At 71.1% G+C, this 56,594-nt stretch carries 50 protein-coding genes and 1 riboswitch (2 of these 51 cut by a window edge); of the genes, 23 read left to right on the top strand and 27 right to left on the bottom strand.

Annotated features, from left to right (window positions below):
- The 3 genes from ACWDGI_RS17590 to ACWDGI_RS17580 form a co-directional block, all read right to left on the bottom strand.
- Positions 1–341 carry the 5' portion of an NlpC/P60 family protein gene (locus ACWDGI_RS17590; protein ID WP_450759912.1) on the bottom strand. 694 nt of this gene lie to the left of the window's left edge, so the window shows 341 of its 1,035 coding nt (coding positions 1–341); the start codon lies at positions 339–341; its stop codon lies beyond the left edge, outside the window.
- Between the two features lie 210 nt (positions 342–551).
- Positions 552–1,895: an NYN domain-containing protein gene (locus tag ACWDGI_RS17585; protein ID WP_450759910.1), complete on the bottom strand. Its 1,344-nt coding sequence runs from the start codon at positions 1,893–1,895 to the stop codon at positions 552–554.
- Positions 1,896–1,935: 40 nt separating this feature from the next.
- Positions 1,936–2,175, bottom strand: coding sequence for a hypothetical protein (locus ACWDGI_RS17580; protein WP_009309707.1), 240 nt, complete (start codon positions 2,173–2,175; stop codon positions 1,936–1,938).
- A gap of 152 nt (positions 2,176–2,327) precedes the next feature.
- Here ACWDGI_RS17580 and ACWDGI_RS17575 point away from each other — a divergent pair, with 152 nt between their 5' ends.
- Complete coding sequence (locus ACWDGI_RS17575) at positions 2,328–3,071, top strand: rhomboid family intramembrane serine protease (protein ID WP_450759908.1); 744 nt, start codon at positions 2,328–2,330, stop codon at positions 3,069–3,071.
- Complete coding sequence (locus ACWDGI_RS17570; protein ID WP_024882613.1) at positions 3,068–3,349, top strand: Lrp/AsnC family transcriptional regulator; 282 nt, start codon at positions 3,068–3,070, stop codon at positions 3,347–3,349. Before ACWDGI_RS17575 ends, ACWDGI_RS17570 begins: the two co-directional genes overlap by 4 nt.
- Positions 3,350–3,496: 147 nt before the next feature.
- On the opposite strand, the gene ACWDGI_RS17565 is transcribed toward ACWDGI_RS17570, so the two are convergent.
- From ACWDGI_RS17565 to ctaE, 6 genes are all read right to left on the bottom strand, one after another.
- Positions 3,497–4,858 carry an aminotransferase class V-fold PLP-dependent enzyme gene (locus ACWDGI_RS17565; protein ID WP_450759906.1) on the bottom strand — a complete coding sequence of 454 codons (1,362 nt, stop codon included), beginning with the start codon at positions 4,856–4,858 and terminating at the stop codon, positions 3,497–3,499.
- Between the two features lie 144 nt (positions 4,859–5,002).
- Positions 5,003–5,119, bottom strand: a riboswitch (SAM riboswitch).
- Positions 5,120–5,218: 99 nt separating this feature from the next.
- Positions 5,219–6,283, bottom strand: a complete 1,065-nt coding sequence (trpD, locus tag ACWDGI_RS17560; RefSeq protein ID WP_450759904.1) for an anthranilate phosphoribosyltransferase — start codon at positions 6,281–6,283, stop codon at positions 5,219–5,221.
- A 165-nt stretch (positions 6,284–6,448) separates the two neighbouring features.
- Positions 6,449–8,086, bottom strand: coding sequence for a cytochrome bc1 complex cytochrome b subunit (gene qcrB / locus ACWDGI_RS17555; protein WP_450759902.1), 1,638 nt, complete (start codon positions 8,084–8,086; stop codon positions 6,449–6,451).
- Positions 8,083–9,141, bottom strand: a complete 1,059-nt coding sequence (gene qcrA, locus ACWDGI_RS17550) for a cytochrome bc1 complex Rieske iron-sulfur subunit (protein WP_450759900.1) — start codon at positions 9,139–9,141, stop codon at positions 8,083–8,085. The genes qcrB and qcrA overlap by 4 nt, the downstream gene beginning before the upstream one ends.
- Positions 9,138–9,950 (bottom strand): cytochrome bc1 complex diheme cytochrome c subunit, encoded by an 813-nt coding sequence (gene qcrC, locus ACWDGI_RS17545; RefSeq protein ID WP_450759898.1) that lies wholly within the window; start codon positions 9,948–9,950, stop codon positions 9,138–9,140. Before qcrC ends, qcrA begins: the two co-directional genes overlap by 4 nt.
- 77 nt (positions 9,951–10,027) lie before the next feature.
- Positions 10,028–10,648 carry an aa3-type cytochrome oxidase subunit III gene (gene ctaE, locus ACWDGI_RS17540; RefSeq protein WP_351695412.1) on the bottom strand — a complete coding sequence of 207 codons (621 nt, stop codon included), beginning with the start codon at positions 10,646–10,648 and terminating at the stop codon, positions 10,028–10,030.
- Between the two features lie 187 nt (positions 10,649–10,835).
- On the opposite strand from ctaE, the gene ACWDGI_RS17535 reads away from it, so the two are divergent.
- On the top strand, positions 10,836–11,237 hold the full coding sequence (locus tag ACWDGI_RS17535) for a hypothetical protein (protein WP_450759896.1): 402 nt from the start codon (positions 10,836–10,838) through the stop codon (positions 11,235–11,237).
- A gap of 122 nt (positions 11,238–11,359) precedes the next feature.
- Here the strand turns inward: ACWDGI_RS17535 and ACWDGI_RS17530 are convergent, their stop codons facing one another.
- The 4 genes from ACWDGI_RS17530 to ctaC all read right to left on the bottom strand — a co-directional run bounded on the left by ACWDGI_RS17530 (position 11,360) and on the right by ctaC (position 15,858).
- Positions 11,360–12,622, bottom strand: a complete 1,263-nt coding sequence (locus ACWDGI_RS17530) for an Ig-like domain-containing protein (RefSeq protein ID WP_450759894.1) — start codon at positions 12,620–12,622, stop codon at positions 11,360–11,362.
- 151 nt (positions 12,623–12,773) lie between these two features.
- Positions 12,774–13,172, bottom strand: coding sequence for a cytochrome c oxidase subunit 4 (locus ACWDGI_RS17525; protein WP_046727399.1), 399 nt, complete (start codon positions 13,170–13,172; stop codon positions 12,774–12,776).
- Positions 13,169–14,899: an aa3-type cytochrome oxidase subunit I gene (ctaD, locus tag ACWDGI_RS17520; RefSeq protein ID WP_450759892.1), complete on the bottom strand. Its 1,731-nt coding sequence runs from the start codon at positions 14,897–14,899 to the stop codon at positions 13,169–13,171. Before ctaD ends, ACWDGI_RS17525 begins: the two co-directional genes overlap by 4 nt.
- Positions 14,896–15,858, bottom strand: coding sequence for an aa3-type cytochrome oxidase subunit II (gene ctaC, locus ACWDGI_RS17515; RefSeq protein ID WP_450759890.1), 963 nt, complete (start codon positions 15,856–15,858; stop codon positions 14,896–14,898). The genes ctaD and ctaC overlap by 4 nt, the downstream gene beginning before the upstream one ends.
- 326 nt (positions 15,859–16,184) lie before the next feature.
- Between ctaC and ACWDGI_RS17510 the strand changes: the two genes are divergently transcribed.
- Positions 16,185–17,564: an aminotransferase class V-fold PLP-dependent enzyme gene (locus tag ACWDGI_RS17510; protein ID WP_450759888.1), complete on the top strand. Its 1,380-nt coding sequence runs from the start codon at positions 16,185–16,187 to the stop codon at positions 17,562–17,564.
- 119 nt (positions 17,565–17,683) lie between these two features.
- Here ACWDGI_RS17510 and ACWDGI_RS17505 read toward each other — a convergent pair whose 3' ends face one another.
- Positions 17,684–18,658, bottom strand: coding sequence for a carbohydrate kinase family protein (locus ACWDGI_RS17505; protein WP_450759886.1), 975 nt, complete (start codon positions 18,656–18,658; stop codon positions 17,684–17,686).
- 133 nt (positions 18,659–18,791) lie between these two features.
- Here ACWDGI_RS17505 and ACWDGI_RS17500 point away from each other — a divergent pair, with 133 nt between their 5' ends.
- Positions 18,792–19,001: a hypothetical protein gene (locus ACWDGI_RS17500; protein ID WP_093503947.1), complete on the top strand. Its 210-nt coding sequence runs from the start codon at positions 18,792–18,794 to the stop codon at positions 18,999–19,001.
- Positions 19,002–19,104: 103 nt separating this feature from the next.
- Complete coding sequence (locus ACWDGI_RS17495) at positions 19,105–21,087, top strand: hypothetical protein (RefSeq protein WP_450759884.1); 1,983 nt, start codon at positions 19,105–19,107, stop codon at positions 21,085–21,087.
- A gap of 86 nt (positions 21,088–21,173) precedes the next feature.
- Here the strand turns inward: ACWDGI_RS17495 and ACWDGI_RS17490 are convergent, their stop codons facing one another.
- Positions 21,174–21,530 (bottom strand): iron-sulfur cluster assembly accessory protein, encoded by a 357-nt coding sequence (locus tag ACWDGI_RS17490; RefSeq protein ID WP_030951236.1) that lies wholly within the window; start codon positions 21,528–21,530, stop codon positions 21,174–21,176.
- Positions 21,531–21,844: 314 nt separating this feature from the next.
- On the opposite strand from ACWDGI_RS17490, the gene nadA reads away from it, so the two are divergent.
- On the top strand, positions 21,845–23,029 hold the full coding sequence (gene nadA, locus ACWDGI_RS17485) for a quinolinate synthase NadA (protein WP_450759882.1): 1,185 nt from the start codon (positions 21,845–21,847) through the stop codon (positions 23,027–23,029).
- 15 nt (positions 23,030–23,044) lie between these two features.
- On the opposite strand, the gene ACWDGI_RS17480 is transcribed toward nadA, so the two are convergent.
- From ACWDGI_RS17480 to ACWDGI_RS17455, 6 genes are all read right to left on the bottom strand, one after another.
- Positions 23,045–25,267 (bottom strand): protein kinase domain-containing protein, encoded by a 2,223-nt coding sequence (locus ACWDGI_RS17480; RefSeq protein ID WP_450759880.1) that lies wholly within the window; start codon positions 25,265–25,267, stop codon positions 23,045–23,047.
- A gap of 114 nt (positions 25,268–25,381) precedes the next feature.
- Positions 25,382–28,495: an efflux RND transporter permease subunit gene (locus ACWDGI_RS17475; protein ID WP_450759878.1), complete on the bottom strand. Its 3,114-nt coding sequence runs from the start codon at positions 28,493–28,495 to the stop codon at positions 25,382–25,384.
- A gap of 200 nt (positions 28,496–28,695) precedes the next feature.
- The gene (locus ACWDGI_RS17470) at positions 28,696–29,379 is read right to left on the bottom strand and encodes a response regulator (protein WP_450759876.1); all 684 of its coding nucleotides are present in this window, start codon (positions 29,377–29,379) and stop codon (positions 28,696–28,698) included.
- Entirely contained in the window at positions 29,376–30,620 is a 1,245-nt protein-coding gene (locus tag ACWDGI_RS17465; RefSeq protein WP_450759874.1) for a sensor histidine kinase, read from the bottom strand. The genes ACWDGI_RS17470 and ACWDGI_RS17465 overlap by 4 nt, the downstream gene beginning before the upstream one ends.
- 174 nt (positions 30,621–30,794) lie before the next feature.
- Entirely contained in the window at positions 30,795–31,073 is a 279-nt protein-coding gene (gene pspAA, locus ACWDGI_RS17460) for a PspA-associated protein PspAA (RefSeq protein ID WP_450760073.1), read from the bottom strand.
- Between the two features lie 28 nt (positions 31,074–31,101).
- The gene (locus ACWDGI_RS17455; protein WP_362730221.1) at positions 31,102–31,893 is read right to left on the bottom strand and encodes a PspA/IM30 family protein; all 792 of its coding nucleotides are present in this window, start codon (positions 31,891–31,893) and stop codon (positions 31,102–31,104) included.
- Positions 31,894–32,170: 277 nt separating this feature from the next.
- Here ACWDGI_RS17455 and ACWDGI_RS17450 point away from each other — a divergent pair, with 277 nt between their 5' ends.
- The 3 genes from ACWDGI_RS17450 (at position 32,171) to ACWDGI_RS17440 (ending at position 34,705) form a co-directional block, all read left to right on the top strand.
- Positions 32,171–32,767 (top strand): DUF3043 domain-containing protein, encoded by a 597-nt coding sequence (locus ACWDGI_RS17450; RefSeq protein ID WP_450759872.1) that lies wholly within the window; start codon positions 32,171–32,173, stop codon positions 32,765–32,767.
- 83 nt (positions 32,768–32,850) lie between these two features.
- The gene (locus ACWDGI_RS17445) at positions 32,851–33,552 is read left to right on the top strand and encodes a class I SAM-dependent methyltransferase (protein ID WP_450759870.1); all 702 of its coding nucleotides are present in this window, start codon (positions 32,851–32,853) and stop codon (positions 33,550–33,552) included.
- Between the two features lie 73 nt (positions 33,553–33,625).
- Entirely contained in the window at positions 33,626–34,705 is a 1,080-nt protein-coding gene (locus tag ACWDGI_RS17440) for a S1C family serine protease (RefSeq protein ID WP_450759868.1), read from the top strand.
- A 42-nt stretch (positions 34,706–34,747) separates the two neighbouring features.
- Here ACWDGI_RS17440 and ACWDGI_RS17435 read toward each other — a convergent pair whose 3' ends face one another.
- Entirely contained in the window at positions 34,748–34,960 is a 213-nt protein-coding gene (locus tag ACWDGI_RS17435; RefSeq protein ID WP_234542644.1) for a hypothetical protein, read from the bottom strand.
- 205 nt (positions 34,961–35,165) lie between these two features.
- On the opposite strand from ACWDGI_RS17435, the gene ACWDGI_RS17430 reads away from it, so the two are divergent.
- Complete coding sequence (locus tag ACWDGI_RS17430; RefSeq protein WP_450759866.1) at positions 35,166–36,365, top strand: bifunctional adenosylcobinamide kinase/adenosylcobinamide-phosphate guanylyltransferase; 1,200 nt, start codon at positions 35,166–35,168, stop codon at positions 36,363–36,365.
- A gap of 144 nt (positions 36,366–36,509) precedes the next feature.
- Here the strand turns inward: ACWDGI_RS17430 and ACWDGI_RS17425 are convergent, their stop codons facing one another.
- Entirely contained in the window at positions 36,510–37,481 is a 972-nt protein-coding gene (locus tag ACWDGI_RS17425) for a class I SAM-dependent methyltransferase (RefSeq protein ID WP_450759864.1), read from the bottom strand.
- Positions 37,482–37,622: 141 nt separating this feature from the next.
- On the opposite strand from ACWDGI_RS17425, the gene cobT reads away from it, so the two are divergent.
- The 3 genes from cobT (at position 37,623) to ACWDGI_RS17410 (ending at position 41,306) form a co-directional block, all read left to right on the top strand.
- On the top strand, positions 37,623–38,717 hold the full coding sequence (gene cobT / locus ACWDGI_RS17420; protein WP_450759862.1) for a nicotinate-nucleotide--dimethylbenzimidazole phosphoribosyltransferase: 1,095 nt from the start codon (positions 37,623–37,625) through the stop codon (positions 38,715–38,717).
- A 74-nt stretch (positions 38,718–38,791) separates the two neighbouring features.
- Positions 38,792–40,570 carry a phosphatidylglycerol lysyltransferase domain-containing protein gene (locus tag ACWDGI_RS17415; RefSeq protein WP_450759861.1) on the top strand — a complete coding sequence of 593 codons (1,779 nt, stop codon included), beginning with the start codon at positions 38,792–38,794 and terminating at the stop codon, positions 40,568–40,570.
- 10 nt (positions 40,571–40,580) lie between these two features.
- Positions 40,581–41,306, top strand: a complete 726-nt coding sequence (locus tag ACWDGI_RS17410) for a hypothetical protein (protein ID WP_450759859.1) — start codon at positions 40,581–40,583, stop codon at positions 41,304–41,306.
- On the opposite strand, the gene ACWDGI_RS17405 is transcribed toward ACWDGI_RS17410, so the two are convergent.
- Positions 41,243–42,010, bottom strand: a complete 768-nt coding sequence (locus tag ACWDGI_RS17405) for a hypothetical protein (protein WP_450759857.1) — start codon at positions 42,008–42,010, stop codon at positions 41,243–41,245. The two genes, ACWDGI_RS17410 and ACWDGI_RS17405, sit on opposite strands and share 64 nt — an antisense overlap.
- A gap of 60 nt (positions 42,011–42,070) precedes the next feature.
- Between ACWDGI_RS17405 and ACWDGI_RS17400 the strand changes: the two genes are divergently transcribed.
- Positions 42,071–42,865 (top strand): adenosylcobinamide-GDP ribazoletransferase, encoded by a 795-nt coding sequence (locus ACWDGI_RS17400; protein WP_450759855.1) that lies wholly within the window; start codon positions 42,071–42,073, stop codon positions 42,863–42,865.
- 87 nt (positions 42,866–42,952) lie between these two features.
- Here the strand turns inward: ACWDGI_RS17400 and ACWDGI_RS17395 are convergent, their stop codons facing one another.
- Positions 42,953–43,729 carry an endo alpha-1,4 polygalactosaminidase gene (locus ACWDGI_RS17395; protein WP_450759853.1) on the bottom strand — a complete coding sequence of 259 codons (777 nt, stop codon included), beginning with the start codon at positions 43,727–43,729 and terminating at the stop codon, positions 42,953–42,955.
- A gap of 501 nt (positions 43,730–44,230) precedes the next feature.
- Between ACWDGI_RS17395 and ACWDGI_RS17390 the strand changes: the two genes are divergently transcribed.
- From ACWDGI_RS17390 to ACWDGI_RS17355, 8 genes are all read left to right on the top strand, one after another.
- The gene (locus tag ACWDGI_RS17390; RefSeq protein WP_450759851.1) at positions 44,231–45,757 is read left to right on the top strand and encodes a leucyl aminopeptidase; all 1,527 of its coding nucleotides are present in this window, start codon (positions 44,231–44,233) and stop codon (positions 45,755–45,757) included.
- Positions 45,758–46,084: 327 nt separating this feature from the next.
- Positions 46,085–47,473 carry a dihydrolipoyl dehydrogenase gene (gene lpdA, locus ACWDGI_RS17385; protein ID WP_360496210.1) on the top strand — a complete coding sequence of 463 codons (1,389 nt, stop codon included), beginning with the start codon at positions 46,085–46,087 and terminating at the stop codon, positions 47,471–47,473.
- Between the two features lie 60 nt (positions 47,474–47,533).
- Positions 47,534–49,345, top strand: coding sequence for a 2-oxoglutarate dehydrogenase, E2 component, dihydrolipoamide succinyltransferase (sucB, locus tag ACWDGI_RS17380; RefSeq protein WP_450759849.1), 1,812 nt, complete (start codon positions 47,534–47,536; stop codon positions 49,343–49,345).
- Positions 49,346–49,761: 416 nt separating this feature from the next.
- Positions 49,762–50,385: a GntR family transcriptional regulator gene (locus ACWDGI_RS17375; protein ID WP_450759847.1), complete on the top strand. Its 624-nt coding sequence runs from the start codon at positions 49,762–49,764 to the stop codon at positions 50,383–50,385.
- A 36-nt stretch (positions 50,386–50,421) separates the two neighbouring features.
- A complete protein-coding gene (locus tag ACWDGI_RS17370; RefSeq protein ID WP_450759845.1) occupies positions 50,422–50,946 on the top strand; it encodes a signal peptidase II in 525 nt (174 codons plus the stop codon).
- A 323-nt stretch (positions 50,947–51,269) separates the two neighbouring features.
- Positions 51,270–53,981 carry a pyruvate dehydrogenase (acetyl-transferring), homodimeric type gene (aceE, locus tag ACWDGI_RS17365; protein WP_450759843.1) on the top strand — a complete coding sequence of 904 codons (2,712 nt, stop codon included), beginning with the start codon at positions 51,270–51,272 and terminating at the stop codon, positions 53,979–53,981.
- A gap of 76 nt (positions 53,982–54,057) precedes the next feature.
- A complete protein-coding gene (locus tag ACWDGI_RS17360) occupies positions 54,058–55,047 on the top strand; it encodes a helix-turn-helix transcriptional regulator (protein WP_450759842.1) in 990 nt (329 codons plus the stop codon).
- A gap of 56 nt (positions 55,048–55,103) precedes the next feature.
- Entirely contained in the window at positions 55,104–55,622 is a 519-nt protein-coding gene (locus tag ACWDGI_RS17355; RefSeq protein ID WP_450760071.1) for a DUF4240 domain-containing protein, read from the top strand.
- A gap of 3 nt (positions 55,623–55,625) precedes the next feature.
- Here the strand turns inward: ACWDGI_RS17355 and ACWDGI_RS17350 are convergent, their stop codons facing one another.
- Together ACWDGI_RS17350 and ACWDGI_RS17345 are read right to left on the bottom strand one after the other, a co-directional pair.
- Complete coding sequence (locus tag ACWDGI_RS17350; RefSeq protein WP_450759840.1) at positions 55,626–55,871, bottom strand: hypothetical protein; 246 nt, start codon at positions 55,869–55,871, stop codon at positions 55,626–55,628.
- A 72-nt stretch (positions 55,872–55,943) separates the two neighbouring features.
- A protein-coding gene (locus ACWDGI_RS17345) for a peptidoglycan recognition protein family protein (protein WP_450759838.1) crosses the window boundary here: on the bottom strand, positions 55,944–56,594 show its 3' portion. The gene runs 453 nt beyond the window's last position; 651 of the gene's 1,104 nt are visible here — the last part of the coding sequence; its start codon lies off the right edge, out of view — the gene reads right to left on this strand; the stop codon is at positions 55,944–55,946.

Genomic DNA, 56,594 nt, shown 5'->3' with positions numbered 1-56,594 from the left:
GGGTCTATGCCCCCGGAGCGGTACTGCGCGGTGGCCAGCGAACCGAGGCTGTCCCGCAGCTTGTTGAGGTCCTCCTGACCGCGGGCCACATTGTCCTGGATCGTGGAGATTTCCTTCTGCAGCTTGTGCTGCTTGTCCTTGGCTCCGTCCAGCTTCTCGGTGGCCTGCTCGGCCTCCTGGTAGAGCTTGTCGACCTTTGCCTTGACCTCGTCCTTGCTCAGCTTCTCGCTGGGTGCCGCGTTGGCGGCGTTGGCGCTGAGGACGACAGCAGCGGCGGCTGCGGTGGTCAGCACGGTCACGCGTGCGCGACTCGGCTGCTTGGGTCGACGATGGGACGCCACGGAGACGGGCTCCTTCGTTTGAGTGATCACCCGTGTGGAGGTTCGAGGCCCGACCCTAGTGACCTCCCTGTGATCAGTTCAAACCCAACAGCGAAAAAACTGGTCACGCAACGCACTCTTTGCACATAACTCACGTGCCGTAATGCTCGATTGACGCTACGTTGCGTGACGGTTCGGTCAATTCGGGCATTGCATATGTCCGTTGAACCTTCAGGACAGTCGCTTCAGAAGCATCGCAGAAGCGACCGGACGGGCACCCGCCTTGGCGACCCCGTCGGCGACCTCGCGGTCGGTCGAGGCGACGATCACCGGACGGCCCGGCGGCTCGGCGCGCACCAGCTGGCGGATCAGCTCGTCCGCGGTGACACCGGGCTTGGAGAAGAGGACCCTGACCCCGCGCGGCGGTGCGAGCAGCACCGGGGCGGCCAGTTCGGCGCCGTCGAAGACACAGGTGACCTCGGCGCCGGTCTGCGCGGCGAGCTGGGAGAGCTGGCCGAGCAGCCGCAGCCGCTGCTTCTCCAACGGCATCTGCGGATAGCCGGTCTTGGTCACGTTGTAGCCGTCGACGACCAAGTGCGCCTGGGGCAGGGCGAGCAGCTGGTTGAGAATGGCCGGGTCGTTCTCGGAGAGCGCCCGGGCCGCGATGTCCTTCGGGGTCATTCGTCCCGGTTCGACCGCGTCCACGGTCTCGGCGGGCCGCACCGACACCGGCGGCAGCGCCAGTTCGCGGCGCAGTCCCTGGGCCGCGTCCAGGACGGTGTCGAGCAGCAGCCGCACTCTCATGTCCTCGACGCTGCGTCCCTCGCGGGCGGCCCGGCGGCTGGCCTCCAGGGCGGCCTCGACCTCGCCGAGCCGGCCCTTGAGACGCCGGCTCTCGCTCTCGGCGGCGGACACCTGGGTCTGCCCCTCGGTGCGCACCGACTCCATCTCGCCCTGCATCTTGCGCAGTGCGGCCTCACCCCGCTTGACGTCACTGAGGGCCGCGCGCAGCTTGCGGTGAAGCGATTCCGCTTCCTTCTTCGCCGCGTCCAGCTCGGCGCGCAGCCGCTCCGTGTCGGCACGGGTCAGCTCCCGGGCCCGGTCCAGCTCCTCGCGCAGCCGCTCCAGTTCGGCCCGGCTCTCCTCGTCGGCGCGCTCGGCGTCGGCCCGCTGGGCCTCCTCGCCGGCCGCCGCCACCAGCTTCACCCAGCCCGTGGGGCGCAGTACGTAGGCCGCGGCCGCCACATCGAGCGGGTCCGCGGCCGGGGGCGGTGAGCCGGAGTCGAGGGCGCCGGCGAGTTCCGGCTGGGCCTCTCTGAGCTTCTCCCCGATCCGCTGCCGGAAGAGGGTGTCCGTCTCCAGCGCGGTCGCCATGGCGTTGCCGGCGAACTTGGCCCGCCGGTTCGGGGCGAACCGGGCGTACTGCCGCAGCTGGGCCGGCAGTTCGGCGACGGTCAGCCCGCCGAAGCCGTCCGACACGATCTGCACGACCCGCCGTCGCACGCCGTCGGGCAACGGACGGTCAAGCACCTCGGCGGTGCCGTCGCCCGGCCCCCCGCCTGTGGTCTCCACCATCCGTCACACCCCATCACCTGTGCGGGGCCGCCTCCCGGTCTCAGGAGTCGGCACCCGGCCTGTCCACGAGTTCCACCTGGTCCACCGCGTTGCACCAGCGGCAGCGCACCGACTCGATGGTCTCACTGACCACCTCGCGCTCCTCGACCTTGGGCTCACCGGCCAGGTCGAGGTGCACGTACTCCACGACCTTCGACGAGCGGGTCACGTCGAACCTCGTGAGGTTGCCACAGAGGGTGCAGCGCCACCGCGTCGTGGCGGTCGGCAGGGGAACCGTCATCGTGACTGTTCGCTTCCTTCTAGTGTCCGTGACGCGCCGTCCCGACGCGTGTGGCTCGTTACCCTACGGCCTGGCGAGTACTCGACGCCGCCCTGTCCACGGCGGCGAGGCGATCTGCACCAGTGCATCCCGTTACGCCATGCTCTATGTCCATGATCGGCAACTGGAACACGACGGCCGGCCGGACCCTGCGGAGCCTGAGGGGGACGTCGGCGCCCATGACGTACACCCTGATCGCCGTGTGCTGCCTGATCTTCGTGCTCGGCCCGGCGTCCGGCTTCACCCCGTCCTACGGCACCGGGGACGCCCTGGCGGCCGCCCAGCGCGCGTACTTCCGGCACTGGGGGGTGGTCCCCGCCGACCTGTTCGACGGTCCGGCGCGGGAGGTGCTCACCCCGGCCACGGCGCTGTTCATCCACGGCAGCTGGGTGCACCTGCTCGGCAACATGCTCTTCCTCTTCGTCTTCGGGGCGATGACCGAGGAGCGGATGGGCCGCGTGGAGTTCACCCTCTTCTACATCGGCTGCGGCTACCTCGCGCTGCTCGGCTACGCGGCCGCCAACGCCACGTCCCAGCAGTCGCTGGTGGGGGCGTCCGGGGCGATCTCGGCGGTCCTCGGAGCGTTCCTGTACCTGTTCCCCAACGCCCGCGTGACCAGTCTTCTGCCGTTCCTCTTCTTCCTTCCGCTGCGGTTCCCGGCCTGGGTGGTGCTCCCCTTCTGGGCGGCCCTGCAGTGGATCGCCCTGAACCAGGCCCCCTCCGGCCCCGGCGTGGCCTACCTCGCCCACCTGGTCGGCTTCGGACTCGGCGTCGGCTACGCGTGGGTGCGGTACGGCCGTGGGACTAAAGTGAAGGCCGCCCCAGCTCCGGCACCCGAGGGAGAGAACCAGCTGTGATCACCGCGATCGTCCTCATCAAGACCAGCGTGGACCGGATCCCCGAGATCGCGGAACAGATCGCCGCGCTGGACAGCGTCAGCGAGGTCTTCTCCGTCACCGGTACGTACGACTTGATCGCCATGGTCCGGGTGCGCGAGCACGAGGATCTGGCCGAGGTGATCCCGGGCCGGATCAGCAAGATCCAGGGCGTGGAGGGCACGGACACGCACGTCGCGTTCCGCACGTACTCCCAGCACGACCTGGAGGCCGCGTTCGCGATCGGCCTGGACAGCTGAAGCGCCCCGTAGGGGGCGCGGGGAACTGCGCGCTCGGCCCCCACCGGCCCGCGGCCGGGCACGAAGGTCGTGGTCCCCTGCGGGTCCGTCGTGGCTGGTCGCGCAGTTCCCCGCGCCCCTGGGGTGCCTCCCTGAGGCCGGTAGGAATCACACCGCCGGGACGCAGCGGCCCTCTTCGGTGCGGTACGTCCACTTCGCACCGTCGGTCACCAGTTCCCGGACCGCCGTCACGAAACGCTCGACGTGCTCGTCGGGCGTTCCCGCCCCGAAGCTCACCCGGATCGCGTTGAGGGACTTCTCGCCCGGTGCCGCCTCCGGCGCCCCGCACTCGCCCTGGGTCTGGGGGTCGGAGCCCAGCAGGGTCCTGACCAGCGGGTGGGCGCAGAAGAGGCCGTCGCGGACGCCGATGCCGTACTCGGCGGAGAGGGCGGCGGCGAAGTGGGAGCTGTTCCAGCCCTCGACCACGAAGGAGAGCACGCCCACGCGCGGGGCGTCGTCGCCGAAGAGGGACAGGACACGGACCTCGGGCACCTCGGCGAGGCCCTCCCGGACCTTGGCGATCAGGTGCCGCTCGCGGGCGACCAGCGTGTCGAAGCCCGCCTCGGTCAGCGCCTTGCAGGCGGCGGCGATCGAGTAGGCGCCGATGACGTTCGGGGAGCCCGCCTCGTGCCGCGCGGCGCTGTCGTGCCACTCCACGGCCACTCCCCCGTCCGCGCGCCGGGTGACCTTGCGGCTGGCGCCGCCGCCCGCGAGGTACGGCTCGGCCGCCCGCAGCCAGTCGGCGCGACCGGCCAGGACGCCGGAGCCGAAGGGGGCGTACAGCTTGTGGCCGGAGAAGGCGATCCAGTCGACGTCCAGCTCGCGGACGCTCACCGGGTGGTGCGGGGCCAGCTGGGCCGCGTCCAGGACGATCCGGGCGCCGTGCGCGTGCGCGGCGGCGGCCAGCTCACGGACCGGCCACAGCTCGCCGGTGACGTTCGAGGCGCCGGTGACGCAGACCAGGGCCGGCCCGTGCGGGTCACGGTCGGCGAGGGCCTTCTCCAGGGTCTCCACGGCCTGGCGCGGGGTGCGCGGGGCGTCGAGGTAGCTGACCCGGGCGTCCTGCCAGGGCAGCAGGCTCGCGTGGTGCTCGGTCTCGAAGACGAAGACCTGGCAGCCGGCCGGGAGGGCGCGGGCCAGGAGGTTCAGGGAGTCCGTGGTCGAGCGGGTGAAGACCAGCTGGTCGTCCTGACGGCAGTCGAGGAACTCGGTGACGGTCCGGCGGGCGTTCTCGAAGAGGTCCGTGGAGAGCTGGGAGAGGTAGCCGGCGCCGCGGTGCACGCTGCCGTAGTAGGGCGCGTACGCGGCCACGTCGTCCCAGACACGCTGGAGGGCGGGGGCGCTGGCCGCGTAGTCGAGGGCGGCGTAGGTGACCTCGCCGCCGGTGACGAGCGGCACGGTGACATCTCGCCCCAGAACGGGCAGCGGGGCACAAACCGACTGGACGGAGGCAGCGGTGGAGACGGACATGGCGGAACTCCCGTGAGAGGAAGGAGGAAAGGGAAAAGGGTGCGCGGAAGTGGGGGCTCGGCGCCCTAGCGCATTCGCTTGCTCACGGGAGACTCCCTCGATGACCAGGATCCCTGGGCCTTGCTCATTCAGAAGAGCGTGAGGGATCCGCGCTTGCCGCAGACCTCGCTGCCTACGGCCTGGTCTTCACCCGGGGCACCCCGCCACGGACGGAGGGTTGCCGGACAGTCGGCCGGGGCCTCATGACTGTCACTCATGACCTGACTGGAAAACTAGATGAAGTGATCGCCGGCGCGCAACTCCTGTCCGGATGACGGACCGCCGAGGGCGCCGGCGCCACATGTTCCTTCCGTTCGGCGCCTACCGGTTGGTGGCCGCCGCCCAGCGCTCCAGCACCCGCTTGGCCGCGCCCGAGTCGATCGACTCCGCGGCCCTGTCCATGCCGGCACGGATCTCCTCGGCGAGCGTTCCGGTGCCCGGGTCCAGGGCCACCAGGGCCGCCGCCGAGTTCAGCAGGACCGCGTCACGGACCGGGCCCGTCTCGCCGTCCAGCAGCCGGCGCGCGACCTCCGCGTTGTACGACGGGTCGCCGCCGCGCAGCGCCTCCACCGGGACCAGCTCGATGCCGACGTCCCGCGGGTCGAAGGTCTCCTCGGTGACCTTGCCGTCGCGGACGATCCAGACGTGGGACGTGGCGGTGGTCGTCAGTTCGTCGAGGCCGTCGTCGCCGCGGAAGACCAGGGAGGAGTTGCCGCGCTCGGCGAAGACGCCCGCGACGACCGGTGCCATGCGCGGGTCCGCGACGCCGACCGCCTGGGACCGCACCTGCGCGGGGTTGGTCAGCGGGCCGAGGATGTTGAACACCGTGCGGATGCCCAGCTGGCCGCGGGCCGCGCCGGCATGGCGCAGCGCCGGGTGGAACTTGACGGCGAAGCAGAAGGTGATGCCGGCCTCCTCGGCGACCTCGGCGACCCGCCGCGGGGTCAGGTCGAGGTTGACGCCGAGCTTCTCCAGCACGTCCGAGGCGCCGGACGCGGACGACGCGGCCCGGTTGCCGTGCTTGACGACCTTCGCCCCCGTGCCGGCCACCACCAGCGCGGACATCGTGGAGATGTTCACCGTCTTGGCGCCGTCACCGCCGGTGCCGACGATGTCGACCGTGCGGCCCGGTACCTCGATGACGTTGGCGTGCGCGTACATCGTGCGGACCAGGCCGTTGATCTCGTCCACCGTCTCGCCCTTGGCCCGCAGGGCGACGACGAAGCCGGCGATCTGGGCGTCGGTCGCCTGGCCGCGCATGATCTGGTCCATCGCCCAGGCCGTCGCGTCCGCGCTCTGGTCCTGGCCGTAGAGCAGCGCGTTCAGCACCTCGGGCCAGGAACGGCCCGCCGCGATGTCGCCTCCAGCGGGGGTCACAGCGCTCATAAGGCCGCTCCTGATCGTCGTACCGGCAAAAAACGGTGTCAGGCCTACCCTATCCAGCCCCGGGCACGGCGAAGGGCCCCCAATCCTCCCCAGTCCTCGAACAAACTCGGACCGGGGGCCCATCCGGACGGGGGCCCTTCGACTGTGGCGTGGCGACGCGGTCGATCAGTGGTGGCCGTGGCCGCTCGTGATCTCCTTGTACTCCTCGACGGTGGGCTTCGGGATCTGGTTGTCCTCGCCGTAGTAGGCGCCGCTCAGCTTGGCGCGGAGCTTCTCGGAGCCCTTGATCTTGCGCTCGACACCGTTCTCGTCCACCGCCGCGCCGATCTCGGCCGGCTCGTACTGGTGGTGGGCCGTGAGGGTGTGCAGCTGCTCCTGGCTGAGCGGCTCGTGCACCTCGATGAACTCACCGTGCGGCAGCCGCTTGATGATGCCGGTCTCACGACCGTGCAGCACCTTCTCGCGGTCCCGGCGCTGCAGGCCGAGGCAGATCCGCTTGGTGACGAGGAACGCGATCACCGGTCCGGCGAAGAAGAAGATCCGGACGAACCAGGTCACGTCGTTGATCGACAGGTGGAAGTGGGTGGCGAAGAGGTCGTTGCCACCACCGACCAGGCCGATCATGTACACGGTCACCCAGGCGACACCGAAGCCGGTCCGGGTCGGGGCGTTGCGCGGCCGGTCCAGGATGTGGTGCTCGCTCTTGTCACCGGTGACCCAGGACTCGATGAACGGGTAGAGCGCGATGGCGCCCAGCACCAGACCGAACAGGACCAGCGGGATGAAGACGCCCAGGACCAGGGTGTGGCCCCAGAAGTTGATCTCCCAGCCGGGCATGTAACGGATCAGGCCCTCGGCGAAGCCCATGTACCAGTCGGGCTGGGCGCCGGTGGACACCTGGTCCGGACGGTAGGGGCCCATGGCCCAGATCGGGTTGATCTGGGTGGTCGCCGCGATGGCCGCGATGACACCGAAGACCAGGAAGAAGAAGCCACCGGCCTTGGCCATGTAGACCGGCAGCAGCGGCATGCCGACGACGTTCTTCTCGGACTTTCCGGGACCCGCGAACTGCGTGTGCTTGTGGTAGAAGACCAGGATCAGGTGGCCCACCACCAGGCCGAGCATGATGCCCGGCAGCAGCAGGATGTGGATCGAGTAGAACCGGGCGACGAAGTCGTGGCCGGGGAACTGCCCGCCGAAGAGGAAGAACGAGATGTACGAGCCGACGATCGGCATCGACAGGATCGCGCCCTCGGTGAAGCGGACACCGGTGCCGGAGAGCAGGTCGTCCGGGAGCGAGTAACCGGTGAAGCCGGTGAACATGCCCAGGACGAACAGCAGGAAGCCGAACAGCCAGTTGATCTCACGCGGCTTGCGGAACGCGCCGGTGAAGAACACGCGCATCATGTGCACGAACATGCCGGCGAGGAAGATCAGCGCGGCCCAGTGGTGGATCTGCCGGATGAGCAGACCACCGCGCACGTCGAAGGAGATGTGCAGGGTCGAGTTGAACGCCTCGGACATCATCTGTCCCTGGAGCGGGACGTAGCTGCCGTGGTACGCCACCTCGTTCATCGAGGGGTGGAAGAACAGCGTCAGATACACACCCGTGAGGATGATGATGATGAAGCTGTACAGGCACACTTCGCCCAACATGAACGACCAGTGGTCGGGGAAGATCTTGCGCATGTTGGACTTGGCCAGGGAGTAGATCCCGAGCCGTCCGTCGGCCCAGTCGGCGACGCGCTCGCCGGCCGGTGCCTTCCCGCGCTCGCGGGACTCGGAGTTCTCGTTAGTGCTCATCCGCGCTCCCAGAAAGCAGGACCGACGGGCTCCTCGAAGTCGCCGAGCGCCTGGAGGTAGCCCTCCTCGCTCACACCGATGCGCAGCTGCGGCAGGGCGTGACCGGCCGGGCCGAAGATCACTCGGGCACCGTCGGAGAGGTCGAAGGTGGACTGGTGGCACGGGCAGAGCACATGGTGGGTCTGCTGCTCGTACAGCGAGATCGGGCAGCCCACGTGGGTGCAGATCTTCGAGTAGGCCACGATGCCCTCGTGGGACCACTCCAGCTCGCGCTTGTCCTTGATGTTGTCCGGCTGCAGCCGGATGATCATCAGGGCCGCCTTCGCCATCACGTTCTGGAAGTCCTCCTGGGACTCCTCGACGCCCTCGGGCTTGGCGAAGGTCAGCGAGCCGACGGCGACGTCGGAGGGACGCAGCGGCTCGTTGGTGTTCATGTTGACGAGCAGCTTGCCCTTCGACCACGCCGTGTGGCGCAGCGAGGTGCCGGGCAGCGGGCCGAGGTCGCGCAGCAGCACCACACCGGAGAGCGGGACCAGGGTCAGCGCGCCGAACATGGTGTTGCGGATCAGCTTGCGCCGGCCGAGCGCCGACTCCTTGGCGCCCTGCTTGAAGTCGGCCAGGACCTTGGCCTTGACCTCCGGCGGAGCCGAGATGGCGTGCCGCTCGTCGGCGACCTCCACGTCGGACATCAGGGTGCGGGCCCAGTGGACCGCGCCCGCGCCGATGCAGAACAGCGCCACACCGAGGGTCAGGCCCAGCGCGAAGTTCAGCGCGCTGATGTGACCGATCGGGAAGACGAAGATCGACTTGTCTTTCGGGATCGTCACGTAGGAGGCGATGAAGCCGACGGTGGCCAGCATCGACACCGTGAACAGCAGGGCCACGACGCGCTCGGACCGCTTGGCGGCCCGCTCGTCGATGTCCTGGATCCGGTGCTCGTGAGGCGGCAGACCGGGGTCCGCGAACGGGTCCTTCTCGTCCGCGATGCTCACGGCGCCGTGCGCGTGGCCCTGCTCAGCGGGCAGGTTCTCTTCTGGAATCTCTTGGCTACTCATGACTTCTTGGCCTTTGCGGTCCGAGCGGCGACCCAGACGGCGACGGCGATCATGGCGCCGAGACCGAAGATCCACGCGAACAGACCCTCGCTGACCGGCCCGAGGCCGCCCAGGTTGAGACCGCCGGGGTTCACCGTCTTGGGGCTGTTGACCGCGTCGAGGTACGCGATGATGTCCTTCTTGTTCTTCTCGGACAGCGTGGTGTCGGGGAAGGACGGCATGTTCTGCGGGCCCGTCTGCATGGCCTCGTAGATGTGCTTCGGGTCGACGCCTTCCAGGCTCGGCGCGAACTTGCCCTTGGTCAGCGCGCCACCCGCACCCACGAAGTTGTGGCACTGCGCGCAGTTGGTGCGGAAGAGCTCACCGCCCGCGGCGATGTCGGCACCACCCGGGCCGTACTGCTCCTTGGTGGGCACCTCGGGACCGGCGCCCAGCGAGGCGATGTACGTCGCGAGCTGGGTGATCTGGGCCTGGGTGTAGATGTTCTTCTTCGCGACGACCTGCGGGCCCTGCGAGGTGGCGGCCGGCATACGGCCGGTGCCGACCTGGAAGTCCACGGCCGCGGCGCCCACGCCGACCAGGCTGGGGCCGTCGGACGAACCCTGACCGCCGGTGCCGTGGCAGCTGGCACAGCCGACCGAGTAGAGCTTCTTGCCCTCCTCAATGGTCAGGGACTGGGAGGCTTCGCCGGCCTGCGCCCGGCCCGCGGGCGCGAGCGCGGCGTACAGCCCCCCAGTGGCCGCCAGCGCAAAGAGTAGGACGACGACCGCCGCCAGCGGATGGCGTCGTCGTGCGGAGAGCTTTTTCACGGATTACCCCGGTGTCAGGATCTTCTGCGTCGATGCTTCTGGGTTGTGCGCTTCTGCAGCGCGTGGAGCCGGCCCGGCTACTTGATCAGGTAGATCGTGGCGAAAAGGCCGATCCAGACGACATCGACGAAGTGCCAGTAGTAGGACACGACGATGGCCGCGGTCGCCTGCTCGTGCGTGAAGCGCTTCGCCGCGTAGGTGCGGCCGAGGACGAACAGGAAGGCGATGAGGCCGCCCGTCACGTGCATGCCGTGGAAGCCGGTGGTCAGGTAGAACACCGAGCCGTACGGGTCGGAGGAGAGCGAGATGCCGTCCTCCTTCACCAGGCTGGTGTACTCGTAGATCTGACCGCCGATGAAGATCGCGCCCATCACGAAGGTGACGATGAACCAGCCCCGGAGCTTCTTCACGTCCCCGCGCTCGGCGGCGAACACGCCGAGCTGGCAGGTGAGGGAGGAGAGCACCAGGATCGTGGTGTTGGTCGCGGAGAACGGAATGTTGAGATGGCTCGCCATCTCCTTCCAGTGATCCGGACCGGTCACCGATCGCAGGGTGAAGTACATCGCGAAGAGGGCCGCGAAGAACATCAGCTCGGAACTCAGCCAGATGATGGTTCCGACGCTGGTGAGGTTCGGCCGATTGACCGACGGGTGCGCGTGCCCGGTTTCTACTGTCGTTGCTGTCGCCACGACCGACATTATGTCGGTCGCTTATCTCGCGCTCACTCCGGGGGGTGCCGTTCGGGGTGTCCGCACCGTGTGTACTGCCCGGATGGCCCATCGAAGCGGTGTTCCAACAGGTGTTGACGAGGTGTTCGGGGGAGTAGCATCCGGCGCATCGGTCCTGTCCGTACGACGACTCCCGTCCCCGCGTATCGGAGGAACAATGCAGCCGACCGCCACGGTGCTGGTCTACAGCGACGACTCCAACACCCGCGAGCAGGTACGGCTGGCCTCGGGCCGGCGGCCGGCTCCCGATGTGCCGTTCGTCGAGTTCGTGGAGTGCGCGACGCCCCAGGCGGTCGTCACCGAGCTGGACAAGGGCGGCGTCGACGTGTGCGTGCTGGACGGCGAGGCCGTGCCGCTGGGCGGCATGGGGGTGTGCCGGCAGATCAAGGACGAGGTGTTCAACTGCCCGCCGGTGCTGCTGCTGATCGGGCGGCCGCAGGACGCCTGGCTGGCCACCTGGAGCCGTGCGGACGCGGCTGTGACGCTGCCGGTGGATCCGGTGGAGTTCGCGGCCGCGCTGGCGTCCTTGTTGCGGCAGCAGAGGCTGCAGAGCGCCTGACGGGGTGGGGCGCGGGCTGAGTGCGCGAGTGCGCGCCGCGTGTGGCCGTTCGCGCCCACGCGGCGGTAGCCGCATATCGAACTCTGCCCCGCGCCCCTGGGCCGGCTGCCCTTGAGGGCGTTTCACAAGGCGGCCGGCTGCACTCTCGCCGCGTCCTGGGGCTTCGGGCCGTCCGGGGTGCCGTTGACCAGGGCGCTGCCGTTGCGCCAGTCCTTCCAGGCCAGGTTCCAGTCGCCGAAGCCGTTGCCGAAGTGCTCCATCTCCTCGCCGTTGGAGTTGACGACCTTCACCAGGTCGCCCGGGTGGAAGGTGTCGAAGAACCACTCGGCGTTCGAGGTGTTCATGCCGGTGCAGCCGTGGCTGACGTTGGCGTACCCCTGCGAGCCCACCGACCAGGGTGCGGCGTGGACGTACTCGCCCGACCAGGTCACCCGGGTGGCGTAGTAGACCGGAAGGTCGTACGAGTCCGAGGTGCCCTCGGCGATGCCGACCGTGCTGCCGCGCATGCGTACGAAGTACTGCTTCTCCAGTACGACCTTGACGCCGTTGCGGGTCTCGAAGCCCGGCTTGCCGGTGGTGATGGGGATCTGGTTGATCTCCTTGTCGTTCTTGTACACGGTCATCTGGTGGGCGGCGGCGTCCGTGACGGCGAGGAGCTTGTCGCCGATGGTGAGCTTCAGGGGCGCGGCCGCGCCGCCCCACAGGCGGTCGCTGATCCTGACGCCGTCCAGGTCGCTGTGCACCTGGACGGTGGCGTGGGCGGGCCAGTAGTCCTTGGGCCGGTAGTGGAGTTCCTTGTCGCTCACCCAGTACCAGGCCCCGTCGACGGCGGGGACGGAGTCGACCCTGAGGGCGCGCTCCACGATGGCGCGCTGGGCCTTGTCCTTGACCGCGTGGTCGAGTTGGGCGGTGACGGGCTGGCCGACGCCGTACTCGCCCGCCTTGGGGCCGAAGGTGACCTTCAGCCGCTGCTGGGTGGTGGGCTTGCTGGTGTCGAAGGTGAGGACCTTGCGGCCGGGCGCGCCGTCCTCGTCCTCGGTGCTGACCTGGACCGTGTAGTGGGCGTTGGCGGCCAGCGGGGAGGTGCTGTGCCAGCGACGGCCGTCGGCGTCGAGTTCGCCCGCCACAAGGCGACCGGTGGCGTCCTCGGCCGTGACGTCCGTGATCCGGTCCTCGTCGCTCTTGGCGACGACCTCCAGCGGCTTGTCGGGGTCGGCCCGCTTCCCGGCGCCGGTGGGGGTGTTGAAGGAGACCTGGTCCGCCGCGTCGCGCGGCTTCTCCGACAGCGGGTCGCCGCCGGATCCGCAGGCGGTGATGCCCGCTCCGAGGGCGGTCACCAGCAGGGCGCAGCTGACGACGGTGCGGGCACACGGAGTCTGACTCATACGGTCACGCTATGAGACGTTTTCCGGACCGGCACGCCAGGTACTCCGGACGGGCGACGGGGACTGCGCCGAAGGCGGCAACGGCCGTGAAAACAGGGAGCCCGGACCCTCCTGACAGAGGGTCCGGGCTCCCGGTGCGCTCGGCGCGTGCTTACTGGGTGCGGTTCTCACCGCGGTAGTACTCGAACACCCAGCCGAAGAGGCCGATCATGATGATGGGCGCCGAGAAGTACAGCAGCCACCAGCCGACCGCGACACCGAGGAAGGCCAGCGCGCCGCCGACACCGAGGGCGAGCGGCTGCCAGCTGTGCGGGCTGAAGAAGCCCACCTCGCCGGCCTCGTCCGCGACGTCGGCCTCCTTGTTGTCCTGGGCACCGGCGTCCACCCGCGAGGCCGTGAAGCCCAGGTAGAAGCCGATCATGATGCACAGGCCGAAGGCCATGAAGAGCGCCGTGGTTCCGGCCGCCTCCTTCGACCACACGCCATAGACGATCGCCATGGCGAGGACGAAGACGCTCAGCCACACGAACATGCGGCCCTGGATCTTCACTTGCCGGCCTCCTTGCTGCCCGTGACAGCGGCGACGGCCTGGCCGTGCTCCAGCTGCTCCAGGGCGGCGATCTCAGGGTGGTGCAGGTCGAACGCCGGGGACTCGCTGCGGATCCGCGGCAGGGTGAGGAAGTTGTGCCGCGGCGGCGGGCAGGAGGTCGCCCACTCCAGCGAACGGCCGTAGCCCCACGGGTCGTCGACCTCGACCTTCTTGCCGTACTTGGCCGTCTTCCACACGTTGTAGAGGAACGGCAGGATCGACAGGCCGAGCAGGAAGGAGCTGATCGACGAGATCGTGTTCAGCGTGGTGAAGCCGTCGGCCGCCAGGTAGTCGGCGTACCGGCGCGGCATGCCTTCGGCGCCCAGCCAGTGCTGGACCAGGAAGGTGCCGTGGAAGCCGATGAACAGCGTCCAGAAGGTGATCTTGCCGAGGCGCTCGTCGAGCATCTTGCCCGTCATCTTCGGCCACCAGAAGTGGAAGCCGGAGAACATCGCGAAGACGACCGTTCCGAAGACCACGTAGTGGAAGTGGGCCACCACGAAGTACGAGTCGGAGACGTGGAAGTCCATCGGCGGCGAGGCCAGGATGACACCGGTCAGACCACCGAAGGTGAAGGTGATCAGGAAGCCGGTGGCCCAGAGCATCGGGGTCTCGAAACTCAGTGACCCCTTCCACATCGTTCCGATCCAGTTGAAGAACTTCACGCCGGTCGGTACGGCGATGAGGAACGTCATGAAGGAGAAGAACGGCAGCAGCACACCGCCGGTGACGTACATGTGGTGCGCCCACACCGTCACGGACAGACCGGCGATCGCGATGGTCGCCGCGATCAGACCCATGTAGCCGAACATCGGCTTGCGGGAGAAGACCGGGATGACCTCGGAGATGATGCCGAAGAACGGCAGGGCGATGATGTACACCTCTGGATGGCCGAAGAACCAGAAGAGGTGTTGCCAGAGCAGGGCTCCGCCGTTGGCCGCGTCGAAGACATGTGCCCCGAATTTCCGATCCGCCTCCAGCGCGAACAGCGCGGCGGCGAGGACGGGGAAGGCGAGCAGGACCAGGACGGCGGTCAGCAGCACGTTCCACACGAAGATCGGCATGCGGAACATCGTCATGCCCGGTGCGCGCATGCAGATGATCGTGGTGATGAAGTTGACCGCGCCGAGGATGGTGCCGAAGCCGGAGAAGGCCAGACCCATGATCCACATGTCGGCGCCGATGCCCGGCGAGCGGACCGCGTCCGACAGCGGGGAGTAGGCGAACCAGCCGAAGTCGGCCGCACCCTGCGGGGTGAGGAAGCCGCCGACGGCGATGGTCGAGCCGAACAGGTAGAGCCAGTAGGCGAACATGTTCAGCCGCGGGAAGGCGACGTCCGGTGCACCGATCTGCAGCGGCATGATCCAGTTCGTGAAGCCCGCGAACAGCGGCGTCGCGAACATCAGCAGCATGATCGTGCCGTGCATCGTGAACGCCTGGTTGAACTGCTCGTTCGACATGATCTGCAGACCGGGGCGAGCGAGTTCGGCGCGCATGAGCAGCGCCATCACTCCACCGATCAGGAAGAACGCGAACGACGTGACCAGATAGAGCGTTCCGATCGTCTTGTGGTCGGTGGTCGTCAGCCACTTCACCACGACATTGCCGGGCTGCTTGCGCCTGACCGGCAGCTCGTCGGCGTACGAGCCTTCAGCCGCGGCACCCTGGGGTTCGTTGAGGATGCTCACAGGTTGTTCGTCTCCCGGTTCTTCTCGTGGCTCGTCTGCGCGATGCCGGCGGGAATGTAACCGGTCTGCCCCTTCTTGACGAGGTCCTTGAGGTGCTGCTGGTAACGCTCGGGCGAGACGACCTTCACGTTGAACAGCATCCGGGAGTGGTCGACGCCGCAGAGCTCGGCGCACTTGCCTCGGAAGGTGCCCTCCTGATTGGGGGTCACCTGGAACGCGTTGGTGTGGCCCGGGACGACGTCCATCTTCATCAGGAACGGCACCACCCAGAAGTCATGGATGACGTCACGCGAGGTGAGGACGAAGCGGACGGTCTCCCCCTTGGGGAGCCAGAGCGTCGGACCGGGGTTGCCGGTCTGCGGGTTCTTGGTGCCCGGCGTACCGACGTCGTAGACGCCACCGGCGTTGGCCGGGAAGTCCTTCTTGAACCGGTCCGGAATGGCGTCCAGGTTCGGGTCTGTCTTCGCGTCGCCGGTGACCCCGTCGACGGGCGTGACGTAGTTGAAGCCCCAGCTCCACTGGAAGCCCACCACGTTGACCGTGACGGCGGGCTTCTTGTCGGTGAGGCTGAGCAGCTTCGTCTCGTCACGCGCGGTGAAGTAGAACAGCACCGAGACGATGATGAGCGGAACCACCGTGTACAGCGCCTCGATCGGCATGTTGTACCGGGTCTGGGCCGGCACCTCGATCTTGGTGCGGCTACGCCGGTGGAAGATGGCGCTCCAGATGATCAGACCCCACACCAGCACGCCGACGACGAGCGCGGCGGCCCAGGAGCCCTGCCACAGGGAGAGGATCCGCGGAGCCTCTTCCGTGGTCGGGGTGGGCATACCAAGGCGGGGGAAGTCCTTGTATGTGCAACCGGTGGCGGTCGCAAGGACCAGGCCCGCGGTCATTGCCTGCAGCAGCTTCCGCCGCATCGGGCGCCGCGGCGAGCGGTCGGAGCCGTTGGGACTCACGTAGCGCCTTCCCGAGAGTCTCGCCCGCGCGTTCGGCTGCGGCCTTCTCGCTGGTCGGTCGCCGCCCTGCGTCGGGCAGGGGTTTGGATGTTTATGCGGACCAAACCCTAGCCGACGCGATTCGGGGGGTCGCGGGGAGGGGGGCATACGCGCCGCCTGTCACTCCTTAAGGGTGGGATTGGGCACCCAATAGCTCGGGTTGTCGGGGTTTCGTGCCCGGGTGCGGGTGCGTGAGGGGCTGATCGCGCCCACGCGGCGGAGCCGCAAACAGGTACAGCCCCGCGCCCCTGAGGTCGGGTGCTCCACCGGAGTTCTACCGTTGCTGTGTGCCCTACTTCGACGCCGCGTCTGCCGCTCCCCTTCATCCTGTCGCCCGTCAGGCGCTGTTGGCCGCCTTGGACGACGGGTGGGCCGATCCCTCCCGGCTGTACCGCGAAGGGCGCAAGGCGCGCATGCTGCTGGACGCCGCCCGGGAGGCGGCTGCCGAGGCCGTCGGCTGCCGGGTGGACGAACTGACTTTCACCTCGTCCGGCACCCGGGCCGTCCATACGGGTCTCGCCGGGGCGTTGGCCGGTCGTCGTCGCGTCGGACGTCACCTGATCGTGTCAGCCGTCGAACACTCCTCGGTACTCCATTCGGCGGAGGTGTTCGAGGCGGACGGCGGCCAGGTGACCCAGGTGCCGGTACGGCGGACCGGAGCGGTGGACGACGAGTCGTACGCCGCCGCCCTCCGCGCCGACACCGCGCTCGCCTGCCTCCAGTCGGCCAACCACGAAGTGGGCACCGTGCAGCCGGTGGCGGCGGTGGCCGAGGTGTGCCGGGCGGCCGGGGTGCCGTTGCTGGTGGACGCGGCGCAGTCGCTGGGGTGGGGGCGCGTCGAGGGCGGCTGGTCACTGCTGACGGCGAGTGCGCACAAATGGGGCGGGCCGAGCGGGGTCGGGCTGCTGGTCGTGCGCAAGGGGGTGCGGTTCGCCGTCCAAGGAGCCTCGGACGAGCGGGAGTCGGGCCGTGCGCCCGGCTTCGAGAACCTGCCGGCGATCATCGCGGCGGCCGCGTCCCTGCGGGCCGTACGGGCGGAGGCCGAGCGGGAGGCGGTACGACTGCGGGAGCTGACGGCGCGGATCCGGGCGCGGGTGCCGCAGTTGGTGCCCGACGTGGAGGTGGTGGGGGACGCGGACCGGCGACTGCCGGGGATCGTCACCTTCTCCTGTCTCTATGTCGACGGCGAGACATTGCTGCACGAGCTGGACCGGGAGGGCTTCTCCGTGTCGTCCGGATCGTCCTGCACGAGCAGCACGCTGACGCCCAGCCATGTGCTGAAGGCGATGGGGGTGCTGAGCGAGGGGAACGTGCGGGTGTCGCTGCCGGCGGGGGCGGCCGAGGCGGACGTCGACCGCTTCCTGGAGGTGCTGCCGGGGGTGGTGGCGGGGGTGCGGGAGAAGTTGGGCGCCCCAGTGCCGGCCGCGACCGTACAGCAGGCGGAGGAAGTGGTCGTGGACTCGCTCGGCAAGCGGTGCCCGATCCCCGTCATCGAACTGGCGAAGGTGATCGGGAGCGTGCCGGTGGGCGGCAGGGTGCGGGTCCTGTCCGACGACGAGGCCGCACGACTCGACATCCCCGCGTGGTGCGAGATGCGGGGCCAGGAGTACGAGGGAGAGGAGAAGGCAGAAAGAGGAACGGCCTACCTGGTCCGCCGGATCAGCTGAGGCGCCCCGTCAGGGGCGCGGGGCCGGGTCGGCTTGCGGCTACCGCCGCGACGGGGGTCCCCCGCCCGAGCGGAGCCGAGAGTGGGGGGACGACCAGCCCCCCACACCCGCGGCCGGACTCAGACCAGATACCCACGGACCTCTTCGGCGGCCTCGTCCCCGTACGCCTTCGTGAACCGCTCCATGAAGTGCCCGCGACGCAGCTGGTACTCCTGCGTGCCGACCGTCTCGATGACGAGGGTCGCCAGCATGCAGCCCACCTGGGCCGCCCGCTCCAGCGAGACCCCCCATGCCAGGCCCGAAAGGAACCCCGCGCGGAACGCGTCGCCGACACCCGTCGGGTCCGCCTTGCGCTCCTCGTCGGGGCAGCCGACCTCGATGGCCTCCTCGCCGGCCCGCTCGATCCGCACCCCGCGGGCGCCCAGCGTGGTGACCCGGTGGCCGACCTTCCCGAGGATCTCCTCGTCGCTCCAGCCGGTCTTGGTCTCGATCAGGCCCTTCTCGTACTCGTTGGAGAAGAGGTAGGTCGCGCCGTCCAGCAGTATCCGGATCTCGTCGCCGTTCATCCGGGCGATCTGCTGGGAGAAGTCGGCGGCGAAGGGGATGCCCCGGGTCCGGCACTCCTCCGTGTGGCGGAGCATGCCCTCGGGGTCGTCCGCGCCGATGAGCACCAGGTCGAGGCCGCCGACCCGGTCGGCGACGGTCTTCAGCTCGATCAGGCGGGCCTCGCTCATCGCGCCCGTGTAGAAGGAGCCGATCTGGTTGTGGTCGGCGTCGGTGGTGCACACGAAACGCGCGGTGTGCAGGGTCTCGGAGATGCGCACGGAGTCCGTGTCGACGCCGTGCCGGTCGAGCCAGGCCCGGTACTCGTCGAAGTCGAAGCCCGCCGCGCCGACCAGGACCGGCCGGGTGCCGAGCTGTCCCATGCCGAACGCGATGTTGGCGCCGACGCCGCCCCGGCGGACGTCCAGGTTGTCGACCAGGAAGGACAGCGAGACCGTGTGCAACTGGTCCGCGACGAGCTGGTCGGCGAAGCGGCCGGGGAAGGTCATGAGGTGGTCGGTGGCGATGGAGCCGGTGACTGCGATGCGCACGGCTGGGACTCTCCTGAGGGGGAGGCGTGATTGACAGTTAACGCTACCGGGTCGGCAGGGGCGCCCTGAAGGTGCCAAAACTACCCGATAGTAGATCTTTCTTCGCGGCGCCCGACGTGCATACCGTTCGGTCATGACGAACCTCAAGGTCCACGCCCCCGCTCCGGCCGACCTCGACGGCGACCTGGCGTCGCTGCGCGGTGACTGCGCGCGGATGGCCCCGCACTGGGCGGTTCCCGATCACAGCGATGCCCGGCCGGTGCCGCCGTCACTCATCCACGGGGTGACTGTGCCTAAGAAGTCCGCCAGGCTCCTGGACGCGATGTCCGACTACGGCGACTGAGGCGCCCGGCGCGTTCCAGGGAACCGCGCGCTCCCCTCCCGCGTCCCATCGCCGTCCCCCGTGAAGGGGAGGCGGGATACGACACGCGGCAAGGAGCGATGCGGTGAAGAGCGAGCGACCCGAGAACGACGACGACGCGGCCGCGGGTACCACCGGGGAGCCCCCGGAGACCCAGGCCACCCCGGAGTCGCCGAAGGCAGTCGCCAGGCCCGGCACGGGCCCCGCCGAGAGCACCGCCCGCCCGCAAGGGGAGCGGACCGCGGCAGAGCCGCGAGCGACCCCTGAGCCGACCGTGCCCCCTGCCACGGAGGCGTCTCCCGAGCCCGCGGGCAACTCCGAGCCGGAATCGACCCGCGCCGAGGCCGAGGCCTGGCCGGAAACGGCCCCCGAGCCCACAGCAGCCCCCCGAGCGGCCGCCGGCCCCGCCGCCGAAACGCCCCTCGAGCCGAACACGGCTCCGGAGCAGCCGGAGGCAGCACCGGAGCCGGAGAAGAACCTCGGCTCGGAAGCAGCCCCGGAGCCGGAAGGAGCCCGTGCTCCGGGTGCGGCGGCCGCGCGCGCCTCGGGCTCCGATCCGGACGTGGTGCCCGAGTCCGAGGTGGCCTCGCTCTCCGGTGCCGAGGGATTCGGGGCCGACGGCGGCCGTCCCGCCCGGCGTCGGTCTCCCGCTGTCATCGCCTCCGTGGCCGCCGCCGTGCTGCTGGTCGGCGGCGGCGGGGCCTATCTCGCCGCGAGCGGCGGCTCCGGCGGCGGCTCCGGCGGCGGCTCCGGCGGCGGTACCGGGGCGGCCGGGACCGGTACCTCCGGTGGTGCCACTCCCCCGCCGCTCGCCCTGGACGGCTACTCCTCCGGCGGCAACGGGATCGCACCGGGCGAGCCCAACCCCTACGGAGTGACCTACCGGGCGGGCGGAACGCTCCCCGGCGGCCCCGGCTCGGCCGCGGTGTACCAGCCGGCCGGCGAGGTCTCCAAGGAGCGGGTGGCCGCGCTGGCGAAGGCGCTCGGGATCGAGGGGGCGCCGGTCGCCGAGGGCCAGGTGTGGAAGGTCGGCACCGACAACGACGGCTCCGGCGGGAGTCTCCAGGTGAACCGGACCGCCCCGGGCATCTGGACGTACAGCCGCTACGCCCCCGGCACCGACAACTGCAAGTCCGGCCTGGTGTGCGCGCAGGACCCGGCGGCGCCGGCCGCCGCCCCGGTGAGTGTCTCCGCCGCGCAGAAGGCGGCCGCCCCGGTCCTCAAGGCGCTCGGCCAGGACGGCGCGAAGCTCGACGCGAGCCAGGTCATGGGCGCCCAGCGGGCGGTGAACGCCGATCCGGTGGTCGGCGGGCTGCCCACGTACGGCTGGACGACCGGGCTGACCGTCAGCAAGGCGGGCGAGGTCGTCGGCGGCAACGGGATGCTGGCGACGCCGGTCAAGGGCGACATGTATCCGGTGCTGAGCGCCGAGAAGACGCTGGGTCTGATGAACGCGGCGCCCCGCTCGGACCACCGGATGGGCATCGGCGGCTGCGCCAGTTCCGTACCGCTGAAGGACCGGCTGGAGCAGCCGTGCTCCGCCTCGACGTCGTCCGCCTCCTCGACTTCCCCGGCTTCCTCGGCTTCCTCGGCCGTGGTCCAGAACGCGGTGTTCGGGCTGGCCGCGCACTCCGTCGGCGGCCGGCAGGCCCTGGTGCCGTCCTGGCTGTTCCAGGTGCGCGGCGCGGCGGACTCGTACACCGTCACCTATCCGGCGGTGGACCCGAAGTACCTGGCCTCCGCCGCCTCGCCGACGCCGAGTTCCTCCCCGGGGGCCCCGAAGGACGTGAAGGTGGACGGCTACACGGCCGACGGCAGTGAGCTGACCGTCGCCTTCACCGGCGGGGTGTGCGCCGACTACAAGGCGACCGCGGACGAGGGCTCGGAGCAGGTGGTGGTCAAGGTGACCGAGACGCCCTGGCCGGACAAGATCTGCGTCATGATCGCCAAGCAGTACCACCAGACGGTGCGTCTCAAGGCGCCGCTGGACGGCCGGAAGGTGGTCGGCACGGACGGCAGGGCGGTCCCGAAGGAGAAGGCGACCACGCTCGACCCGCAGGTGGGCTGAGGACGAGGACACACGAAGGCGGCGGCCCCTCCGTGAGGGGCCGCCGCCTTCGTTCGCTGCCGGCCGGCTCGGCCGGCCGTGTCGGCTCAGCTGAAGGAGTCGCCGCAGGCGCAGGAGCCGGTCGCGTTCGGGTTGTCGATCGTGAAGCCCTGCTTCTCGATGGTGTCGACGAAGTCGATCGACGCGCCGCCCAGGTAGGGAGCGCTCATGCGGTCGGTCACGACCTTGACGCCACCGAAGTCCTTGACGACGTCGCCGTCGAGGGAACGCTCGTCGAAGAAGAGCTGGTAGCGCAGGCCGGAGCAGCCACCGGGCTGGACGGCGACACGCAGGGCGAGGTCGTCACGGCCTTCCTGGTCGAGCAGGGCCTTGACCTTGGCCGCGGCGGCGTCACTGAGGATGATGCCGTCGGTGGCGGTGCTGGTCTCGTCCGATACGGACATCTACATCTCTCCCGGGTTGTACGGAGACTGCTTGCCGACGAGTGCAACCGGCGGGTCCGCTGTTTCATTCCGGGCCGGCATTCGCGTTCTCGCGTTTTTCTCTTCCTTCATGCTCGCACATGCCCGAAGTCACGCCCAGCGGCCCGTTGACCACTCCCCGACCACACCACAACCACCCCACGGCCACTCTCCCGCAACCCTCCCGTATGGCGCCGGGATTCACGTCACATCGACACAATGGGCATCGTCAAACTGACGTGAAGCGGTTATGATAGATAACGTCAGAACGACGAAAAGTAGAAAGGGTGCGTGTCGTGACCACCGCCCAGACCACGGAGCTCGACGTACAGCCGACTCCGCTCGCCCTGCTGCTGCTCGGCCGTGAGGCCGACCCGAAGAGCGAGCGGGGCGTCGAGTGTCCCGGCGACCTGCCCTCGCCGTCCGACCCGGACCTGGTCGCGCGCGCCCGCGCGGCCAAGGAGAAGCTCGGCGACAAGGTCTTCGTGCTCGGCCACCACTACCAGCGCGACGAGGTCATCCAGTTCGCCGACGTCACGGGCGACTCCTTCAAGCTGGCCCGGGACGCGGCCGCCCGCCCGGAGGCCGAGTACATCGTCTTCTGCGGTGTGCACTTCATGGCCGAGTCCGCCGACATCCTGACCTCGGACGACCAGAAGGTGGTCCTGCCCGACCTGGCGGCCGGCTGCTCCATGGCCGACATGGCGACGGCCGAGCAGGTCGCCGAGTGCTGGGACGTGCTGACGGAGGCCGGGATAGCCGAGCAGGTCGTCCCCGTCTCGTACATGAACTCGTCCGCGGACATCAAGGCGTTCACGGGCAGGCACGGCGGCACCATCTGCACCTCCTCCAACGCCCAGCGGGCCCTGGAGTGGGCCTTCGAGCAGGGCACGAAGGTGCTCTTCCTCCCCGACCAGCACCTCGGCCGCAACACCGCCGTCCGGGACATGGGCATGTCCCTGGACGACTGCGTGCTCTACAACCCGCACAAGCCGAACGGCGGCCTCACCGCCGACCAGCTGCGCGACGCGAAGATGATCCTGTGGCGCGGCCACTGCTCGGTGCACGGCCGGTTCAGCCTGGACTCGGTGGCCGACGTGCGCGAGCGCATCCCCGGGTTGAACGTCCTGGTGCACCCGGAGTGCCAGCACGAGGTGGTGGCCGCGGCCGACTACGTCGGTTCGACCGAGTACATCATCAAGGCGCTGGAGGCCGCGCCCGCCGGCTCCAAGTGGGCGATCGGCACCGAGCTGAACCTGGTCCGCCGGCTGGCGAACCGTTTCGCTCCCGAGGGCAAGGAGATCGTCTTCCTCGACAAGACCGTCTGCTTCTGCTCCACCATGAACCGCATCGACCTCCCCCACCTGGTCTGGACCCTCGAGTCGCTGGCCGAGGGCAACCTGGTCAACCGGATCGAGGTCGACAAGGAGACGGAGGCGTTCGCCAAGCTGGCCCTGGAGCGGATGCTGGCGCTGCCGTAGCCGTACGACCCGAGGTCACCCCGAGACGGGCTTCCGCTCGGGGTCGGCCGGGTCGAGGGTGAAGATCGTGCCGTCGGAGGTGGAGAGGACCAGGGCGCCCCGGTTGAACCACACGGTCGGCAGCAGGCCGCTGTTGCCCAGCACCTCGGCGCGGGCGGAGGACTCCCACAGCACGGTGCCCTTGGCGGTGTCCAGCGCGACCACCCGCCCGCTCGCGCCGGCCATGAAGAGCGTGCGGCCACTCGCGTCCACCGAGGCCTGGCCCGGCGACTCCAGGGTGGTGTGGCTGTTCCACCGCTTCTCCCCCGTCGTCGGGGAGAAGGCGGTGACCAGGCCGCTGGAGGTGGCGAGGTAGAGGGTGCCCCGGGCCAGGGTGGGCAGTCCGCCCCGGTAGTGCTCGGGCAGGGCCGTCAGGGTGCGCTTGCCGGTGCCGGGGTCGACGCGCACGATGCGGGTGTAGATCAGGTCGGGGCCGTTGTCGACGTCCTGGTCGTCGGCCTCCAGGAAGACCAGCTGTCCGGAGAGCGTGCCCACGAAACTGCCCGTCTGGGCGGGCGAGTTCAGGGTGCGCACCGGCCCGTCCGCCGGGTCGACGGCGAAGAACCTCGTGGCGTGCGAGCCGTCCGTCTGATCGCCGCAGTCCACATAGGGAAAGTCCCCCACGGCGAGCAGCGAGCAGAGCCAGCCCTGGGGCACGGGCACGGTTCTGCGCACACTGCCGTCGCGCGCCGAACGGACGGTGACCGCGCTGCCGTCGCCCTCCTGGGTCAGCGTCACCCCGTCGGCGTAGGCCGAGCCCAGGCTGTCGGTGCGTACCGCGTGGGACCAGATCCGGGCGCCGTTCCGGCTGTCGAGCGCCATGACGGACTGCGCCTGTCCCGCGCCGTTGGTGTCGGTGACCTGCAGTTCGACGAGGACCCGGCCGTCGTCCACGCCGAGGACGGTGGTGATGTAGCGGTCGGCCGGGATGCCCGCGGGTGCGATCGGGGAGCGCCACCGGGTCCGGCCGGTGGTGGCGTCGACCCGGGTGGGCAGGAGGGCGGTGCCGCCGCAGTAGACGGAGGAGCCGTCGGAGACGCAGGAGGGCGAGGTGTCGCCCTCGTAGCCCGGCGCCTTCTTCACCCCCTGCTCGGCGGTCGCGGACACCGTTGTCTGCCAGGGCTTCCAGCCGTCGGGAAGGGTGCCCCAGCGGGATCCGGGGGACGCCGAGGAGCCGGTGCGTGCCTCGCCGTCGCCGTTCCAGGCGCCCGGCAGGAAGTATCCGGTCAGGGCGATGGCGGTCACCGCTGCGGCGGCCACCAGCAGCCGGGGGGTGCGGCGGCGCGGGCGGCGGCCGGTGCCCGGCGGGGTGGTGGCGTCGAGGGACGGGGCGGTGCCGGGCCGTGCGGAGGGCAGGCGCAGGGTCATGGTCTGCGGTTCGGCGGACGACTCCGGCAGGGCCGTCGCGAACTCCCGGGCCAGTTCGTCCAGTTCGGGCCGGGCGGCCGGGTCCTTGGCCAGGCAGCGCACCAGGACCGCGCGCAACGGGCCGGTGACCCCGTCCAGTACGGGCTCGTTGTGGACCACCCGGTAGCCGGTCAGATAGGGGCTGTCGGCGTCGAAGGGGCCGCGTCCGGTGACGCAGTACACCAGCAGCGCGCCGAGCGAGAAGACGTCCGAGGCGGGGCCGACGGTACGGGCGTCCGTGAACTGCTCCGGGGACATGAACGGCGGGGTGCCGACCATCTGCCCGGTCTCGGTCAGGGTGTTGTGGTTCTCGGCGGCCCGGGAGATGCCGAAGTCGATGACCCGGGGACCGTCCTCGGCCATCAGGACGTTGCCCGGTTTCAGGTCGCGGTGCACCACCCCGGCCCGGTGGATGTCCCGCAGCGCCTCCACCAGGCCCAGGGCCAGCGGCCGCAGCTCGGTGACGCGGAGCGCGCCCTGGGACCGGATCCGGGCGGCGAGGGAGGGGCCCGGCACGTACTGCGTGGCCATCCAGGGGGCCGGCGCGTCCGGGTCGGCGTCCAGGACGGGGGCGGTGAAGGCGCCGCTGACCCGGCGGGCGGCCTCGATCTCCTGCCGGAACCGGGCGCGGAAGACCGGGTCCTCGGCGTACTGGGCGTGCACCACCTTGACGGCGACCTCGCGCCCGGAGCGCGACCGGCCCCAGTAGACGATGCCCATCCCGCCGGCCCCGAGCCGGTCGGCCAGCCGGTACCCGCCGAGGGACCTCGGGTCGTCCTTGTGCAGCGGCACGCCGAAACTCCCCTTCCCCGCCCTGCAGTTCGCGGCGCCAGCATACGGAACGGCCGGACGCGGACGGCCGGTTCCCGGAGGTGTTCCGGAAACCGGCCGCCGTTCGCGGGACCGTCACACGGCCGCGGGCTGCGGCTCCTCGGCCGCCGGGGCAGAGTCCGCTGCCCCCTGGCCCCGCTTCGCGGCCCGCTTCCTGGCCCGGCGCTCCTTGCGGAGTTCGAGCATCGCGTACAGCGTCGGCACCAGCAGCAGGGTGAGCAGCGTGGAGGTGATCAGACCGCCGATCACGACCACCGCCAGCGGCTGGGCGATGAAGCCGCCCTCGCCGGTGACGCCGAGCGCCATCGGGAGGAGGGCGAAGATGGTCGCCAGGGCGGTCATCAGGATCGGGCGCAGCCGGTGCCGGCCGCCCTCGATGACCGCTTCGACCACGCCGTGTCCCTGGCGCCGGTACTGGTTGACGAGGTCGATCAGCACGATCGCGTTGGTCACCACGATGCCGATCAGCATCAGCATGCCGATCATCGCGGGGACACCCATCGGGGTGCCGGTGACGACCAGCAGGCCGATCGCGCCGGTCGCCGCGAACGGGATGGAGACCAGCAGGATCAGCGGCTGGACGAGCGAGCGGAAGGTCGCGACCAGCAGCATGAAGACGATCGCGATCGCCGCGAGCATCGCCAGGCCCAGGTTCTTGAACGCGCTGTCCTGGTCCGAGGTGACCCCGCCGATCGAGGCCGTCGCCCCCGCCGGGAGCTTCAACGCCTTGATCTTGGACTGGAGTTGGGTGCTGACCGCGCCGGTGTTGTCACCGGTCGGCTTCGCCGTGACGGTCGCGGCGCGCTGGCCGTCGATCCGGGTCATCGACACCGGCCCGTCCACCAGCTTCACGGTGGCGATGTCGCCCAGCTTCACCGGGCCCAGCTTGAGGGCGCGCAGCTGCGCGAGGGTCTCGGCCGGCTTCGCCGACTTCACGACGACGTCCCGCTCGGTGTCGTCGAGAACCGCCTTCGCGGCGGTGGTGCCCTTGACCGCCTGGGTGACGGCGGCGCCCAGCGTCTGGTCGTCGAACCCGGCCGCCGCGGCCTTGGAGTTGGCCTTCACCGAGATGCGCGGCACGCTCTGGGAGAGGTTGCTGGTGACGTCGGTGACGTCGTCCAGCTCGGCGACGGTGGCCCGGACCTGCTCCGAGGCCTTGCGCAGCACGCCCCCGTCGGCCGCCTTCACGACGACGCTCAGGTCCTGGCTGCCGAAGCCGTCACCGGCGGACACCGTGGTCGTACCGATGCCCGGGAGCTTGTGCAGACCGTCCTCGATGGCCGTCTGCACCTTGTCGTACGACTTGGCGTCGTCCAGCATCACCGAGTACGACGCCTGGTTGGTGTCGGTGCCGCCGCCGAAGGCCGCCATGAAGCCGGACGAGCCGACCGTGACCTGGTAGTCCTTCACCCCGTCGACGGAGGCGAGCAGCTTCTCGACCTTCTTCGCCTGCGCGTCGGTCGCCGCCAGGCTGGTGCCCGGCTTCAGCTCCTGCTTGACGGTGAGGACCTCCTGGTCGCCCTGGTCGAAGAAGTTGGTCTTCAGCAGCCCGGCCATGCCGAACGTGACGACCAGGACCACGATCGCGATCAGCACGCTGGTGAGGCGGCGCCGGGTCGCGAAGCGCAGGACGGGCACGTAGGCACGCTGGAGCCGGCTGTCGGCCTCCTTCGCCTCGGCCTTGCGGCGGGCCTCCGCGGCGTCCTCGGGGGTGCCCTTCGGGGCGCGCAGGAACCAGTACGACAGCACCGGTACGACCGTCAGCGAGACCAGCAGGGAGGCGAGCAGCGCGGCCGTCACGGTGATGCTGAACGAGCCGAACAGGGCGCCCACCATGCCGCCGACCAGGCCGATCGGCAGGAAGACGGCGACCGTGGTGAGGGTGGAGGAGGTGACCGCGCCGGCCACCTCGCGGACCGCGCCGATGATGGCGGCCTGGCGCTCCTCGCCGTAGCCGAGGTGGCGCTTGATGTTCTCCAGGACCACGATCGAGTCGTCGACGACCCGGCCGATGGCGATGGTCAGCGCGCCGAGGGTGAGCATGTTGAGGGAGAGACCCCGGGTCCACAGCACGATCAGCGTGAGGACCACCGACAGCGGGATGGAGACCGCCGTCACCAGGGTCGAGCGGATCGAGGCCAGGAAGACCAGGATGACCAGGACCGCGAAGACCAGGCCCAGAGCGCCCTCGGTGGTGAGGCCCTTGATGGACTTGGAGACCGCCGGGCCCTGGTCGCTGACGACGGTGAGGGTGGCGCCGGAGCCGAGGTCCTGACGCAGCTTGGGCAGCTTGTCCTTGACCGCGTTCGAGATGGAGACGGCGCTGCCGTCGTGGTCCATGGTGACGTTCACGGCGAGGCTGGGACGGCCGTCGGTGCGGGTGATCGAGTCGGCCGGAGCCTCCTGCTCCTTGACCGAGGCCACGGCACCGAGGCGCACGGGCTTCTTGACGCCCGGCCCGCTGACCATCAGGTCCTTGATCTGCCCCAGCGAGGTGAGTCCGCCGCCGACCTGGACGGTGCGGTTGGCGCCGTCCTCGTCGAAGGAGCCCGCCGGCACGGTCGCGCCGGCCGCCTGCAGCGTCTGGGCGATCACGGCCGGGGTGAGGCCCGCCCCGGCCAGCTTCGCCTGGTCCGGGGTGACGGTGACCTGGAGGTCCCGTACGCCGGTGACCTGGACGCGGCCGACGCCGTCGATGTCCTTCAGGTCCGGGACGACCGTCTTGTCGAGCTGGTCGGCGAGGGCCTGCTGGTCCTTGCCGGAGGTGACGGCGAGGACCACGGTCGGCATGTCGTCCGTCGAGCCGGAGATGACCTGCGGGTCGACGGAGTCCGGGAGCTGGGCGCGGTTGACGGCCAGCTGGACGTCGGCGACCAGCTGCTTGGTGTCGCTGCCGTAGTCGAAGGACGCCATGATCACGGCGTTGCCCTCGCTCGCGGTGGAGGTGACGTCGGTGATCCCGTCGACGCCTTCGAGGTTGTTCTCGACGGGCTCGATGACCTGCTTCTCGACGACGTCGGGGGCAGCTCCCTGGTAGGGGGCGATGACCGACACCATGGGCAGGGAGATGGTGGGCAGCAGCTGCTGCTTGATCTGGGGGATGGCGATCGCCCCGAAGGCGAGCGCGATCAATGACATGAGGCCTATCAGGGCCCGCTGCGCGAGGCTGAATCGGGACAGCCAGGACATGGGTCAGGGTCTCTTTTCGGTGAGCTGCTGCTGTGAGCGGAGCTGCTGTGAGCGGCGGATGAACGGCGGACGAGCGGCACAGGGGACACCTGTGAGCGCCCACCCCACCACCCTCACCCATGCGCCGCCCCGCTCACGTAGGCCCTGGGTGCCGTCCTTTATCCGGCTCCTACTCCCGCCGCAGTACGGCCGGGTGGAGGTCACTCCATCCTCGGACGGACCAGCCCCGACTCGTAGGCGATCACCACGAGCTGCGCCCGGTCCCGGGCGCCCAGCTTGGCCATGGCCCGGTTGACGTGCGTCTTCACGGTCAGCGGGCTGACCTCGAGGCGCTCGGCGATCTCGTCGTTGGAGTGCCCGCCGGCGACCTGGACCAGCACCTCGCGCTCGCGTGAGGTGAGTGCGTCCAGCCGCTCGGCGCGGGCCGGGTCGAGGCCGTCGGCGCCGGTGTCGCCCTGGGCGAGGAAGCGGGCGATCAGCCCCTTGGTGGCGGTCGGCGAGAGCAGCGCCTCGCCGCCGGCGGCGACCCGGATGGCACTCAGCAGCTCCTCCGGTTCGCTGCCCTTGCCGAGAAAGCCGGAGGCGCCCGCGCGCAGCGCCTGCACGACGTAGTCGTCCACCTCGAAGGTGGTCAGTATGACCACCCGCACCCGGTCCAGGGACGGGTCCTCGCTGATCAGCCGCGTGGCGGCCAGGCCGTCCGTGCCCGGCATCCGGATGTCCATCAGGACGACGTCGGCCCGGGTCTCCCCGGCCAGCCGCACCGCCTCGGCGCCGTCGGAGGCCTCGCCGACCACCTCCATGTCGGGCTCGGAGTCGACGAGCACGCGGAACGCGCTGCGCAGCAGGGCCTGGTCGTCGGCGAGCAGGACACGGATCGTCATGCGGAATCCCCCAGGGCGGCCGTCCGGTGGTTCGTACGGTCGTCGGTGTCGGTCTTGACCGGCAGGATCGCATGGACGCGGAAGCCGCCGCCGTAGCGGGGGCCGGTGGTGAGGGTGCCGCGCAGGGCGGTGACGCGCTCGCGCATGCCGAGCAGGCCGTGGCCGCCGCCGGCCTCGGGGGCGGTGTGCTCGCCGGAGCCGTTGTCGAGGACGGTGACCTCGATGTGCGGTCCGACGCGTACGACGCTGACCTCGGCCTTGGCCTCGGGTCCGGCGTGCTTCTGCACGTTGGTCAGGGCCTCCTGGATGATCCGGTAGGCGGCCAGGTCGACGGCGGCGGGCAGGGTGGTGCCCTGGTCGGCGCGGGCCACCTCGACCTGGAGGCCGGCGTTGCGGAAGGTGTCGGCGAGCTCTTCGAGGCGGTGCAGGCCGGGGGCGGGTTCGGTCGGGGCCTCGGGGTCGCCGGACTGCCGGAGCAGGCCGACGGTGGCACGCAGTTCGTTGAGCGCGGACCGGCTGGCCTCGCGGACGTGGGCGAGGGCCTCCTTGGCCTGGTCGGGCCGCTTGTCCATGACGTGCGCGGCCACTCCTGCCTGCACGTTGACCAGGGCGATGTGGTGGGCGACGACGTCGTGCAGGTCACGGGCGATGCGCAGGCGCTCCTCGGCGACCCGGCGGCGGGCCTCCTCCTCGCGGGTCCGCTCGGCGCGCTCGGCACGCTCCCGGATGGCCTGCACGACGGCCCGCCGGCTGCGCACCGCGTCCCCGGCGGTGGCGCCGATACCGGTCCAGGCGAAGATCGCGAGGTTCTCCTGGGCGTACCACGGGAGGGGGCCCGCGGCCATCGCGGCGGTGGTCAGCACGGTCATGGTGAGCAGGCCGGCCCGCAGGGTGGTCCGGCGGTCGGTGGTGGCGGCGACGGTGAAGAGGGCGACGACGGCCGCCATCGCGACGGGGGCGCGGGGGTCGCCGGTGACGCACTCGACGACGGAGGCCGCGCCGGTGACGGCCAGGACCGTCTTCGGGGCGTGCCGGCGGAAGACCAGGGCGACGGCGGCGAGCGTCATCAGGACCAGGCTGAGCGGGTCCGGGGTGCGGATGCCCCAGGCGACGCCGTGCGCGCCGTGCGGGACGGCGAAAGAGCTCACGACCATGCACACGAGAGCGCCCGCCGCGATGACCGCGTCCACGGCGAGTGGATGCGCGCCGACTCTGCAGCGGGCTCTTTCGAAGGGGCTCACGGTCTGAACAGTACGGCTGGTTGGTGCGGGCCGGAACCGTCGGTTCGGGCCGCCGTCGGCACCGCCCGGTTTCCGGCCCGCCCGCCTGACTCGCTCAGCTGAAGGGCTCAGGTCCGGGGGCCTGCCGAGCCGGACGCGTCGCATCAGGGGGGCAGGCGAGCCGGACGCATCGCGTCAGCCCGGGATCAGGCCGTCGTCCCGCAGCAGGGCCCGGACCTCCTCCAGGGTGGCGTCCGGGGAGGGCAGGATCAGGTCCGAGGGTTCCAGGGCGTCGTCCGGGAGGGGGGTGCCGAGTTCTCGGACCTTGTCCAGGAGGGCGCCCAGGGTGCGGCGGAAGGCCGACTCGTCGCCGGACTCCGTCTCCGCCAGGAGCTCGTCGTCCAGCTTGTTCAGCTCGGTGAGGTGGCTGTCGGCCAGCCGCACCTGGCCCTCCCCCATGATCCTTACGACCATGTCGGCCATGTCGCCCTCCAGGCGTCGGCTACTGCTTGTCGAAGCGCGGGGTGTCCTGCGGCTGCTGCGCCTGCTGGCCCTGGCCGGCGCCGCCCTCGATCGCCTGCTGCGGCTGTCCGCCGGCCAGCTCCGCCTTCATCCGCTGGAGCTCCAGCTCTACATCCGTACCACCGGAGAGGCGGTCCAGCTCGGCGGCGATGTCGTCCTTGGCCATGCCCGTCGGGTCGTCGAGGGCACCGGAGGCGAGCAGTTCGTCGATGGCGCCGGCGCGGGCCTGGAGCTGCTGCGTCTTGTCCTCGGCGCGCTGGATGGCGAGGCCGACGTCGCCCATCTCCTCGGAGATGCCGGAGAACGCCTCACCGATGCGGGTCTGGGCCTGGGCGGCGGTGTAGGTGGCCTTGATGGTCTCCTTCTTCGTGCGGAAGGCGTCCACCTTGGCCTGGAGGCGCTGGGCCGCGAGGGTGAGCTTCTCCTCCTCGCCCTGGAGGGTGGCGTGCTGCGTCTCCAGGTCGGTCACCTGCTGCTGGAGGGCGGCGCGGCGGGACAGCGCCTCGCGGGCGAGGTCCTCGCGGCCGAGCGCGAGCGCCTTGCGGCCCTGGTCCTCCAGCTTGGTGGACTGCTGCTGGAGCTGGTTCAGCTGGAGTTCGAGCCGCTTGCGGGAGGTGGCGACGTCGGCCACCCCGCGGCGCACCTTCTGGAGCAGCTCAAGCTGCTTCTGGTAGGAGTAATCAAGGGTCTCGCGCGGGTCCTCGGCCCTGTCCAGGGCCTTGTTCGCCTTCGCGCGGAAGATCATCCCCATACGCTTCATGACACCGCTCATGGGCTTCGCGCGCCCCCTTCTGACGGACTCCAGCTCACAGATCCTGCGACAGAACCCACAGTACGGGCCCTGCCTCCATTACCGCACTGTTCGGGGACCGATGCGCTCATCCCCAAGGACGACTGCGGACAGTTCCACTCCGGCACAGGTAGTAGGTGCTCCCCCGAGCGAACCGTCTGCAACGTCCCCTGTGTCCCCTCTGGAGACGACTGACGTTGCGGGATCGTTCCCCACCGGACTAGGGCCCACACCCGTCGACCCCGTACCCTTGGGTTTTGTGTTCCGTAGCCGTGCCAAGGATGAGAAGGCCCCCGCCGACAAGGCGGCGGTGACCGACTCCAAGCAGACCCGTGACCCGCAGGCGCCCAAGGGCAGGCCCACGCCCAAGCGCAGTGAGGCCCAGACCCAGCGACGCAGCGTGGCCAACACGCCGACGACGCGCAAGGACGCCGCCAAGCGTCAGCGCGATGACCGGCGTGCCGCCATGGAGCGGCAGCGCCAGGCGCTGGCCACCGGCGACGAGCGGTATCTGCCGCCCCGTGACAAGGGTCCGGTCCGCAAGCTCGCCCGCGACTGGGTCGACTCGCGCTTCAACGTGGCGGAGTTCTTCCTGCCGCTGGCCGTGATCATCCTGGTCATGAGCGTGGTGAACAACGCGGCGATCAAGAACATCGCACTGCTGCTGTGGCTGGTCGTGATCGTGCTGATCGTGCTCGACGCGGCGGTGAGCGGCCTGCGCCTGCGCAAGCGCCTCGCCGAGCGCTTCCCGGACCAGAACAAGAAGGGCGCCGTCGCCTACGGTCTGATGCGTTCCCTCCAGATGCGCCGGCTCCGGCTGCCCAAGCCGCAGGTCAAGCGCGGAGAGCGGCCCTGAGCACAGAGCCTTTCTCCGGGGGTGCGGCGAAGGCCTGGCTGACCAGGCTGGGCGGACTGCGTGACGTCGTACGACAGGAGCTGGTGGCCCGGCAGCTCGACGAGCAGATAGCCGGGCGGTTCCCGGTCGGGCAGCGGCTGCGGGTGCTCGACGTGGGGATGGGCCAGGGCACCCAGGCGTTGCGGCTGGCCCGCGCCGGGCACCAGGTGACCGGCGTCGAGCGGGAACCGACGATGATCGCGGCCGCGCGGGAGGCCCTGGCCGGTGAGCCGGAGGGGATCCGCGAACGGGTGCGGATCGTCGAGGGGGACGGACGGGACACAGGCGTCCACTTTCTGCCCGGCAGCTTCGACCTGGTGCTCTGTCACGGCGTGCTGATGTACGTCGAGGAGCCGGACGCGCTGCTGGCCGGGCTGGCCCGGATGCTGGCCCCCGGCGGCCTGCTCTCGCTGCTGGTGCGCAACGCCGACGCGCTGGCCATGCGGCCGGGTCTGAGCGGGGACTGGACGGGGGCGATGGGCGCCTTCGACACCGTCTCCTACCGCAACCGGCTGGGCCTCGAGGTGCGGGCCGACCGGCTGACCATCCTCACCGCCGCACTCGCCGGCATCGGCGCGCCGCTGCACTCCTGGTACGGCGTACGGGTGTTCACGGACACGGCCGCGGACGGCGCCGGACCACCCGCCGACCTGGAGACGCTGCTGGCGGCCGAGGAGCGGGCCGGGCGGACGGATCCGTACCGTGCGGTCGCGGCGCTGCTGCACCTGTGCGGGGTCCGCGGCTGAACCCGCCGCGTGCGCTGCTCGTTCGGGTCAGCAGCACGAGCCGGTCCGGCACCCCGCGACGAGACTCGGGGGCATGGACGCTTCCCGTACTCGTCGGACCTTCCGTACGGCCGCCGCGCTCGGCTCCTGCTGTCTGGCCCTCGTCTCCGGCTGCTCCGCCTTCGGCGGCGACCCGGCCGAGGACGGCTCGACCACCCAGGCCGCCCAGGCGGCGGCCGTTCCCGTGGCGGCGATCGACCTGCAGAACCGGTACCAGAAGGTGATCAAGGAGGTCCTGCCGTCGGTGGTGCAGATCCAGGCCAGCAGCGACCTGGGGTCCGGCGTGGTCTACGACGACAAGGGACACATCGTCACCAACGCGCATGTCGTCAAGGGCGAGAAGAAGTTCAAGGTGACGACCGCCAACAACGAGGAACCGCTCACCGCGACGCTCGTCTACTCCTACCCCGAGCAGGACCTGGCGGTCCTGCGGCTCGACAAGATCCCGGACGGGTTGAAGGCGGCCGCCTTCGGGGACACCGAGAAGGTCGAGGTCGGGCAGATCACGCTCGCCATGGGGTCACCGCTCGGGCTGTCGTCGAGCGTCACCGAGGGCATCGTGTCGGCGACCGGACGGACCGTCAGCGAGAACCAGGAGGGCGGCGGCACCGGGGCCACCATCCCCAACATGGTGCAGACCTCGGCCGCCATCAACCCCGGCAACAGCGGCGGCGCCCTGGTCAACCTCAACGGCGAGGTCATCGGCATCCCGACGCTCGCCGCGAGCGACCCGGACCTGGGGGGCAGCGCGGCGCCGGGGATCGGGTTCGCCATCCCGGGGTCGATGGTGAAGACGGTCGCCGACCAGATCATCAAGCAGGGCAAGGTGACCGACTCGGGGCGGGCCGCGCTCGGCATCAGCGGCCGCACGGTCGTCGACGTGAACTACCAGCCCGCCGGGGTGGCCGTCGTGACCGTGAAGCCGGGGGACGCGGCCGACAAGGCGGGTATCCGGCCCGGCGACATCATCACCAAAGTGGGTGACGACCGCATCACCACCATCACCTCACTGGCCGAGTCGCTCGCCGTGGACCGGCCGGGGCAGAAGACGACGGTGACGTACAGCCGGGAGGACGTCCAGCGGACGGTGGACGTGACGCTGGGCGACCAGTGACGGCGGGGCGACCCGCTCGGGGCCGCCCCGGACCGGCACCTCTCAGGACTCGTCCGCGTGCAGGCTCATCGGGCCGTAGATCTCGGTGGCGTCCTCGTAGAGCCGCACCTGGTCGGCGCCGCCGGCCAGCAGCGCCTTCCACTGTTCGCCGATCCATGACTCGGCGTCGCCCTGAGTGGTGAACTCCTCGGGCTCCACCGCGGGCTGGACCTCCGTCCCGTCGGCCTTCTCGAACCGCCACGTCCATGCCGCCATGTAGGCCTCCTTTGATCCAACTGGTGCATCGTATAAGGACGCCGACAAAAACTCCGCTGGTTGTGGGGTATGTGCGGGCTCGGCAGGGGCTGGTCGCGATCGCGCGGCGGAGCCGCACGCCGCTGCAGCCCCGCGTCCCTTCCGGGGCGCGTCGCACGCGGCGCCCGCTGAAGCGAGAACCGTGGGGACAGGTGAAAATCAGGGCGTGGAAGTGACTTTGCTCGGTACCGGTGCTCCCGCGGGTCTGCCCCGCCCGGACTGTCCCTGTGCGGCCTGTGCCTGCGCCGTCGGGGCGGATGTCCGGGCCGCCACGGCGGCGCTCGTCGACGGAACGCTGCTGCTCGACCTGACGCCGGGCGCGGCGTTCGCCGCGGCACGCGCCGGGCGGTCCCTCACCGGCGTACGGCAGGTGCTGCTCTCGCATCCGCACGACGGACCCGCCGTCGAGGTGCCGGCCGGACTGCCGCAGCCGGGGCGGGTACCGGACGGCCGGGAGCTGGCGCTGCTGACCGGGCACCGGGTGCGGGCGCTGGCGATGGACGCGGGCGGCACCGGGTACGCGGTGACCGGCCCCGACGGGCAGCGGCTGCTGTACCTGCCGCCGGGCGGTGCGCCGGCCGGACTGGAGAACGGGAGCACGGAGTCGTACGACATGGCGCTCCTGGACGTCGTGGGCCGCCCGGACGCGCTGGCACGTCTGCGGGCGGTGGCGGCGGTGGGCCCGGCCACCGACGTCGTCGCCGTCCATCTCGACCACGACGTGCCGCCGGGACCGGAGTTGCGGCGGCGGCTGGCGGCGGCCGGGGCGCGGGCCGTGCCGGACGGTACGACGCTGACGGTGGGGGTGTACGAGGAGGTGCCCGACGTTCCGCGCCGGACGCTGGTGCTGGGCGGGGCCCGGTCCGGCAAGTCCGTGGAGGCCGAGCGGCGGCTGGAGTCCTTCCCCGACGTGCTGTACGTCGCCACGGGCGGGACGCGTGGCGGGGACACCGAATGGGCGGCGCGGGTCGCCGTGCACCGGGAGCGGCGGCCGGGGTCGTGGCGTACGACGGAGACCTGCGACCTGGTGCCCTTGCTGGCGCAGGACGGGCCGCCGTTGCTGGTGGACTGTCTGTCGCTGTGGCTGACGGACGCGATGGACTCCGTCGGGGCGTGGGACGACACGGAGTGGGCGTCGGGCGGGGAGAAGGCGCTGCGGGAGCGGGTGCGGGAGCTGACGGAGGCGGTGCGCTCGACCCGGCGGACGGTGGTCGCCGTCTCCAACGAGGTGGGGTCGGGCATCGTGCCGGCCACCGCGTCGGGCCGCCGCTACCGGGACGAACTGGGCCGGCTGAACACGGCGTTCGCGGCCGAGTGCGAGCACGTGGTGCTGGTGGTGGCCGGACAGGCGGTGGTGCTGCGGTAGTGGGACGGGGACGGGGGACGCCTTCGCCCCGGCGGCCCGGCTACCCGACTGCCCGACTGCCCTCAGCTACGACGGGCCCCGTGAGGGGCGCGGGGAACTGCGCGACCAGCCCCCGCTCGCCCGCAGACGCGCGACGGACCGTCGTCACCTCTTTCTCGCGATGATCCGGTACCCGTTGGAGAAGACGGTGCGGCGCAGCACGGGGGCCAGGACGTGGTCGACGGCCGCCGCCGCGGCCACCAGCGGAGCCGTCGCGCCCAGCGCCCGCTTCGGCAGCACCCGGCCCAGCAGCAGCGCGACCGCCGCCGAGATGTCGTACGGGATGTGCGGCGTCCTCCGCTCGGCTCTCAGGATCTCGCAGCCCTGGGACTCCAGCTCCGCCCGCAGGTTGGCCGGCGGCAGCAGATGCAGGTGGCGGGGCTGACCGTACGGCACCCACCACTTGCCGAGCAGCGCGCCGAAGGCGCTGCGCGGATTGGCGATCTCGATCAGGAGGTGGCCGCCGGGCCGTAGCGCCGCGAGCGCCGCGCGCAGTTCGGCGCGCGGGTCGGGGGCGTGTTCGAGGTGCCGGAACATGCTGACGACGTCGTAGCGGGCGCGCAGCCGGGCCAGCACCCCCGGTGCGGTCAGGTGGCCGCAGTGCGCCTCCTCGATGTGCCCCTCGGCCTGGGCCCACACCACCCGCAGGGTCGAGTCCAGGCCGTCGAACGAGGTGTACGGGAAGAGTTCCTTCGCCGTCCGCGGGAAGTGGGCGTGGCCCGTCCCGATGTCCAGCCAGCTCTCCGGCTCCGTCAGCGCCAGCATCGCGCGGGCGGCGGCGCGGTGCCTGCGGCGGCCGCCGCGGGTCGCGAGCAGGGCGTCGGCGTAGTCCTCCAGACGGCCCTCGTAGTGGTCCCGGTGGTAGAGGACGAAGCCCTCCGCGGTCAGCCGGGGGTTCTGGAAGGCGTGGGCGCAGTCGCGGCACTCGTCGACGGCGAACCTGCCGGGCCGGTGGTGGAGCAGGTCGGACGTGCGCAGCCGGGTGCGCAGGCGTCTGGAACCGCACCAGGGACAGTCCTCGCGGCGCGGCTCGTGGAACCGGTCGGTGCCCGGGAGGAGTTCGGGTGTGGGCGGCATGGGCGGCTCCCTGTGCTCCCTGTACGCAATACGCTGCAAAACGGAACGTATGGGATACGGATCTTGCCTGCCAAGACGCCGTGCGGGTGTGCTGGCGATCTGACACCGAAGCGTTCGTTCGGTGCCGGTACTGTTCGGCGAATGAGCTCGCTTAATCTCGACGACTTCACCGATCTGATCGAGCGCCCCGACGGCGGTGTGCGCCGTGACGCAGAGGCGCGCCGGGAGCGGCTGGTCGTGCCGCCCGGATCGCTGGGCCGCCTCGACGACCTGGGTGAGTGGCTGGCCGCCGCACAGGGTTCCGTGCCGGTACGGCCGGTCGAACGGCCGCGGGTCCTGCTCTTCGCCGGTGACCACGGCGTCGCGGAACTCGGCGTGTCCGCGCGGCCCGCGGGCACCGCCGAGCTGCTGGTGCGGGCGGTTCTGGAGGGGGCGAGCCCGGTTGCGGTGCTGGCCCGGCGGCTCGGGGTACCCCTGCGGATCGTCGACATGGCGCTGGACTGCGACCCGGACACGCTGCCCGCGGAGGTCGTACGGCACCGGGTGCGGCGGGGCAGCGGCCGTATCGACGTCGAGGACGCGCTGACCCTGGAGGAGGCAGAGGAGGCCTTCCGGGCGGGGATGGCGCTGGCCGACGGGGAAGCCGACTCGGGGACCGATCTGGTGGTGCTCGGCGATGTCAGCGTCGGGGGGACCACGGCGGCCTGCGTCCTCGTCGCGGCGCTGTGCGGGACCGACGCGTCCGTGGTGACCGGGCGGGGCGGGCTCGCCATCGACGACCTCGCGTGGATGCGCAAGTGCGCGGCGATCCGGGACGCGTTGCGGCGGGCGCGGCCGGTGCTCGGGGACCAGCTGCAGCTGCTGGCGACGGTCGGCGGGGCCGACCTCGCGGCGATGACCGGGTTCCTGCTGCAGGCGGCGGTGCGGAAGCTGCCGGTGGTACTGGACGGAGTGGTGACGGCCGCGTGTGCGCTGGTCGCGCAGCGGATCGCGTTCCGGGCGCCGGACTGGTGGCTGGCCGGCCACGACAGCGGCGAGCCGGGCCAGGCGAAGGCACTGGACCGGATGGCCCTGGAGCCGCTGCTGGAACAGGGCGTGACGGTGGGCGAGGGAGCGGGAGCGCTGCTCGCCCTCCCCCTGGTCCAGTCCGCGGCGGCCCTGGCGGCGGAACTCCCGGAGAAAACCGGGGAAGTGGCAGGGGAAGTGGCAGGGGAAGAGGAAAAGCCGGAGGAGTAGAGGTATCACCGGCAACGGCGAGGTCCGTGCGTGTGACGGCGTTCGCCGCGGGGGCGCCCATATGATCCATCTCCATGGGAGATGTCCGAATTGCCGTTGAATGGTGGCGGGCCGGCGGGGTTTCCCGGCGGGCCGCCGCCTTTGCCGTGTGGTACTTGCGGGCCGTCGCCTTCGTCAACTTCCTCAGCGCGGTGTGGGTGTCGCTGGGGCAGGACGTGCGGCGGCACAACCAGGAGGACTTCTTCACGCCGTACCTGCTGACCGCCGGCTTCGCCTCCGGCGTGTTCACCGCGTTCCTCGCGATCACGATGCGGCGGCGCAAGCGGGCCGCCTGGATCCTCAACCTCGTCCTGAGCGGCCTGTTCCTCGCGCTGTTCGCGTTCGCCATGGTGTTCCCGGAGATCCGGCGGTACCCGCAGAACTGGATCTCGATCGCGCTGACCGCCGCCTTCGTGGGCGCGCTGCTGGCCGGCCGCCGGGAGTTCTACGCCAAGGGCGACCGGTCGAACCCGCGGCTCGCCGCGACCGTGGCCGTCGGCGGCGGGCTGCTCGCCTCGCTGCTCGCCGCCCTCCTCGTGACCGTCACCAACCAGGCCCCGCACGCCACCCGTTCGACGTTCGTGGAGCGCTGGCACTACGGCACCCTGCGCCTGGTCTCGGTCGCCGCCGACCCCTCCCGGTTCCCGTACATCGCGCCGCCCAACTGGGTGAACGTCTCCGTCAACGTGCTGAGCACACTCCTGGTCCTCGCCGTCCTCTACGCCGCCTTCCGCTCCCGCCGCGCCGTCGACCCGATCAGCGAGGACGACGAGAAGCGGCTGCGGGAGCTGCTGGAGCGGCACGGCGAGCGGGACTCGCTCGGGTACTTCGCGCTGCGCCGGGAGAAGAGCGTCGTGTGGTCGCCGACCGGGAAGGCGGCGGTGGCCTACCGGGTGGTGGGCGGGGTGAGCCTCGCCTCCGGGGATCCGATCGGGGATCCGGAGGCCTGGCCCGGGGCGATCGCGCCGTGGCTGAGCGAGGCCCGGGCGCACGGGTGGATCCCGGCGGTGATGGGGGCGAGCGAGGAGGCCGGGACCGTGTACGCGCGGCACGGTCTCGACGCGCTGGAGCTAGGGGACGAGGCGATCGTCGAGGTCGCCGAGTTCACGCTGGAGGGACGGGCCATGCGGACCGTCCGGCAGGCCCACAACCGGGTCGGGCGGGCCGGCTACTCGGTGCGGATCCGCCGGCACGAGGACATCCCCGCCGACGAGATGGCGTATCTCCTGCGGCGCGCCGACGACTGGCGGGACGGCGCCACCGAGCGCGGGTTCAGCATGGCGCTGGGGCGGCTCGGGGACGGCCGGGACGGGCGGTGCGTGATGCTGGAGTGCACCGACGGCGAGGGCCGGCTGCGGGCGCTGCTGTCGTTCGTGCCGTGGGGGCCGGGCGGCCTCTCCCTCGACCTGATGCGGCGGGACCGGGACTCCGACAACGGGCTGATGGAGTTCATGGTCATCGAGCTGCTGCGGCGTGCCGGAGAGATCCGGATCGCGCAGGTCTCGCTCAACTTCGCCATGTTCCGATCGGTCTTCGAACGTGGCGCGCGTCTCGGCGCGGGGCCGGTGCTGCGGTTGTGGAGGTCCTTGCTGAGCTTCTTCTCCCGGTGGTGGCAGATCGAGTCCCTGTACCGGGCCAACGCCAAGTACCGGCCGATCTGGGAACCCCGGTTCCTGCTCTTCGAGAAGAGCGCGGATCTGCCGCGCATCGGCCTCTCGTCGGCCCGTGCGGAGGGGTTCCTGGGGGCCGTGTCGGTGCTGCCGAGGTGGCTGCGCCGCCGGCATCTGGACACGGACCGGGCCCCGCAACGGTGAGGACCGCCGCATGAAGCCGCTCGGCCGCTGGGTCCGCGCCGAGTGGGGTCCGCTGTACGCCACCGTGCGCGGCCCGCTGACGGAGCGGCGGCTGCGGGCGGTGCCGATGTCGGTGGCGGCGGTGTGCCTGACGGCGCTGCTGCAGTTCGTCCAGAACCAGTCGTGGGGCTACCGGTTCGTGCAGGACGTCGGGGGCGTGCGCGCCGCGGACCCGCTCTGGCCGGCCCTGTTGCGCACTCCCCTGTCGCTGTTCGTGCCGGCGCTGGACCTGCCGGTCTGGGGCGCGCTGGTGCAGATCCTGGTCGTGTTCGGCATCGCCGAGGTGTGCCTGGGCTGGTGGCGGACGCTGACCGTCGCGTACGTCGCGACCCTCGCCGGCACGCTGTACGCCCGCGTCGGCATCGCGCTGGGCCCGCACAGCCCGCTGGGCCTGCCCGCCTCGGACGCCTGGGTGGTGGACACCGGCCCCTCGGCGGCCGTCGTCGGGCTCGCGGTCGTGCTCTGCCGGCGGTACGGCGCGGATGTCACCGCGGGTGCGGTGGTGGCGGCGATGGTGGTCGAGGTGGCGGTCAAGGACAACCTCGCCGGCAAGGAGCATCTGGCGGCCATCGCGGGCGTGGTGGCGCTGTACGCGGCGGTGACGGCGGGGCGCCGGCTGCGGCGCCGGTGGCATCAGCGGCGGCCGGGCAGCCGGGCCGGTTCCGGGCGGTCGGGTTTGCCGCCGATCCAGTCCTGAAGGGTCCTGCTCAGCCGCGCCCACCGGCGGTCGTGGTGGTACGTGCGCAGCCCGGCCCTGGCCCGGGCGCGCGGGCGGTTGACGTAGAAGCGGCGGGCCCAGGCCGAGCCGGGCCGGGCCAGGCGGACCGCGCCGACGACACCGACGAACGGGACGACCACCCCGAAGATCGCGGTACGGGCCTTGCCCTTGCTGAGGGCGACGAGCGAGAAGAAGAAGTTCGCCACGATGTTCGCGATGACGGCGCCCCGGCCCTGGAGTTCGTCCGTCGAGAGGTCGTTGACGCCGAACGGCGAGAACCCGGCGAGCAGCAGCCCGACCATCGCGGCGGTGACCACGACGACCTCCACGCTCTGGCGGCCCTCCTCGGTCCAGTAGACGTCGTCGAGGTGCAGGATCAGGGCGAACTCGTCGAGCACGAGCCCCGCGCCGATACCGAAGACGACCGCGGCGAGGGCCGCGCCGAAGCCCTGCCGGCCGCTGGAGACCGCGCCGAAACCGCCGACGACGACGAGGACGACCCCGGGGACCACGTGGTGGATGTGCAGGCCGCCCGCCTTCACGTTGCCGAACGGGCCCTTTCCGGCGCGGATCAGCCGGGTGATGACCCGTGTGATCACAAAGGTCAGGACGAAGGCGGTCAGGGCGAGCAACAGCGGGAGTTTGCCCGGCTCGATGACGTTCCGCTCCAGCCAATGTCCCATGTGCGCACTTTATCCCCGGCCATGGCATGGGCCCTGCTGACCACCGGGTAACCTGCGCCGGTGGCTGCGACCTCTGCGACTCCCTGGCGTGACGGCCTCCGCTTCGCCTTCGGCACCCTCACCGTCTTCCCCGTGAAGGTGACCCGCTGGGACCGCGAGGCCGCCCGGGGCGGCATGCTGCTCGCGCCGCTGGCCGGCCTCGCCGTCGGGCTCTGCGCGGGCGCGGTCGGGGCGCTGCTGGTGCTGGCCGGGGCGAGTGCGCTGCTGGCCGCGGTGGCCGCGGTCGCGGTACCGGCCGTGCTCACCCGGGGCCTGCATCTGGACGGACTCGCCGACACCGCCGACGGGCTGGGCAGCGGCAAGCCCGCCGAGGAAGCGCTGCGGATCATGAAGCAGTCGGACATCGGGCCGTTCGGCGTGATCACGCTCGTCCTCGTACTGCTCGGCCAGGTGGCCGCGCTGGCCCAGGCCTACGGCGGCTCGTGGCGGCGGGGGGTGCTGGCCGCGGTCGTCTCGGCGATGGTGGCCCGGCTGGCGATGAGCCTGGCCGCGGTGCAGGGGGTGCCCGCGGCCCGGCCGGAGGGGCTGGGGGCGGCGGTGGCCGGGGTGGTGCCGAAGGTGGGCGCGTCGGTGGTCACGATCGCGGTGATGGTGGTGGCGGCGGGGGCCGGGGCGCTGGTCGGATCGGCCGACAGCCTGCGGGCGTTGCTCGCGGTGGTGGCGGCGGAGGCGGCGACGGACGTGCTGCTGCGGCTGTGCCGGCGGCGGTTCGGCGGGGTGACGGGGGATGTGTTCGGGTGCCTCGCCGAGACGGCGGCCACGGTGGCGCTCGTGGTGTTTTCCCTGGGGGGCTGAAGGTCGGGCCGTGCCTACGGGCCGGTGGAGGCCGGACGCGCCCACGCGGCGCGGCCGCACATGAAGGGGCGCATCCCCGAACCACCCTCAACAGGTTCTGCGCCACACCCCCAGCTCGTACTTCTTCTGCAGCGAGCTCAGTTTCAGTTCGCGCGACCGGGCACAGAACTTCGCCGTCGGCAGTTCGTACTCCACGTGGAAGACGGCCTTGTCCGCCTTGGTGAACGGCTTCAGGTCGTCGCACTCGCCGTACTGGGCGCACTGCTCGTTGACCGCGAAGTCGAAGTCGGCGACCAGTTCCGGTATCTGGTCCAGGTCGTTCTTCAGGCCCACCGACATGCCCCGGTCGTGGGCGAGCCGGGCGATGAGCCGGTTGTAGCGGAGCTGGTCGCCCGCCTTGAGGGGGAAGCCCGTGCGGTTCTTGTAGCCGTCCATGTTGTCGGGCTCCACCGCGTCGAAGCCCTTGTCCTTGCACATGTCGAGACGGGCCGCCATCAACGGCTCCAGGACGTGCGTACGGCGGATGTCCAGCCAGCGTTCGCCCTCCCAGCCGTTGCCGCGCCCCAGCACCGACGCGGGGAACCGCTTCGCGTCGGGCCGCCAGTCCTCGAAGGCGCCGGTGGAGAGGTAGCAGATGACCTTGCGGCCTTTGCCGTGCAGCGCGCCGACCGTCGCCCTGGACTGGTCGAAGCCGTCGATGTCGTACACCGACGCCCGTACGGACGTGTCCACGCGGCCGCTCAGTTGCCACTGCCAGGTGACCCCGGGCCTCGGTTGCCAGCGACCCGCGTCGTCCGAGGCCGCGGTGCAGCCGGCGAGCAGGGCCAGCGGGACGAGCAGGGGCGTGGTGGTGCGGAGTTTCACCGGGCGGGCTCCAGGGTGTGCGACAGGGGACCCCGTCGATGATCTCCCACCTCGGGTACCGCGCCGCGGTCGAGGCCGGCCTCGGGGACGCGGCCGGCCGGAGTCATGGACATTGCCCTGGTTCGCCTTTGATACGCGGTGTGCACCGATGTGGATCCCCTCTCCCGCAAAATCCCCTTCCGCCTTCTTATGGAGGTTCAGAGCGGGATCAGTGGAAATCACGCGAAGCGGAAGAGGGTCTCCCCCGCCGGAACGCGAGGGATGTGACCCAGGTCACCTGGCGGGAGGGGGGGAGGTGGCCTGGACGCCATCCTCAGGTGAACGCCCGTAGTAATGAGCGAACGCATACACACGCGTAGGCTCGTCCCGGGTGTTCGCCGACAGGGTGAAGGCCCCGGTGGTAATGCGCCCCGAGGCCACTGCCTAGGGTCGCTTCCCGGGCCCGGTCGACCCACCCACTCGGCCACAGCAACTCAACATCGGAAGCGAGATCCCACCACCGTGACTGCTCTCACTCTCAGCACCGCAGCGGCGCCCGGCCTCCGGGCCGACGCGATCGTGATCGGTGTCGCCAAGGGCGCCAAGGGCCCGGTCGTAACGCCGGGCGCCGAGGCCGTGGACAAGGCCTACGACGGCAAGCTCGCCGACGTCCTGGAGACCCTCGGTGCCTCGGGTGCCGAGGGCGAACTGACGAAGCTGCCCTCGCCGGCCGGCTTCAAGTCCCCGCTCGTCATCGCGGTCGGCCTGGGCGCCGAGCCCGACGGCGGCGCCGGCTACGACGCCGAGGCGCTGCGCCGGGCGGCCGGCCTCGCGGCCCGCACGCTGAACGGCGCCAAGAAGGCGGCCTTCGCGCTGCCCGTCGAGGACGCGGCCGCCGTCGGCGTGATCGCCGAGGGCGTGCTGCTGGGCGCCTACTCCTTCGACGTCTACAAGGACAACGGCGGCAACGCGAAGGCGAAGAACGGCAAGGCGCCGCTCGCCGAGGCCACGCTGCTCGGCGGCAAGCCGCGGGACGCCGCCCACAAGGCGGCCCTCGCCCGCGCCACCGCGGTCTCCGAGGAGCTCAACCGCGCCCGCGACCTGATCAACACCCCGCCGAACGACCTGACTCCGGCCGCGTTCGCGGCGATCGCGCAGCGCGCGGCCAAGGAGCACGGCCTCAAGATCCAGATCCTGGACGACAAGGCGCTCGCCAAGGACGGCTACGGCGGCATCCTCGGTGTCGGCGGTGGCTCGGCCGCGACCCCGCGGCTGGTGAAGCTGTCGTACACCAGCCCCGAGGCGGACAAGCACCTCGCCTTCGTCGGCAAGGGCATCACCTACGACTCGGGCGGCATCTCGCTCAAGCCGGCCGGGCACAACGAGACGATGAAGTGCGACATGAGCGGCGCGGCGGCGGTCTTCGCGGCCGTCGTCTCCGCGGCTCGGCTCGGCCTGCGGGTCAATGTGACCGGGTGGCTGGCGCTCGCCGAGAACATGCCGTCCGGCTCGGCCGTGCGCCCGGGTGACGTGCTGCGCATGTACAGCGGCAAGACGGTCGAGGTCCTCAACACGGACGCCGAGGGCCGGCTGGTCCTCGCCGACGCGCTGTGGGCGGCGTCGGCGGAGAAGCCGGACGCGATCGTCGACGTGGCGACGCTGACCGGGGCGATGATGCTGGCCCTGGGCAGCCGGACGTTCGGTGTCATGGCCAACGACGACGCGTTCCGTACGGCGATCCACGAGGCGGCCGAGGAGGTCGGCGAGCCGGCGTGGCCGATGCCGCTGCCGGAGCACCTGCGCAAGGGGATGGACTCCCCCACGGCGGACATCGCCAACATGGGCGAGCGGATGGGCGGCGGGCTGGTGGCCGGGCTCTTCCTGCGCGAGTTCGTGGGTGAGGGGATCACCTGGGCGCACCTCGACATCGCCGGGCCGGCGTTCAACGAGGGCGGGCCCTTCGGGTACACGCCGAAGGGCGGGACGGGGTCGGCGGTGCGGACGCTGGTGCGGCTTGCCGAGCTGACCGCCGAGGGTGACCTGGGCTGATGTCGCCGACGGGACCCCGCGCGCGGGTAGGGCGGGGTCCCGTCGCCCACTGACCGGGGGCTTTCGGTCATGTGGCGACTGCGGGCGGTTCGCGGCTGATCGCGCAGTTCCCCGCGCCCCTTCGGGGGCGCTGTCCTCACGGCATCGCCAAGTAAGCGTGTGGTGTCTCACACCCCAGCCCGGCGTCTCGTTCACCTCCGACAAGTGCGAAGATGGGGCTCGGCAGGACAGGGCCCCCACCACAGGGCCGAAGAAGAGCGGCCGGACACCAGCCGCCGCCCGGTCACTGGAGACCGGCGTACGGCGCACATGCATGGAGGACGTGACGTGGCGAACGACGCCAGCACCGTTTTCGACCTAGTGATCCTCGGCGGTGGTAGTGGCGGTTACGCCGCGGCCCTGCGCGGGGCGCAGCTGGGCCTGGACGTCGCCCTGATCGAGAAGGACAAGGTCGGCGGTACCTGCCTGCACCGGGGATGCATCCCCACCAAGGCCCTGCTGCACGCGGGCGAGATCGCCGACCAGGCCCGCGAGAGCGAGCAGTTCGGCGTCAAGGCCACGTTCGAGGGCATCGACGTGCCGGCCGTGCACAAGTACAAGGACGGCGTGATCGCCGGCCTGTACAAGGGCCTGCAGGGTCTGATCGCGTCCCGCAAGGTGACGTACATCGAGGGCACGGGGCGCCTCTCCTCCCCGACCTCCGTCGACGTGAACGGCCAGCGCATCCAGGGCCGGCACGTGCTGCTCGCGACCGGCTCCGTGCCGAAGTCGCTGCCGGGCCTGGAGATCGACGGCAACCGCGTCATCTCCTCCGACCACGCCCTCGTCCTGGACCGCGTGCCCAAGTCCGCGATCATCCTGGGCGGCGGGGTCATCGGCGTCGAGTTCGCCTCCGCCTGGAAGTCCTTCGGTGCCGACGTCACCGTCATCGAGGGCCTCAAGCACCTCGTCCCGGTCGAGGACGAGAACTCCTCCAAGCTTCTTGAGCGCGCCTTCCGCAAGCGCGGCATCAAGTTCAACCTGGGCACCTTCTTCTCGAAGGCCGAGTACACCGCCGACGGCGTCAAGGTCACCCTCGCCGACGGCAAGGAGTTCGAGGCCGAGGTCCTGCTCGTCGCCGTCGGCCGCGGCCCGGTCTCGGCCGGCCTCGGTTACGAGGAGCAGGGTGTCGCCATGGACCGCGGTTACGTCCTGGTCGACGAGTACATGCGGACGAACGTCCCGACCATCTCCGCCGTCGGTGACCTGGTCCCGACGCTCCAGCTCGCGCACGTCGGCTTCGCCGAGGGCATCCTGGTGGCGGAGCGTCTGGCCGGTCTGAAGACCGTTCCGATCGACTACGACGGTGTCCCCCGGGTGACGTACTGCCACCCCGAGGTCGCCTCCGTGGGGATCACCGAGGCCAAGGCCAAGGAGATCTACGGTGCGGACAAGGTCGTCGCCCTGAAGTACAACCTGGCGGGCAACGGCAAGAGCAAGATCCTCAACACCGCGGGCGAGATCAAGCTCGTCCAGGTGAAGGACGGTGCCGTGGTCGGCGTCCACATGGTCGGCGACCGCATGGGCGAGCAGGTCGGCGAGGCCCAGCTGATCTACAACTGGGAAGCACTGCCCGCCGAGGTCGCCCAGCTCATCCACGCCCACCCGACGCAGAACGAGGCGATGGGCGAGGCCCACCTGGCCCTGGCCGGCAAGCCGCTGCACTCGCACGACTGACCCTCGGTCGACACACGCGACGACTCAGACTTCCGCAATTCGTAAGGAGCAACCGAAACCATGGCGGTTTCCGTAACCCTTCCGGCGCTCGGCGAGAGCGTCACCGAGGGCACCGTCACCCGCTGGCTGAAGGCCGAGGGTGAGCGCGTAGAGGCCGACGAGCCGCTGCTCGAGGTCTCGACCGACAAGGTCGACACCGAGATCCCGGCCCCCGCCTCCGGTGTGCTGGCCTCGATCAAGGTCGCCGAGGACGAGACCGTCGAGGTGGGCGCCGAGCTGGCGATCATCGACGACGGCACCGGCGCGCCCGCCCCGGCCGCCCCGGCACCGGCCGCCGAGCCGACCCCGGCTCCGGCCGCCGAGCCCGCCCCGGCCCCGGTGGCCGAGGCCCCTGCCGCTCCCGCCCCGGCCGCCGCTCCCGCCCCGGCCCCCGCCGCCGCCCCGGCCGCGCCGGCCGGTGGCGCCTCGGGCACGGACGTGGTCCTGCCCGCGCTCGGTGAGTCCGTCACCGAGGGCACCGTCACCCGCTGGCTGAAGTCGGTCGGCGAGGAGGTCGCGGAGGACGAGCCCCTGCTCGAGGTCTCCACCGACAAGGTCGACACCGAGATCCCGGCGCCGGTCGCCGGTGTCCTGCTGGAGATCGTGGTCGGCGAGGACGAGACCGCCGAGGTCGGCGCCAAGCTCGCCGTCATCGGTGCCCCGGGTGCCGCTCCGGCGGCCGCCCCGGCTCCGGCCGCGCCCGCTCCGGCGCCCGCCGCCGCCCCGGCGCCCGCCCCGGCCGCCCCCGCGGCTCCGGCGCCGGCTCCGGCCGCTCCGGCTCCCGCGCCGGCCGCTCCCGCCCCGGTCGCCGCCGCTCCGGCTCCGGCCGCCCCGGCGCCCGCGCCGGCCGCTCCGGCCCCGGTCACCCCGGCCGCGGCTCCGGCTCCGGCCGCTCCGGTCGACGAGGGCGCCTACGTCACCCCGCTGGTGCGCAAGCTCGCCGCCGAGAACGGTGTCGACCTGGGCGCCGTCAAGGGCACCGGCGTCGGCGGTCGTATCCGCAAGCAGGACGTGCTCGCCGCCGCCGAGGCCGCGAAGGCCGCTCCGGCCCCCGCGGCCGCCGCCGCTCCGGCCGCCGGTGCGAAGAAGACCCCCACGCTGGAGGTCTCCCCGCTCCGTGGCCAGACCGTCAAGATGCCCCGCATCCGCAAGGTCATCGGCGACAACATGGTCAAGGCGCTGCACGAGCAGGCCCAGCTGTCCTCGGTCGTCGAGGTCGACGTGACCCGCCTGATGCGCCTGCGCGCCCAGGCCAAGGACGCGTTCGCGGCCCGTGAGGGCGTCAAGCTCTCCCCGATGCCGTTCTTCGTCAAGGCCGCCGCCCAGGCGCTGAAGGCCCACCCGGTCATCAACGCCCGGATCAACGAGGCCGAGGGCACCATCACCTACTTCGACGCCGAGAACATCGGTATCGCGGTGGACTCCGAGAAGGGCCTGATGACCCCGGTCATCAAGGGTGCCGGTGACCTCAACATCGCCGGTATCTCCAAGGCCACGGCGGACCTGGCCGGCAAGGTCCGCGCCAACAAGATCACCCCGGACGAGCTGTCCGGCGCGACCTTCACCATCTCCAACACCGGCTCGCGCGGCGCGCTGTTCGACACGATCATCGTGCCGCCGAACCAGGTCGCGATCCTCGGCATCGGTGCCACGGTCAAGCGTCCGGCCGTCATCGAGACGGAGGAGGGCACGGTCATCGGCGTCCGCGACATGACGTACCTGACCCTGTCCTACGACCACCGCCTGGTGGACGGCGCCGACGCGGCCCGTTACCTGACGGCCGTCAAGGCGATCCTGGAGGCGGGCGAGTTCGAGGTCGAGCTCGGCCTGTAACAAGACCGAGGATCTCGACGAAGCCGATTTCGGCCTCTGATCCGCCAAGGGTCGTACGGTGCCCCGTCCGGAGCTTCTCCGGGCGGGGCACCGTCGTATCACCCGGGCGTGAGCAGGTCGCAGGACCGGCCGGCCAGCGTCGCCGGCCCGGCGGCGGCGCCCGCGTCGTCGTCGAACCCGAGGGTGCGCAGAAGATCGGCCACGTGGGGTGGGGATTCCGGAATCACCGGACCGGGCACCTGGGCCGGGTCCGTCGCGGCATCGCTGCCCCGCCGGCCGGGGCGGCCGTGCTCCTTCCCCGCCCGGCCGGGAGGCGTGTAAGTCTCGTCTCACCTGCGTGAAAGCGCCCCCGTGCGCCTCTCCCGAGAGGCGGTCCGGCCGTATTGTCTAAACGTCAACGCCCTTAAGGAGCTCCCATGACCGCGCCCGTCGTCCACTCGCTGCGCGAACAGATCCGCGAGCACATCGTGGAGGGAATCGTCAGCGGGCGCTGGAAGCCGGGCGAGCGGATCGTGGAGCGACGGATCGCGACCGAGCTGGAGGTCAGCCAGACGCCGGTGCGGGAGGCGCTGCGGGAGCTGGAGTCGCTGCGGCTGATCGAGTCGGCGCCCAACAAGGGCGTTCGGGTGCGGAACCTGACGGCGGCCGACCTGGAGGAGAGCTACCCGGTGCGGGCCGGTCTGGAGGCGATCGCGGCGGAGCTGGCGGCGGAGCGGCTGGCGTCGGACTGCTCGGCGCTCGAACCGCATGTCACGGCGCTGTACGAGGCCGACCGGAACACCGACGGCACGGCGCAGGTCCGGCACACCGTCGGCTTCCACCGTGAGCTGGTCCGGGCGGCCGGCAACTCGGTGCTGCTGCACACCTGGGAGGGCCTGGGCATCGAGGTCTTCACGGCGCTGTCGATCCGCTGGCTGGGGACGGTCCAGCAGTCGTACGCGGAGGAGCACGAGGAACTGGTGGCCGCGTTCCAGCGCCGGGATCCGCGCATCGCCGATATCGTCAAGGCCCACGTGCTGGGGTGCGCGCCGCGGGCCTGACGGCCCGGCGGAACGAGGGAATCGAGGGGACCGGGCGTGACGGCGAGCGGTACGCCCGCCATACGGCGGCGGGTGTGGTTGCTGTGGTGGGTGACGGGCCTCGCGTACGCCGTCGACCTGGGGAGCAAGGTGGCCGTGGTCGCATGGCTGGAGGGCCGTGCTCCCGTCCCGGTGCTCGGTACCTGGATGGAGCTGCGGGTGCAGCGCAACCCCGGCGCGGCGTTCGGCATCGGTCATGCGACGACGTTCGTGTTCACGCTGATCGCGGCGGCCGTCGCCGTGGCCGTCGTCCGGGTCTCGCGCAGGCTGGCCAGCAGGCCGTGGGCGATCTCGCTGGGGCTGCTGCTCGGCGGGGCGCTGGGCAACCTGACGGACCGTGTCTTCCGCTCGCCGGGCGGCATGCAGGGCGCGGTGGTGGACTTCATCGCGGTCCGCGACTTCAGTGTGATGAATCTCGCCGACTGGGCGATCAGCTGCGGCAGTGTCCTGGCGGTCCTGCTGTCCTTGCGGGGACGGGAGTTGGGGCCCGCCGGCCCGGCAACCCTTCCCGAGTCCCCGTAGTTCGAGGTCCCGTGGTTCAAGGTCCCGAAGCCCCCTCCCCGACCGTCGGAACACAAGAGCGCACGCCCGCTCAAAACCCCGTCCCACCTGCGCAAACCCCGTTCCGATCACGTCACCCGGTGCCACCGCCGAAGGCACCCCGTGCCGACTTTCTCGGAATCGAGAAGTTTTGCCCCTCAACCCTTTGATCGATCATCGATCAGGGAGTTATTGTCGCCGACGGGCCCGCACCCGGGCCCGCCGCCCTGTCCTGCCAAAGACCAAGGGCACCCCCGAACCCTTAACCGATGAGGGAACCCCCTTCGACTGAGGAAGGCGGCGACATGACCGACCCCCAGGCCATCCAGCCGAGCGCGCTCGACCAGCTCCCCGACCGGGACCCGGAGGAGACCGCCGAATGGCAGGCCTCACTGGACGCCGTGGCCAGGGAGGCCGGGCCGCACCGCGCCGCGTACCTGATGCGCCGCACGCTGGAGCGCGCCGAGGCGGACGGCATCGCGCTGCCGAAGCTGCTGGAGACCGACTACGTCAACACCATCCCCACCGCCGCCGAGGCAGCAGTCCCCGGCGACGAGGAGATGGAGCGGCGGATCACCGCGTGGAACCGCTGGAACGCGGCCGCGATGGTCACCCGGGGCAGCAAACACGGCGTCGGCGGCCACATCGCCACCTTCGCCTCCGCGGCCTGGCTCTACGAGACCGGCTTCAACCACTTCTTCAAGGGCAAGGAGTCCCAGGAGGCCGCCGGCAGCGGTGACCAGCTCTACATCCAGGGCCACGCCTCCCCCGGCATCTACGCCCGCGCCTTCCTCGACGGCCGCCTGACCGAGGCGCACCTCGACAACTTCCGCCAGGAGGCCGGCGGCAACGGCCTCCCGTCGTACCCGCACCCCCGCCGCCTGCCCTGGCTGTGGGAGTTCCCGACGGTGAGCATGGGCCTCGGCCCCCTGTCGGCGATCTACCAGGCCCGCTTCAACCGGTACCTGACCGCGCGCGGCGTCAAGGACGTCTCGTCCTCGCACGTCTGGGCGTTCCTCGGCGACGGCGAGATGGACGAGCCGGAGTCCACGGCCGCCCTCGCACTCGCCTCCCGCGAGGGCCTGGACAACCTGACCTTCGTCATCAACTGCAACCTGCAGCGCCTCGACGGCCCGGTGCGCGCCAACTTCAAGATCGTGCAGGAGCTGGAGGCCCAGTTCCGCGGCGCCGGCTGGAACGTCGTCAAGTCGCTCTGGGGCAACGCCTGGGACGAGCTGTTCGCGCTCGACACCACCGGTGCGCTGGTACGGCGCCTCCGTGAGGTACCGGACGCGCAGGTGCAGACGTACCAGACCCGGGACGCCGCCTACATCCGCGCCGACTTCTTCGGCAAGGACCCGGCGCTCGCCGAGCTGGCGAAGCTGATCAGCGACGACAAGATCATCGAGTGCTTCCACCTCTCGCGCGGCGGCCACGAGGCCCGCAAGGTGTACGCGGCCTACAAGGCGGCCCTGGACCACAAGGGCGGGCCGACCGTCATCCTGGCCCAGACCGTCAAGGGCCACACCCTCGGCCAGGGCTTCGCGTCGAAGAACGCCAACCACCAGATGAAGAAGCTGACGGTGGACGAGTTCAAGGCGATGCGCGACCTGCTCGAACTGCCCATCAAGGACAGTGACTTCGCCGACGGCCAGGTGCCCTACGGCCACCCCGGCGCCGACTCCCCCGAGGTGCGCTACCTCCAGGAGCGCCGGGCGGCCCTCGGCGGCCCGGCCCCCGCCCGCCGTACGCACGCCCTGGCCCCCCTGCCGGCCCCCGCCGACAAGGCCTTCGCCTCCTTCGACAAGGGCTCCGGCTCGCAGAACGTGGCGACGACGATGGCCTTCGTGCGGCTCGTCAAGGACCTGGTCCGCGACAAGGAGACCGGCAGGCGCTGGGTGCCGATCGTCCCGGACGAGGCGCGCACCTTCGGCATGGAGAGCCTCTTCCCCTCCCTGGGCATCTACTCGCCCAAGGGGCAGACGTACGAGCCGGTCGACCGCGACCAGCTGATGTACTACAAGGAGGCCAAGAACGGCCAGATCCTCAACGAGGGGATCACCGAGGCCGGTTCGATGGCCGACTTCATCGCCGCGTCGACCGCGTACGCGACGCACGGCGAGGCGATGATCCCGTTCTACATCTTCTACTCGATGTTCGGCTGGCAGCGCACCGCCGACCAGATGTGGCAGCTCGGCGACCAGCTCGGCCGCGGCTTCCTCGTCGGCGCGACCGCCGGCCGTACCACCCTGACCGGCGAGGGCCTCCAGCACGCCGACGGCCACTCCCCGGTGATCGCCGCGACCAACCCGGCCGCGCTGTCGTACGACCCGGCCTTCGCCTACGAGATCGCGACGATCGTCAAGGACGGTCTGCGCCGCATGTACGGCGAGTCGGCCCCGGGCGAGGACCCGAACGTCTTCTACTACCTGACCGTCTACAACGAGCCGCTCCCGCAGCCCGCGAAGCCGGCCGGGCTCGGCATCGACGAGGGCATCGTCAAGGGCCTGTACCGCTTCAACACCGCGGAGTCGGCCGGGCTCTCGGTGGTGGCGAACGCCCCGCGCATCCAGCTGCTCGGCTCCGGTACGGCGATCCACTGGGCGCTCAAGGCGCAGCGGCTGCTCGCCGAGGAGTGGGGCGTGGCGGCCGACGTCTGGTCCGCCACCTCGTGGACGGAGCTGCGCCGTGACGCCATGGAGGCGGACGCCGCCCTGCTGCGCGGCGAGGAGCGGATGCCGTACGTCCGTCAGGCGCTGCAGGGTGCCGAGGGCCCGGTGCTGGCCGTCTCCGACTACATGCGCCAGGTCCCGGACCAGATCGCGCAGTGGGTCGAGCAGGACTACTCCTCCCTGGGTGCCGACGGCTTCGGTCTCTCCGACACCCGGGACGCGGCCCGCCGCCACTTCGGCGTCGACGCCGAGTCGGTCGTCGTCGCGGCCCTGGCCCAGCTGGCCAGGCGCAGCGAGGTCAAGGCGACGGCGGTGAAGGAAGCCCGGGAGCGTTACGGCCTGTAGGAACGCGCGTCTCTCTCCGCCGCAACGGCTCTCCGTTGCGGCGGAGATCCTTTTCCGGCCCGGCATCATGGGACGCATGCGCGCCGCCCGTCTGATCAGAATGGTGCTTCTGCTCCAGTCCCGGTCCGCCATGACCGCCGGTGAACTGGCCGCCGAGCTGGAGGTGTCCGAGCGGACCGTGATGCGGGACGCGCAGGCCCTGTCGGAGGCGGGGGTGCCGGTGTACGCGGACCGGGGCCGGGCGGGCGGGTACCGGCTGGTCGGCGGCTACCGGACGGGGCTGACGGGGCTGGGGCGGAGCGAGGCCGAAGCACTGTTCCTGAGCGGGGTGCCGGGGGCCCTGCGGGAGAGGGGGCTGGCGGACGCCGCCAGTGCCGCCCGGCTGAAGGTGTCCGCCGCGCTGATGCCGTCGCTGCGGGACGCGTCCCGGACCGCGGCCCAGCGGTTCCATCTGGACGCGCCCGGCTGGTTCGCGGAGCCCGGCACGCCCGCACTGCTGCCGGCCGTCGCCGACGCGGTGTGGGACGACCGGCGGGTCGTCGCGCACTACCGGCGCGGGGAGTCGGAGGTACGGCGGGAACTGGAGCCGTACGGGCTCGTGCTGAAGGCCGGTGTCTGGTACCTGTGCGCGCGGGTCATGGAGACCGACTCCTACCGGGTGTACCGGATCGACCGCTTCACCTCGGTCGAGGCCGGCGAGGAGCGGTTCGCGCGGGACGAGGAGTTCGACCTGCCGGGGTTCTGGGACCGGCGGGCGGAGCAGTTCGCACGGTCGATCCTGCATGCCGAGGTGGTGGTGCGGCTGTCGGCGGTCGGCCTGCGCAGACTGCCGTACGCCGTCGATCCGGTGACCGCGCGGCAGGCGCTCGCGGGCGCCGGCGGCCCGGACGCGCGGGGGTGGGTGACGGTGACCCTGCCGGTGGAGAGCGAGGAGGTCGCGCACGGTCAGCTGACCGCGCTCGGCCCGGAGGCGGAGGTGCTCGAGCCGCCGGGACTGAGGGCACGGTTCGCCGCGGACGCACGGCGCCTGGCGCGGCTGTACCCACCGGCGGAGGACTGCGGATAACAATCCGCACCACTCCGCGTGCGCCCCCGGCGCACAGGCACGATGCTGGACCCGTGATGGACGAGACGGAGTTCTGGGAGCTGGTCGACGGCACCCGCGAGGCCGCCGAGGGCGACCCGGAGGACCAGGCGGACCTGCTCGTGGACCGGCTGGTCCAGCTGGATCCGGACATGGTGCTGGACTTCGCCCGTCACTTCGAGGCCCGCTACAACCGCGCGTACCGCTGGGACCTGTGGGGTGCCGCGTGGGTGCTGCTCGACGGGGCCAGCGACGACGCGTTCGACTTCTTCCGGTGCTGGCTGATCGGCCAGGGCCGGGAGGTCTTCGAGGGCGCCCTGCACGACCCGGACGGGCTGGCGGAGTCGCTGGGCGACTTCGACGAGGAGATCGACGGCGACGGCGAGGAGCTCGGGTACGCGGCGGACGAGGCGTACGAGCAGCTCACCGGGACCGTGGCACCGGACCTGGGCATCGCCCCCGCGCCCTCCGAACCGGAGGGCAGCCCGGTCGACTTCGAGAACGAGCGGGCGCTCGCGGAACGGTTCCCCAGACTCTGGGACCGCTTCAAGGAGTGAGTGCTACGCCGTACGCCGGCGGGTCATGTCCGAGGGGATGTACGCCTGGGTCTGCTCGGCCTTGACCGCGTGGTGCATCGGCGCCGCGTTGGCCTGGTCGAGGGCGGACGCGGTGACCGCGGCCGGGCCGAGGACGACCGTCGCGACCGCGCAGACCACGGCCCAGGGGCCGCGCGCGGACCTGACCCAACGGTCCTTCTCCGTGCTGCCCTTGCTGTCCCCGCGGGCTTCGGTACGGCTGCTGTTCATGATCCCCGCCTCCGGTCGGCCTGTGTTGTCCATGACGTTAGGACGCGGGGATCTGAACGGCCTGCGTGCCGCCTATGGCCTTCCTGTGGACGCGTCCACGGGTGCCCCTGTGGACGCGTCCACGGGTGCCTCCACGGGTGTCTTCAGGAACCTGAGGGGTACTTCGAGGGGTGCTTTGAGGGGTGCTTTGAAGGGTGCTGTCAGAGGCGCCTTCAGAGGTGTTCGGGCCGGGGCCGACGCGGGTGCGCCCGGCGGGGTCGCCGCCGGCGCTGCCGGCGGGATCGGCGCAGGTGTGCCCGGCGGGGTCGCGGTGGGCGCGGCCGGCGGAGTCGCCGCGGGCGGTCCCGGCGGGGTCGCCGTGGGCGGGATCGCGGTGGGCGCTGCCGGTGGCACCCTGCCCTGGAGCCGGGCCGCCGCCTCCCTGATCTCGGGGAGGAGGGCGGTGAGGGCGGCGCCGGGGCAGTTGGTCATGTAGCCGTCCTGGTGGCCGGCCACGGCGGGCAGGGCGACCACGGCACCCTCCCGGTAGCGGCTGAGCCCGTTGCTGGAGACCAGGCGGGCCCTGGCGCGCGGGTCGACGTCGGCAAGGCCGAGCTTCCAGGCGGTGAGGGCGGCGATCGAGTCGGTCATGGCGCGCGGCACGGGCACCCCGGCGGTGAAGGTGCCGAGGGCGGCGATACCGGCGGTGCGGTGGTTGAAGCCCTGGGTGTGGGCGCCGACGAC

It is taken from the genome of Streptomyces sp. NPDC001220, from assembly GCF_053597895.1.
The sequence above is the reverse complement of the archived record's forward strand: the minus strand, read 5'-3'. Positions and strand labels throughout refer to the sequence as shown.

Bases quoted from the DNA above. Each gene is read 5' to 3' on its own strand.
- ACWDGI_RS17580 (WP_009309707.1), bottom strand. From the start codon at position 2,175: ATGACGGTTCCCCTGCCGACCGCCACGACGCGGTGGCGCTGCACCCTC.
- ACWDGI_RS17350 (WP_450759840.1), bottom strand. From the start codon at position 55,871: ATGAACAGCAGCCGTACCGAAGCCCGCGGGGACAGCAAGGGCAGCACG.
- ACWDGI_RS17405 (WP_450759857.1), bottom strand. From the start codon at position 42,010: ATGGGACATTGGCTGGAGCGGAACGTCATCGAGCCGGGCAAACTCCCG.
- ACWDGI_RS17360 (WP_450759842.1), top strand. From the start codon at position 54,058: ATGCGCGCCGCCCGTCTGATCAGAATGGTGCTTCTGCTCCAGTCCCGG.
- pspAA (WP_450760073.1), bottom strand. From the start codon at position 31,073: ATGGTCGTAAGGATCATGGGGGAGGGCCAGGTGCGGCTGGCCGACAGC.
- ACWDGI_RS17565 (WP_450759906.1), bottom strand. From the start codon at position 4,858: ATGTCCGTCTCCACCGCTGCCTCCGTCCAGTCGGTTTGTGCCCCGCTG.
- ACWDGI_RS17575 (WP_450759908.1), top strand. From the start codon at position 2,328: ATGATCGGCAACTGGAACACGACGGCCGGCCGGACCCTGCGGAGCCTG.
- ACWDGI_RS17490 (WP_030951236.1), bottom strand. From the start codon at position 21,530: ATGTCCGTATCGGACGAGACCAGCACCGCCACCGACGGCATCATCCTC.
- ACWDGI_RS17500 (WP_093503947.1), top strand. From the start codon at position 18,792: ATGACGAACCTCAAGGTCCACGCCCCCGCTCCGGCCGACCTCGACGGC.
- ctaE (WP_351695412.1), bottom strand. From the start codon at position 10,648: ATGTCGGTCGTGGCGACAGCAACGACAGTAGAAACCGGGCACGCGCAC.
- qcrB (WP_450759902.1), bottom strand. From the start codon at position 8,086: ATGAGCACTAACGAGAACTCCGAGTCCCGCGAGCGCGGGAAGGCACCG.
- ACWDGI_RS17535 (WP_450759896.1), top strand. From the start codon at position 10,836: ATGCAGCCGACCGCCACGGTGCTGGTCTACAGCGACGACTCCAACACC.
- ACWDGI_RS17585 (WP_450759910.1), bottom strand. From the start codon at position 1,895: ATGGTGGAGACCACAGGCGGGGGGCCGGGCGACGGCACCGCCGAGGTG.
- ACWDGI_RS17440 (WP_450759868.1), top strand. From the start codon at position 33,626: ATGGACGCTTCCCGTACTCGTCGGACCTTCCGTACGGCCGCCGCGCTC.
- ACWDGI_RS17475 (WP_450759878.1), bottom strand. From the start codon at position 28,495: ATGTCCTGGCTGTCCCGATTCAGCCTCGCGCAGCGGGCCCTGATAGGC.
- qcrA (WP_450759900.1), bottom strand. From the start codon at position 9,141: ATGAGTAGCCAAGAGATTCCAGAAGAGAACCTGCCCGCTGAGCAGGGC.
- ACWDGI_RS17435 (WP_234542644.1), bottom strand. From the start codon at position 34,960: ATGGCGGCATGGACGTGGCGGTTCGAGAAGGCCGACGGGACGGAGGTC.
- cobT (WP_450759862.1), top strand. From the start codon at position 37,623: ATGAGCTCGCTTAATCTCGACGACTTCACCGATCTGATCGAGCGCCCC.
- ACWDGI_RS17415 (WP_450759861.1), top strand. From the start codon at position 38,792: ATGGGAGATGTCCGAATTGCCGTTGAATGGTGGCGGGCCGGCGGGGTT.
- ACWDGI_RS17470 (WP_450759876.1), bottom strand. From the start codon at position 29,379: ATGACGATCCGTGTCCTGCTCGCCGACGACCAGGCCCTGCTGCGCAGC.
- ACWDGI_RS17425 (WP_450759864.1), bottom strand. From the start codon at position 37,481: ATGCCGCCCACACCCGAACTCCTCCCGGGCACCGACCGGTTCCACGAG.
- ACWDGI_RS17355 (WP_450760071.1), top strand. From the start codon at position 55,104: ATGGACGAGACGGAGTTCTGGGAGCTGGTCGACGGCACCCGCGAGGCC.
- ACWDGI_RS17375 (WP_450759847.1), top strand. From the start codon at position 49,762: ATGACCGCGCCCGTCGTCCACTCGCTGCGCGAACAGATCCGCGAGCAC.
- ACWDGI_RS17410 (WP_450759859.1), top strand. From the start codon at position 40,581: ATGAAGCCGCTCGGCCGCTGGGTCCGCGCCGAGTGGGGTCCGCTGTAC.
- aceE (WP_450759843.1), top strand. From the start codon at position 51,270: ATGACCGACCCCCAGGCCATCCAGCCGAGCGCGCTCGACCAGCTCCCC.
- sucB (WP_450759849.1), top strand. From the start codon at position 47,534: ATGGCGGTTTCCGTAACCCTTCCGGCGCTCGGCGAGAGCGTCACCGAG.
- ACWDGI_RS17530 (WP_450759894.1), bottom strand. From the start codon at position 12,622: ATGAGTCAGACTCCGTGTGCCCGCACCGTCGTCAGCTGCGCCCTGCTG.
- ACWDGI_RS17455 (WP_362730221.1), bottom strand. From the start codon at position 31,893: ATGAGCGGTGTCATGAAGCGTATGGGGATGATCTTCCGCGCGAAGGCG.
- trpD (WP_450759904.1), bottom strand. From the start codon at position 6,283: ATGAGCGCTGTGACCCCCGCTGGAGGCGACATCGCGGCGGGCCGTTCC.